General features: G+C 57.4%; 68 protein-coding genes, 1 tRNA gene and 1 pseudogene (2 of these 70 running past the window's edge). 33 read left to right on the forward strand and 37 right to left on the reverse strand.

What is annotated here, in order from left to right:
• The 15 genes from TRM7615_RS05490 to TRM7615_RS25885 all read right to left on the reverse strand — a co-directional run.
• Positions 1-821, reverse strand: the beginning of a protein-coding gene (locus tag TRM7615_RS05490) for a coiled-coil domain-containing protein (protein WP_108785883.1). 4,936 nt of this gene lie to the left of the window's left edge; only the first 821 of its 5,757 coding nucleotides appear in the window; its start codon is at positions 819-821; its stop codon lies beyond the left edge, outside the window.
• Positions 822-829: 8 nt separating this feature from the next.
• Positions 830-1,138: a hypothetical protein gene (locus TRM7615_RS05495; RefSeq protein ID WP_125133644.1), complete on the reverse strand. Its 309-nt coding sequence runs from the start codon at positions 1,136-1,138 to the stop codon at positions 830-832.
• A 20-nt stretch (positions 1,139-1,158) separates the two neighbouring features.
• Complete coding sequence (locus TRM7615_RS05500) at positions 1,159-1,551, reverse strand: hypothetical protein (RefSeq protein ID WP_108785885.1); 393 nt, start codon at positions 1,549-1,551, stop codon at positions 1,159-1,161.
• Positions 1,551-1,991: a phage tail protein gene (locus tag TRM7615_RS05505; protein WP_108785886.1), complete on the reverse strand. Its 441-nt coding sequence runs from the start codon at positions 1,989-1,991 to the stop codon at positions 1,551-1,553. The genes TRM7615_RS05500 and TRM7615_RS05505 overlap by 1 nt, the downstream gene beginning before the upstream one ends.
• 48 nt (positions 1,992-2,039) lie before the next feature.
• A complete protein-coding gene (gene gp17 / locus TRM7615_RS05510) occupies positions 2,040-2,399 on the reverse strand; it encodes a tail completion protein gp17 (protein ID WP_108785887.1) in 360 nt (119 codons plus the stop codon).
• The gene (locus tag TRM7615_RS05515; protein ID WP_108785888.1) at positions 2,399-2,872 is read right to left on the reverse strand and encodes a hypothetical protein; all 474 of its coding nucleotides are present in this window, start codon (positions 2,870-2,872) and stop codon (positions 2,399-2,401) included. The genes gp17 and TRM7615_RS05515 overlap by 1 nt, the downstream gene beginning before the upstream one ends.
• 6 nt (positions 2,873-2,878) lie before the next feature.
• A complete protein-coding gene (locus TRM7615_RS05520; protein ID WP_108785889.1) occupies positions 2,879-3,199 on the reverse strand; it encodes a phage head closure protein in 321 nt (106 codons plus the stop codon).
• A gap of 24 nt (positions 3,200-3,223) precedes the next feature.
• Positions 3,224-3,814 (reverse strand): head-tail connector protein, encoded by a 591-nt coding sequence (locus TRM7615_RS05525; protein WP_108785890.1) that lies wholly within the window; start codon positions 3,812-3,814, stop codon positions 3,224-3,226.
• A gap of 13 nt (positions 3,815-3,827) precedes the next feature.
• Positions 3,828-4,067 (reverse strand): hypothetical protein, encoded by a 240-nt coding sequence (locus TRM7615_RS05530; protein WP_108785891.1) that lies wholly within the window; start codon positions 4,065-4,067, stop codon positions 3,828-3,830.
• Between the two features lie 65 nt (positions 4,068-4,132).
• Positions 4,133-5,332 carry a phage major capsid protein gene (locus TRM7615_RS05535; RefSeq protein ID WP_108785892.1) on the reverse strand — a complete coding sequence of 400 codons (1,200 nt, stop codon included), beginning with the start codon at positions 5,330-5,332 and terminating at the stop codon, positions 4,133-4,135.
• A 38-nt stretch (positions 5,333-5,370) separates the two neighbouring features.
• Positions 5,371-6,030 carry an HK97 family phage prohead protease gene (locus TRM7615_RS05540; RefSeq protein ID WP_108785893.1) on the reverse strand — a complete coding sequence of 220 codons (660 nt, stop codon included), beginning with the start codon at positions 6,028-6,030 and terminating at the stop codon, positions 5,371-5,373.
• Positions 6,030-7,235, reverse strand: coding sequence for a phage portal protein (locus tag TRM7615_RS05545; RefSeq protein ID WP_108785894.1), 1,206 nt, complete (start codon positions 7,233-7,235; stop codon positions 6,030-6,032). Before TRM7615_RS05545 ends, TRM7615_RS05540 begins: the two co-directional genes overlap by 1 nt.
• Positions 7,235-9,034 (reverse strand): terminase large subunit, encoded by a 1,800-nt coding sequence (locus TRM7615_RS05550; protein WP_108785895.1) that lies wholly within the window; start codon positions 9,032-9,034, stop codon positions 7,235-7,237. The genes TRM7615_RS05545 and TRM7615_RS05550 overlap by 1 nt, the downstream gene beginning before the upstream one ends.
• Positions 9,031-9,480: a hypothetical protein gene (locus TRM7615_RS05555; protein ID WP_108785896.1), complete on the reverse strand. Its 450-nt coding sequence runs from the start codon at positions 9,478-9,480 to the stop codon at positions 9,031-9,033. Before TRM7615_RS05555 ends, TRM7615_RS05550 begins: the two co-directional genes overlap by 4 nt.
• A 59-nt stretch (positions 9,481-9,539) precedes the next feature.
• Positions 9,540-9,938 (reverse strand): DUF8602 domain-containing protein, encoded by a 399-nt coding sequence (locus TRM7615_RS25885; RefSeq protein WP_108785897.1) that lies wholly within the window; start codon positions 9,936-9,938, stop codon positions 9,540-9,542.
• A gap of 323 nt (positions 9,939-10,261) precedes the next feature.
• Between TRM7615_RS25885 and TRM7615_RS05565 the strand changes: the two genes are divergently transcribed.
• Genes TRM7615_RS05565 through TRM7615_RS05575 form a run of 3 tightly spaced genes read left to right on the forward strand, consistent with a single transcriptional unit; the run spans position 10,262 to position 15,018 of the window.
• Positions 10,262-12,127: a hypothetical protein gene (locus TRM7615_RS05565; protein ID WP_125133645.1), complete on the forward strand. Its 1,866-nt coding sequence runs from the start codon at positions 10,262-10,264 to the stop codon at positions 12,125-12,127.
• Entirely contained in the window at positions 12,121-12,498 is a 378-nt protein-coding gene (locus TRM7615_RS05570) for a hypothetical protein (RefSeq protein WP_165821368.1), read from the forward strand. The genes TRM7615_RS05565 and TRM7615_RS05570 overlap by 7 nt, the downstream gene beginning before the upstream one ends.
• Before the next feature lie 3 nt (positions 12,499-12,501).
• The gene (locus tag TRM7615_RS05575; RefSeq protein WP_108785900.1) at positions 12,502-15,018 is read left to right on the forward strand and encodes an Hsp70 family protein; all 2,517 of its coding nucleotides are present in this window, start codon (positions 12,502-12,504) and stop codon (positions 15,016-15,018) included.
• 248 nt (positions 15,019-15,266) lie between these two features.
• Here the strand turns inward: TRM7615_RS05575 and TRM7615_RS05580 are convergent, their stop codons facing one another.
• The 8 genes from TRM7615_RS05580 to TRM7615_RS05605 all read right to left on the reverse strand — a co-directional run bounded on the left by TRM7615_RS05580 (position 15,267) and on the right by TRM7615_RS05605 (position 19,087).
• Positions 15,267-15,929 (reverse strand): hypothetical protein, encoded by a 663-nt coding sequence (locus TRM7615_RS05580; RefSeq protein WP_108785901.1) that lies wholly within the window; start codon positions 15,927-15,929, stop codon positions 15,267-15,269.
• 8 nt (positions 15,930-15,937) lie between these two features.
• Complete coding sequence (locus tag TRM7615_RS05585; protein ID WP_108785902.1) at positions 15,938-16,531, reverse strand: hypothetical protein; 594 nt, start codon at positions 16,529-16,531, stop codon at positions 15,938-15,940.
• A gap of 195 nt (positions 16,532-16,726) precedes the next feature.
• Entirely contained in the window at positions 16,727-17,377 is a 651-nt protein-coding gene (locus tag TRM7615_RS05590) for a hypothetical protein (protein WP_108785903.1), read from the reverse strand.
• Complete coding sequence (locus TRM7615_RS05595; RefSeq protein ID WP_165821369.1) at positions 17,374-17,787, reverse strand: helix-turn-helix domain-containing protein; 414 nt, start codon at positions 17,785-17,787, stop codon at positions 17,374-17,376. The genes TRM7615_RS05590 and TRM7615_RS05595 overlap by 4 nt, the downstream gene beginning before the upstream one ends.
• Positions 17,774-17,986: a hypothetical protein gene (locus TRM7615_RS25890; protein ID WP_165821370.1), complete on the reverse strand. Its 213-nt coding sequence runs from the start codon at positions 17,984-17,986 to the stop codon at positions 17,774-17,776. Before TRM7615_RS25890 ends, TRM7615_RS05595 begins: the two co-directional genes overlap by 14 nt.
• Complete coding sequence (locus TRM7615_RS25485) at positions 17,979-18,152, reverse strand: protein Asterix (RefSeq protein WP_165821371.1); 174 nt, start codon at positions 18,150-18,152, stop codon at positions 17,979-17,981. The genes TRM7615_RS25890 and TRM7615_RS25485 overlap by 8 nt, the downstream gene beginning before the upstream one ends.
• Positions 18,149-18,637 carry a DUF1937 family protein gene (locus tag TRM7615_RS05600; protein ID WP_108785905.1) on the reverse strand — a complete coding sequence of 163 codons (489 nt, stop codon included), beginning with the start codon at positions 18,635-18,637 and terminating at the stop codon, positions 18,149-18,151. Before TRM7615_RS05600 ends, TRM7615_RS25485 begins: the two co-directional genes overlap by 4 nt.
• Positions 18,638-18,793: 156 nt before the next feature.
• Positions 18,794-19,087 carry a hypothetical protein gene (locus TRM7615_RS05605; protein WP_125133647.1) on the reverse strand — a complete coding sequence of 98 codons (294 nt, stop codon included), beginning with the start codon at positions 19,085-19,087 and terminating at the stop codon, positions 18,794-18,796.
• 72 nt (positions 19,088-19,159) lie between these two features.
• Between TRM7615_RS05605 and TRM7615_RS05610 the strand changes: the two genes are divergently transcribed.
• On the forward strand, positions 19,160-19,573 hold the full coding sequence (locus TRM7615_RS05610; protein ID WP_207775213.1) for a helix-turn-helix domain-containing protein: 414 nt from the start codon (positions 19,160-19,162) through the stop codon (positions 19,571-19,573).
• On the opposite strand, the gene TRM7615_RS26205 is transcribed toward TRM7615_RS05610, so the two are convergent.
• Positions 19,476-20,105, reverse strand: a complete 630-nt coding sequence (locus TRM7615_RS26205; RefSeq protein WP_370739775.1) for a GNAT family N-acetyltransferase — start codon at positions 20,103-20,105, stop codon at positions 19,476-19,478. The two genes, TRM7615_RS05610 and TRM7615_RS26205, sit on opposite strands and share 98 nt — an antisense overlap.
• Positions 20,106-20,172: 67 nt before the next feature.
• Here TRM7615_RS26205 and TRM7615_RS05615 point away from each other — a divergent pair, with 67 nt between their 5' ends.
• Positions 20,173-20,481, forward strand: coding sequence for a hypothetical protein (locus TRM7615_RS05615; RefSeq protein ID WP_108785908.1), 309 nt, complete (start codon positions 20,173-20,175; stop codon positions 20,479-20,481).
• 41 nt (positions 20,482-20,522) lie between these two features.
• Here the strand turns inward: TRM7615_RS05615 and TRM7615_RS05620 are convergent, their stop codons facing one another.
• A complete protein-coding gene (locus TRM7615_RS05620) occupies positions 20,523-21,314 on the reverse strand; it encodes a PDC sensor domain-containing protein (protein WP_108785909.1) in 792 nt (263 codons plus the stop codon).
• 109 nt (positions 21,315-21,423) lie between these two features.
• Here TRM7615_RS05620 and TRM7615_RS05625 point away from each other — a divergent pair, with 109 nt between their 5' ends.
• The 8 genes and pseudogenes from TRM7615_RS05625 to TRM7615_RS05660 all read left to right on the forward strand — a co-directional run bounded on the left by TRM7615_RS05625 (position 21,424) and on the right by TRM7615_RS05660 (position 25,519).
• Positions 21,424-21,792 carry a hypothetical protein gene (locus TRM7615_RS05625; protein ID WP_108785910.1) on the forward strand — a complete coding sequence of 123 codons (369 nt, stop codon included), beginning with the start codon at positions 21,424-21,426 and terminating at the stop codon, positions 21,790-21,792.
• A gap of 277 nt (positions 21,793-22,069) precedes the next feature.
• On the forward strand, positions 22,070-22,345 hold the full coding sequence (locus tag TRM7615_RS05630; protein WP_108785911.1) for a hypothetical protein: 276 nt from the start codon (positions 22,070-22,072) through the stop codon (positions 22,343-22,345).
• 2 nt (positions 22,346-22,347) lie between these two features.
• Positions 22,348-22,536, forward strand: a pseudogene (locus tag TRM7615_RS25895) (DNA translocase FtsK); the annotation flags it as partial.
• Positions 22,537-22,716: 180 nt separating this feature from the next.
• A complete protein-coding gene (locus TRM7615_RS25900) occupies positions 22,717-22,989 on the forward strand; it encodes a DUF2312 domain-containing protein (protein WP_165821377.1) in 273 nt (90 codons plus the stop codon).
• 275 nt (positions 22,990-23,264) lie between these two features.
• The gene (locus tag TRM7615_RS05640; protein WP_108785913.1) at positions 23,265-23,954 is read left to right on the forward strand and encodes a hypothetical protein; all 690 of its coding nucleotides are present in this window, start codon (positions 23,265-23,267) and stop codon (positions 23,952-23,954) included.
• A gap of 214 nt (positions 23,955-24,168) precedes the next feature.
• The gene (locus TRM7615_RS05650) at positions 24,169-24,366 is read left to right on the forward strand and encodes a hypothetical protein (protein ID WP_108785915.1); all 198 of its coding nucleotides are present in this window, start codon (positions 24,169-24,171) and stop codon (positions 24,364-24,366) included.
• Entirely contained in the window at positions 24,360-25,337 is a 978-nt protein-coding gene (locus tag TRM7615_RS05655) for a tyrosine-type recombinase/integrase (RefSeq protein WP_108785916.1), read from the forward strand. The genes TRM7615_RS05650 and TRM7615_RS05655 overlap by 7 nt, the downstream gene beginning before the upstream one ends.
• 108 nt (positions 25,338-25,445) lie before the next feature.
• Positions 25,446-25,519: transfer RNA gene (locus tag TRM7615_RS05660), tRNA-Cys, on the forward strand.
• Between the two features lie 62 nt (positions 25,520-25,581).
• On the opposite strand, the gene TRM7615_RS05665 is transcribed toward TRM7615_RS05660, so the two are convergent.
• Both TRM7615_RS05665 and TRM7615_RS05675 read right to left on the reverse strand, forming a co-directional pair.
• Positions 25,582-26,658: a tyrosine-type recombinase/integrase gene (locus TRM7615_RS05665; RefSeq protein WP_108785917.1), complete on the reverse strand. Its 1,077-nt coding sequence runs from the start codon at positions 26,656-26,658 to the stop codon at positions 25,582-25,584.
• Positions 26,659-26,898: 240 nt separating this feature from the next.
• Positions 26,899-27,060 carry an Arc domain-containing protein gene (locus TRM7615_RS05675; RefSeq protein WP_088634878.1) on the reverse strand — a complete coding sequence of 54 codons (162 nt, stop codon included), beginning with the start codon at positions 27,058-27,060 and terminating at the stop codon, positions 26,899-26,901.
• A 27-nt stretch (positions 27,061-27,087) separates the two neighbouring features.
• Here TRM7615_RS05675 and TRM7615_RS05680 point away from each other — a divergent pair, with 27 nt between their 5' ends.
• Positions 27,088-27,441, forward strand: a complete 354-nt coding sequence (locus tag TRM7615_RS05680; RefSeq protein WP_165821372.1) for a hypothetical protein — start codon at positions 27,088-27,090, stop codon at positions 27,439-27,441.
• Here the strand turns inward: TRM7615_RS05680 and TRM7615_RS05685 are convergent.
• Positions 27,438-28,037 carry a hypothetical protein gene (locus TRM7615_RS05685; RefSeq protein ID WP_235824022.1) on the reverse strand — a complete coding sequence of 200 codons (600 nt, stop codon included), beginning with the start codon at positions 28,035-28,037 and terminating at the stop codon, positions 27,438-27,440. The two genes, TRM7615_RS05680 and TRM7615_RS05685, sit on opposite strands and share 4 nt — an antisense overlap.
• Before the next feature lie 200 nt (positions 28,038-28,237).
• Between TRM7615_RS05685 and TRM7615_RS05690 the strand changes: the two genes are divergently transcribed.
• The 4 genes from TRM7615_RS05690 (at position 28,238) to TRM7615_RS05710 (ending at position 30,582) form a co-directional block, all read left to right on the forward strand.
• Entirely contained in the window at positions 28,238-28,450 is a 213-nt protein-coding gene (locus TRM7615_RS05690) for a helix-turn-helix domain-containing protein (protein WP_108785920.1), read from the forward strand.
• A gap of 2 nt (positions 28,451-28,452) precedes the next feature.
• Positions 28,453-28,653, forward strand: a complete 201-nt coding sequence (locus tag TRM7615_RS05695) for a hypothetical protein (protein ID WP_108785921.1) — start codon at positions 28,453-28,455, stop codon at positions 28,651-28,653.
• 450 nt (positions 28,654-29,103) lie between these two features.
• A complete protein-coding gene (locus TRM7615_RS05705; protein WP_125133648.1) occupies positions 29,104-29,916 on the forward strand; it encodes a hypothetical protein in 813 nt (270 codons plus the stop codon).
• Positions 29,917-30,243: 327 nt separating this feature from the next.
• A complete protein-coding gene (locus TRM7615_RS05710) occupies positions 30,244-30,582 on the forward strand; it encodes a hypothetical protein (RefSeq protein WP_108785924.1) in 339 nt (112 codons plus the stop codon).
• Here TRM7615_RS05710 and TRM7615_RS25500 read toward each other — a convergent pair.
• Entirely contained in the window at positions 30,579-30,743 is a 165-nt protein-coding gene (locus TRM7615_RS25500; RefSeq protein ID WP_165821373.1) for a hypothetical protein, read from the reverse strand. The genes TRM7615_RS05710 and TRM7615_RS25500 overlap by 4 nt on opposite strands.
• 130 nt (positions 30,744-30,873) lie before the next feature.
• On the opposite strand from TRM7615_RS25500, the gene TRM7615_RS05720 reads away from it, so the two are divergent.
• Positions 30,874-31,791 carry a DMT family transporter gene (locus TRM7615_RS05720; protein WP_108785926.1) on the forward strand — a complete coding sequence of 306 codons (918 nt, stop codon included), beginning with the start codon at positions 30,874-30,876 and terminating at the stop codon, positions 31,789-31,791.
• Between the two features lie 140 nt (positions 31,792-31,931).
• Here TRM7615_RS05720 and TRM7615_RS05725 read toward each other — a convergent pair whose 3' ends face one another.
• A complete protein-coding gene (locus TRM7615_RS05725; RefSeq protein WP_108786010.1) occupies positions 31,932-32,261 on the reverse strand; it encodes an arsenate reductase family protein in 330 nt (109 codons plus the stop codon).
• Between the two features lie 498 nt (positions 32,262-32,759).
• Positions 32,760-33,236: a MarR family winged helix-turn-helix transcriptional regulator gene (locus tag TRM7615_RS05730; protein WP_108785927.1), complete on the reverse strand. Its 477-nt coding sequence runs from the start codon at positions 33,234-33,236 to the stop codon at positions 32,760-32,762.
• Positions 33,237-33,463: 227 nt separating this feature from the next.
• Here TRM7615_RS05730 and ectA point away from each other — a divergent pair, with 227 nt between their 5' ends.
• The 4 genes from ectA to TRM7615_RS05750 all read left to right on the forward strand — a co-directional run bounded on the left by ectA (position 33,464) and on the right by TRM7615_RS05750 (position 37,276).
• On the forward strand, positions 33,464-33,994 hold the full coding sequence (ectA, locus tag TRM7615_RS05735) for a diaminobutyrate acetyltransferase (protein ID WP_108785928.1): 531 nt from the start codon (positions 33,464-33,466) through the stop codon (positions 33,992-33,994).
• A 66-nt stretch (positions 33,995-34,060) separates the two neighbouring features.
• Positions 34,061-35,347, forward strand: coding sequence for a diaminobutyrate--2-oxoglutarate transaminase (gene ectB, locus TRM7615_RS05740; RefSeq protein WP_108785929.1), 1,287 nt, complete (start codon positions 34,061-34,063; stop codon positions 35,345-35,347).
• A gap of 3 nt (positions 35,348-35,350) precedes the next feature.
• Positions 35,351-35,755: an ectoine synthase gene (locus TRM7615_RS05745; protein ID WP_108785930.1), complete on the forward strand. Its 405-nt coding sequence runs from the start codon at positions 35,351-35,353 to the stop codon at positions 35,753-35,755.
• A gap of 30 nt (positions 35,756-35,785) precedes the next feature.
• Entirely contained in the window at positions 35,786-37,276 is a 1,491-nt protein-coding gene (locus TRM7615_RS05750) for an aspartate kinase (RefSeq protein ID WP_108785931.1), read from the forward strand.
• Positions 37,277-37,362: 86 nt separating this feature from the next.
• On the opposite strand, the gene TRM7615_RS05755 is transcribed toward TRM7615_RS05750, so the two are convergent.
• The 5 genes from TRM7615_RS05755 to eutB all read right to left on the reverse strand — a co-directional run bounded on the left by TRM7615_RS05755 (position 37,363) and on the right by eutB (position 42,799).
• Positions 37,363-38,736, reverse strand: coding sequence for an aspartate aminotransferase family protein (locus tag TRM7615_RS05755; RefSeq protein WP_108785932.1), 1,374 nt, complete (start codon positions 38,734-38,736; stop codon positions 37,363-37,365).
• Between the two features lie 28 nt (positions 38,737-38,764).
• Positions 38,765-40,240 (reverse strand): NAD-dependent succinate-semialdehyde dehydrogenase, encoded by a 1,476-nt coding sequence (locus TRM7615_RS05760; protein WP_108785933.1) that lies wholly within the window; start codon positions 40,238-40,240, stop codon positions 38,765-38,767.
• An 82-nt stretch (positions 40,241-40,322) separates the two neighbouring features.
• Positions 40,323-40,811, reverse strand: a complete 489-nt coding sequence (locus tag TRM7615_RS05765) for an Lrp/AsnC family transcriptional regulator (protein ID WP_108785934.1) — start codon at positions 40,809-40,811, stop codon at positions 40,323-40,325.
• A gap of 4 nt (positions 40,812-40,815) precedes the next feature.
• Positions 40,816-41,802, reverse strand: a complete 987-nt coding sequence (locus TRM7615_RS05770; protein ID WP_108785935.1) for a cyclodeaminase — start codon at positions 41,800-41,802, stop codon at positions 40,816-40,818.
• Positions 41,792-42,799 (reverse strand): hydroxyectoine utilization dehydratase EutB, encoded by a 1,008-nt coding sequence (eutB, locus tag TRM7615_RS05775; protein WP_108786011.1) that lies wholly within the window; start codon positions 42,797-42,799, stop codon positions 41,792-41,794. The genes TRM7615_RS05770 and eutB overlap by 11 nt, the downstream gene beginning before the upstream one ends.
• A gap of 267 nt (positions 42,800-43,066) precedes the next feature.
• Here eutB and TRM7615_RS05780 point away from each other — a divergent pair, with 267 nt between their 5' ends.
• From TRM7615_RS05780 to TRM7615_RS05790, 3 genes are all read left to right on the forward strand, one after another.
• The gene (locus TRM7615_RS05780) at positions 43,067-44,251 is read left to right on the forward strand and encodes a M24 family metallopeptidase (protein WP_108785936.1); all 1,185 of its coding nucleotides are present in this window, start codon (positions 43,067-43,069) and stop codon (positions 44,249-44,251) included.
• 2 nt (positions 44,252-44,253) lie between these two features.
• Entirely contained in the window at positions 44,254-45,411 is a 1,158-nt protein-coding gene (gene argE / locus TRM7615_RS05785; protein ID WP_370739777.1) for an acetylornithine deacetylase, read from the forward strand.
• A gap of 68 nt (positions 45,412-45,479) precedes the next feature.
• The gene (locus tag TRM7615_RS05790) at positions 45,480-46,154 is read left to right on the forward strand and encodes a GntR family transcriptional regulator (protein ID WP_235824023.1); all 675 of its coding nucleotides are present in this window, start codon (positions 45,480-45,482) and stop codon (positions 46,152-46,154) included.
• A 144-nt stretch (positions 46,155-46,298) separates the two neighbouring features.
• On the opposite strand, the gene TRM7615_RS05795 is transcribed toward TRM7615_RS05790, so the two are convergent.
• On the reverse strand, positions 46,299-47,261 hold the full coding sequence (locus TRM7615_RS05795; protein WP_108785937.1) for a LysR family transcriptional regulator: 963 nt from the start codon (positions 47,259-47,261) through the stop codon (positions 46,299-46,301).
• Positions 47,262-47,397: 136 nt separating this feature from the next.
• Here TRM7615_RS05795 and TRM7615_RS05800 point away from each other — a divergent pair, with 136 nt between their 5' ends.
• The 7 genes from TRM7615_RS05800 to TRM7615_RS05830 all read left to right on the forward strand — a co-directional run.
• Positions 47,398-48,174 carry a transporter substrate-binding domain-containing protein gene (locus tag TRM7615_RS05800; RefSeq protein WP_108785938.1) on the forward strand — a complete coding sequence of 259 codons (777 nt, stop codon included), beginning with the start codon at positions 47,398-47,400 and terminating at the stop codon, positions 48,172-48,174.
• Between the two features lie 184 nt (positions 48,175-48,358).
• The gene (locus tag TRM7615_RS05805; protein WP_108785939.1) at positions 48,359-49,006 is read left to right on the forward strand and encodes an amino acid ABC transporter permease; all 648 of its coding nucleotides are present in this window, start codon (positions 48,359-48,361) and stop codon (positions 49,004-49,006) included.
• Between the two features lie 18 nt (positions 49,007-49,024).
• Positions 49,025-49,681 carry an amino acid ABC transporter permease gene (locus TRM7615_RS05810; RefSeq protein ID WP_108785940.1) on the forward strand — a complete coding sequence of 219 codons (657 nt, stop codon included), beginning with the start codon at positions 49,025-49,027 and terminating at the stop codon, positions 49,679-49,681.
• Between the two features lie 15 nt (positions 49,682-49,696).
• Positions 49,697-50,467 (forward strand): amino acid ABC transporter ATP-binding protein, encoded by a 771-nt coding sequence (locus TRM7615_RS05815; RefSeq protein ID WP_108785941.1) that lies wholly within the window; start codon positions 49,697-49,699, stop codon positions 50,465-50,467.
• Positions 50,464-51,813, forward strand: a complete 1,350-nt coding sequence (locus TRM7615_RS05820) for an aminotransferase family protein (RefSeq protein WP_108785942.1) — start codon at positions 50,464-50,466, stop codon at positions 51,811-51,813. Before TRM7615_RS05815 ends, TRM7615_RS05820 begins: the two co-directional genes overlap by 4 nt.
• Positions 51,810-52,502, forward strand: coding sequence for a CoA transferase subunit A (locus TRM7615_RS05825; protein ID WP_108785943.1), 693 nt, complete (start codon positions 51,810-51,812; stop codon positions 52,500-52,502). The genes TRM7615_RS05820 and TRM7615_RS05825 overlap by 4 nt, the downstream gene beginning before the upstream one ends.
• Positions 52,489-52,968, forward strand: the 5' portion of a protein-coding gene (locus TRM7615_RS05830) for a 3-oxoacid CoA-transferase subunit B (RefSeq protein WP_165821374.1). 174 nt of this gene lie beyond the right edge of the window; only the first 480 of its 654 coding nucleotides appear in the window; the start codon lies at positions 52,489-52,491; its stop codon lies beyond the right edge, outside the window. Before TRM7615_RS05825 ends, TRM7615_RS05830 begins: the two co-directional genes overlap by 14 nt.

Below are 52,968 nucleotides of genomic sequence, written 5' to 3' on the forward strand. Positions count from 1 at the left end.
GTCCCCGCGATGGCGATGGATTGCTTGGCCTTGTCATTCAACCCCGCAAACCATTCCCCTGCCAGGGCGATGCGATCTGAAATCCCTTCAATCGCCGGGGCCAACGCCACGGTGATCTGATTGGCAACGCCACGCCCGACCAGTCCAAGGCGCGAGACTGCATCATTGGTCCGTTCGATCTGGTCAGCATCCACCTCGGAAACGGCCACGCCGAACCGGGAAACATCCTGCGCCGCCACCCGCAAAGCGCTAGCATCGATCCGGCTGAACACAACTCCTGCCCGGCTCCCGAACAGCTCAGAAGCAATCGCTGCGCGTTCGGCTTCGGGAACATAACGGCTCATTGCCGTCTGGATGGCCTCCAGACGTTCATCGAGCGGCAATCGGTGCAGATCCTGTGCAGTCAGATGCAGCCGCTCCAACGCCTTGGCTGCACCTTTGGCCCCGCCGCTCTCGACCTGGCTCAATCGCTTGGTCAGTTGGATCGTGGCCTGCTCAACTTCACCAATCGAGACGCCCGACAGATCCGCAGCGCGATCCAGCACCTGCATGGATTTGACCGTGGTCCCGAGCGATTGGGCCATCTTGGCCTGAGAATCCACAACCGAGAGGCTCGATTTGAGGGCCACCGCCGCCATCGCCGCCATGGGCGCGGTGAAGCCGAGCGACAAACGCCGCCCGGCTCCTTCCATCTTTCCAGCAAACCGCACCATGCGGCGTTCGACAGTGCCCATGGTTGCCATCGAGCGCTTCGCGCCGGTTTCAAAGGCAGCAGAGTCGAGAGAGAGAACGCCCCGCAGAGCGCCAATGACGGCTGACATCGCTCAGTTCACCTGTTCGAAAGTTGGGAATTTGCCTGTGCAGCAACGCTGCTGAAATAGGCGTGAAGTTTGGCCCGAGCCTCCTGATTGCTCATAGGCTTGGACCGAGGCCCAGTCTCACCAGCCTTGGCAAAATCGGGCATGTTCTTTGGATCGTGAAACGCGAACTGGATCAAAGTCCCCAGCTCCTGGTTCAACACTCTTTGCGCCTGAACCTCGGCATCCTTGGCCTTTCGGCGGGCCCCGATGATCAGGCTGTATTCGCGGATGGTGATGTCCCAGAAATCGCTGTGGTGCAGGCCAAACTCGACCCACACCGCGACCAACTCATCCCAGCTCAGTCGCTCGGACTGGCCGTTCCGTTTCCCTCATCACCCCCTTCATCAGAGGTGTCAGATTGCGGGAATGCTGCCGCCACAGCCTTGCTCAGAACCGGGACGACAGCACTGGGACCGCCTGCGTTTTCCACCAGGTCAAGAGCCTGGTCTTCGGCGCTTGGTCCATCGTCGTCCACCTCGGACGGATCATGAAACCCTGCACCATCATTGGCGCAGGCCTTGACCATCGCAAGAACCATGCCGACGCCTTTGGAACCATCCAGAAACGCTTGCAACACTTTGTCGATCGGTTGACCGTCAAACTCCTGCTCCAGGCGATATTGGGCCCGCGTTGAAAGTTTCAGCTTGTGGGTCTTGTTGCGGCCCAGCTTCAGGGGAACAGAACCGATCATCAGGCGGCTCCCTTCGTCCAGGCGATCTCACCTGTCGGACGCAGCTTGAGATCTGTCATCAGATCACCGTCATAGTCCGTAGTCGGCAGCGATGGCGTGACAAAGGCCTTGTATTCGAACTTGTCGCCCGTGCCCGAGCCGGTTTCCGGTGGCAGTTGCACCTCGAAGAAAACCGGTTTGCGGCTCGCTTTGAACGCGGCTGCTTCTTCATAGAGCGCCTGTGAATAGTAGCAGCTCAGCGTCAGTTCGGACGTGTCCTCCAGGCCCGGACCATACTCCTTGGAACGACCAGGACTGTCCAGCGAAGTGCGGTCGCGATACTCCGGCGTAACTTCGGGAATGCCGACCGTCTTGCACCCTTTGATTGTCGTGTACGGGCCACCCTCGGTTGCGGACCATTTGACCGTAACGAGATCGCCGGGAATGACATTTTCTGCCATACCTTGTTCCTTTCATGATGTTAAGAAAGCCGGTCCCCCGGCCAGTGGTCAGGCGCGGTACCGCACCTTGAAGTCCAGCGAGAACCGCCGGATTACGTCACCGTCAGCCGCCGAATGCGCCGCCCGCCGGTTAAGTTCATAACAGCGGACAATTCCGCCAGTGTTGCGGATGGCCTCCAGGGCCAGCGCGATCTGAGCCGCCGTGTCGCGCGCATCCAGATATGTCTCGGCATCCACGTTGATCTGCACCCGCGCGGTCTCGATCCCTCCACGCCCGGTCAGCGTGTGGTTTCCCGGCCCGCTGATCTGCTGCAACGAGATCTGGGGATATGGCTGTTCCTCGTCAAACACCCCCCAAACCACTGGATGACCCAGCGGCGACAGGACTTGAAAAAGCGTCTCTTCCATCAGCTCGCCGCCTTCGCCGCCCGGCGCGCCGCCCGCGCCAGGGTCTTTTCAATCTCTGACCAGACCTCTGCGCGCAGGATCTTCAACATGCGCGCCCGGTTCTTGTCCCAGGCGGGCCGCATGAAAGGGTCAGCCATGACCGCCCCCGTGAACTTGCCCGATTTGTGATAACGAGGCCCGGTGCCAAACTCGATCAAATGGGCATGCGGTGCCCCGCGTCCCTCATCATCCATCGGCCCGACATAGAGCGCGACTTTGGTGCGCCCCTGATCCCTGCGCGCCTGCGCCTTCTGGCGTGGCGTCAACTTGCTGGCGATCGCGATCTCAAAGGGGGACGCCGCTGCATCATGTGCCACGGGCCGCAAGGATTTCTTCATCGCCCGGCGCACCACCCCCTTGGCGGTGCCCCGCTTCATACCGGCCAGCGCGCGTTCGATGTCGCCCGCGCCCTCGATCTTCATCTTGACTGACATAGGCCCTCACTTCGTCCAGGCGGAAATCTCGATCCAGCGACGACGCCCAAGGGTTTTCACCCCTGTGATCTGCCATTCGCGACCGTCGAACATCAGCCGATCATCGCCCGTGATCGCAGCCATGCTCGCGCTGTATCGCACCACAAACCGCGCGGCGCTGACCCCTTCGACATGCCCGCCCCGCATCCGTTCACCATCGCTGACAGGCGAGTATGCCGCCCATACCTTGGGACCATCATCGAACCCTTTGAGCGGTTCGCCCAAAGCGTTCTTGCCTGCCTGCCGTGTTCGCAGAACAATCAGGCTGTCCAGATTTCCGATGTTCATAAATACAGCCCTAAAAGCGCCAAACTAGACGGCAAATCTACGGTATCGAGCGGTCAACCGGTCGACCCCCAGCTGAAGTTCTGAAGTGACTGCACCCTCAATTTCCGCCTGACGGTTCTCAAAGAAATGCGCCAACAACAGCTTTGCAGCCTGCTTGATGTCCGCGGGCACAGAAGCAACGTCGACCCATCCTGCAGTAAACAGAACCTCGACGGCATCGGGTCGATCAGCCAACGGTGGACACTCAAATGAAGCCAGCAGCACCACTTGAGAAAGCCGTCCTGCGCGCCTCACCACGTAGTGTTCGGCCGGAACAACCTGGGCCCCGCCGACCATGGGCAGGTAGCGCATCTCATCGACGGAAGAGATGCGCGGGAACGGCAGACGCAGAAGCTTGGGAGTGAACCCGCTGGCCTTCACAGACCAGTGCTGTGCCACCATTGGAAAGCCCAATCCGCCAAACCCATCCTCGTCCACATCGAGGAATGAAGAGGCCGCAGCGATGGCTTGCTGAATGTCGGCGTCATGATCCCCACCGATGATCCGCAGATGATCGCGGGCCTCATCGAGGCTCACCAGATCCAAAGTCGCGCCGCTCTGCCGTTTTAACCACATCGCTCAGCCCCGCTTAAGTCGCCTTGGCGTTTTCAGGCTTCTGCGCCTTGTTGGACGCAGGCGTGTCGGATTTGTTCTCGACCGTGGGTTCGGACTTCTCGCCCTCGGACTGAGCTGCGCCATCATTGTCGGACGGATCGACCAAAGTGCCGCTTGCGACCAGATGCGCAACACTGTTCGGCTTTGCGTCGCGGGTGTCGCCCACGTCGTACCACTTGTCACCCTGATGCGGGCGCATGACTTTGTATTCCATCGGATTGTCCTCTCTCAAAGAAAAAGGGGCGCGAACGCCCCTCGTTTGGTTACTGCGTCGGCGGATCAGGCCACGCGGTCGAAGTCGCCGTAGATGAAGGTCTCAGGACGATAAACCGCCAGCGCCAATCGTTCTTCTGCGAGGATGGTCACCTTGTTCCGGGTGAAGTCATCATTCTGGAAACCGGTCTCGATGCGGGAAGCCCACTGGTCAAAAATCTGAGCCCCCATGTCAAACGCACCAACCAGCACCTTGTCCACGGTCATTGCGGGCGTGGCCACAACAGGCAGGCCCCAAAGCGTAGGTGCAAGACTTCCCTGCGGATTGCCGATGATGTAGCGGCCTTCGCTGTCTTTCAGGGTTTCGATAAACGCCCAATCGGTTGGGTGCAGGACAATGCCCGTAGCCGGGTACTCGGCCAGAACCGCCTGAAGCGCCATATAGCGGATCCGATCGATCGATGTGCCGGCCGGGAAACCAGCCGGAGCCGCATAGGCCGTAGCCTGCGGAACAATGCCATTCAGGTTTTCGCCGGTCCCGTCACCAAAGAGCAACTGCAGTTCTTCTTTGAAAGCCAAACCATAAAGCAGGCGATTGTCGATGATGGACCGGATCTGCGCCACATCGGACAGGGTTTGCTTCGAGGTGCGCATCCAATGCGCGATTACTTTGGTACGGGTCTGCACTTCTTCGATGGAGAAGTCAGATTGCGGTTTCAAACCGCCCTCAGCCACCATATCGGCGTTGTTCGCAAAACCGGTCTCACGGTCATAGTCGATCAGCGAACTATCGGTTTGACCCGGCATCAGAAGACCACGGATGGTCATCCGACGCTGTGGCAGCGGCTGAATACCTGGCAGATGTGTCGAATGCACAGCGGCACCAAGTCCACCCGCACCGCCAGTTGTGGTTGTCAGATCCGCCTTGACTTCCAGCGACGCGCTGTCGCCTTTGCGCGGATTGTCCTGGAAGGTTTTGAATTCGTCGCATTCGACAAACTGGGCGCCGACCGACTTCTGCTGATCCGCACCATCATCGCCGCCGCGATCCAGCTTCTGCTCCAACTCTTCGAGCTTGGCTTTGACGCCGTTCATTCCGGTCAATGCCTCGTCCGCGTCATTCTTCGCCTTCTGGCTCAGTTTCTCGCCAGACTCAGCCTTGCCACGCGCGTCCTCGGCAATCTCTTTCAGCTTGTCGAACTGCTTGTCGAACGCAGCTTTGGTTTCCGCTGCCAGCTCGGCAGCCGATTTCGTTTCACCCGACATGGGATCTCTCCTGATTTCTGTTCAGATTGGAGGGCTTTTCACCCGTTGAGAGCAGTGAAGAACGCCACCGCCTCAGTCTCCGCAACGGCAGGATCCCCCTGCCCTTTCAGGTGGATGCGCGCGGCACGCTCCGCCTGTGAGTTCGAAAGGCCAACTCCCTTGACCAGTTTTCCGAACTCCCGCTCAGTCAGCCGATCCCCGGCCTTGAGCTTGTTCAACACCTCTTCCGGCACGTCCGTCTTGGCCGACACACGCGCGCTCGTCAGCATCGGGAACGTCACCAGCGAGACCTCCCACAGGTCCAGCTCGGTCAACACCCGGACGCCATTGTCTTCCTTGTGGGCCTTTATCGTCCGGTACCCAATCGAAAGACCATCCACCGATCCCGCCTTGATCAGGGCAATCGCTTCGCGCCCTTTGGTGACTTCGTTCAGGATCCGGCCCTTGACCCAGAGGCCCCTGTCATCTTCGCGCACCTCTTCCCAGACGCCAATCGGGTGGCCGGGATCATGCTGCCACAGCATTTTGACCTTCCGCTCGTCAGAGGCCAACTTTACCAGGCTCGCCTTGTACGCCCCGCTGGCGACCATATCACCGCCACCGTCCACTTCCCCGAACAGGCTCGCATAGCCTTCGATTGCACCGTTCTCAGAAACGGTTTTCAAGTCTACGGCCAGCTCCTTGGTTTCGAGCGTCATCACGCTTCTCCTGTTTCAGTGATTGGAATGTTCTGCATCTGCAAGCGCACCACATCGCCACCCTCGACCGGCGGCTGGTTTTCCAAAGCCCGAACCTCATTGATGGTCAGGCCACCGATCTGGCTCATGATCTGGTAGTATGCCGCCCGGCTGGCGGGATCTCCGCGCAATAGACCGTCCATGTTGATACGCGCTGAGAACCCCGCCGCCCGGTCCTCTGGCGTGAGAAGCTGTTTGCGCACGGCCTGTTCAATCCGCTTCACGCGCCGCCGCAGATAGAACTTGGTGAACATCAGAACCTGCTGGTCAACGCTGGTTGGCCAGGCCGTTGAAGAACCAGCATGACCAATCAAGGCAGGTGGCACCTGAAAGAACCGGCAAATCTCTTCGACTGAAAACTGCCGCGTTTCCAGCATTTGTGCATCTTCGGGCGAAACGCTGATTGGCGAAAACTCCATGCCTCCCTCAGCAATGAAGGGCTTTCCGCTGTTCGCAGCACCAATGTACTTGTCCGCAATGCCATCAACGACGGCACGCTCAGTTTCACTCAACCAGTCGCTGAAAGTGAGCACCCCACCAGGACGCATCCCATTCTCAAACGTACTGGCAGCGGCCTGCTCTGCAGCGAGCGCCGCCGTAAACGTTCGGCTGCCAAATTGCAGAGTGGACATTCCGCCAAGAGCGTTGCCGCCCGGTCCACGAACATGGAACACGTCGCGATCCAACCGGGTGAACGCCTTGCCATCGCTGGTCCAACGATACTCGATCCGGCCATTGCTCAAACGCCGCACTGACATTGCATCCGGTTGAATCGGATAGAGCGCTTTGATCACGCCGCGACTGTCCCGCGACACATCCGCATAGCAGTTTCCGCGCAACTCAAGCGACAGGTTCATGAAGTCCCAGAAATCCAAAGCTGTCTGGTCGAAGTTCGGGCTTTCATAGATCACCTTGTGCAGCGGATGCGCGCCCGCCACTTTCGGGAACCCGGCATCATCCCGCTGTACAATTTCAAACGGCAGCGACGACAAGGTGCCGCTGATCAGGTTCGAGCAGGCCCAGACCGCCGAAAGCCCCATGCTGGATCGTGGCGTGACGCGCTCGGCTGACGCGTCCGAATGGCCGCGCCTGTCCGTCCATTTCACCGAGTCAGACAACTTCACCTGCAGACCAAAAGCAGACAGCGCCTTGTGCAAAATTCCCATCAAGTTGCTCCTAGCGATGCAAAGAAGCTGCTGCGACGCTCTTTGCTGTCATCGTCTTCCTCTGCCTGGCACAGCGGCCAAAGCGCGTTGATCGCAGCATCGATCCCGTCGATCTTGTCTTCCGGTGCCAGCTTGGTCGGAAATATGTAGTCCCCGCCCGGCACCTGCTTCAGCAGCGTGTTGCCCGCCATCCAGGTCAGCACCTGATTGCCATCGTGCAGAAACCTGTGATCATCCACTGCGGCAATCAGCTTGTTGAACGGCTCATTTGTGTTTGCCGCGCGTTTGCGCAGCTCCACCGCCAAAATTCCGGCCGCATCCCACGTCGCCGCCATCTGTTGCGCAAACTGCGCGTCATAGACCACCATTTCCACGTCGAAGGCGGGCAGATCGCCCCAGCCCCATTCGTTTCGCGGATCATGGTCCGCACCATGGCCACAGAGCTGCATCACCAGCGCTTCGACCAACCGCAGATCCAGTTCCGCGCCCGGCGTTGTCGTGATCAGGCCCTTGCTGGCCCACCCCCACAGGTGCTCATTGCCCGGCGCATCCACGACTTTCTGCGGCAAACAATGCCAACTGAAGGCGGTCATCGGCCCCTTTGCCGGGTCACTTTCGTCTGGAAAGACCACCACCACGCTTGAAGGGTCATGGCGGGTCGCCAGGTCAACGCCGATGTAACAGCGCCGCCCGGCAAAATGTTCGATCCTCAGCGACGTGTCTTCACCAGCGCGCCACCCTTCCATGTCGATGGCGGACGCACCCACGCTGGTCCAGATGTCCAGATGTTTGCGCAGGAATTCACCCATCGCCGCCGGGCTGGCCGCTGCTTTTTTCCATTCGTCCTGCATGTATTGCAACGATTTGGCTGCATGCAGGGACGGGTTGGCTTTTTCCCAGGCGATAGGATCGCCCGGATCATCACCCTCATCGGCCTCAAAAATCAGCCCGAAATAGCTGTCATCCTCGAAAGTGCCATCCAAAATTCGCTGCAGATACTTCCGCTGCTCATAGCAGATCCCCGCAGTGTTATAGCCCGCCGTGGTGATCGCAATCAGCAGCGGCTGTTCGCGGGCCCCCAGGGCGCTGGCCATTGAATCCCAAACGTCGCGCTTTTCGTGCTCATGCAATTCATCGACAATCGCACAATGCGGGTTCTTGCCATCCTTCGACTTGGTTTGGCTGGCGACCGCCTGGAACAGCGCCGCCGGATCTCCGGTCTTGATCTTGTGTTCTTCGACATGCAGCCCCAGAACCTCGTCCAAGGCCATACCGCCAACCTGCCCCGACAGGGCCATGACCCGCGCCGCGTCAAAGACAATCCGCGCCTGATGGGTCGAAGCGGCTGCGGAATAGACCTTTGCCCCCGGCTCGCCATCCACGGTCAGGAAATAGAGACCAACGCCAGCCAGCAAGGTTGATTTGCCGTTCTTTCGAGGCACTTCGACATAGGCGGTACGGAACCGGCGAACGCCCGTGACCATGTGACGCCAACCTCCGATCTGACTGATCAGAAACGCCTGCCACCCCAGAAGAGTGATGGTTTCGCCGCGCGCCGCCCAAGCGCCTTCGATGTGCGGCAACGCCTCCATGAACGCGCACATGTGTTCCGCCGCCTCCATGTCAAAGACATAAGGGAACTGGTCTGTGCCGGCGCGTTTCAGATCGGCCCGGAACCGCTTGCAGGCCTGCTTTGCCCGTTTGCAGCTTGGCCGCTTGTTCGACAGAACGTCCTCGACCCAATCGAGCGCGCGATCCACAATGGGTGTCTCGACCTGCACTGCTGCCGCCGCGCTCATTGACCGCCGCTACCTCTACGCTGGAAGGTCTGAAACGGTGTGACGTTACCTTTCGGCTGGGTGTCGCCACCGCCGAACAAATCGTCCAGGAAGCTGGTCTGCGCCCCGTTGCCATTCTTGGAACGGGCATAGGGTGTCGCCAGCAGCTCACGCTGTAGACCCATGATCTTGTTTTCGTGAAACGCCCGGCGCTGTTCGTCGCCGGACAGGTACTTGTCCTTGGTCGCGGTGAAGTCGGCCTTGTCAATCTTGCGCGACAGGCGATCATGCGCCGCCATATGCAGGCCCCAAAGGCAGACCAGTCGGAAAACCGGCTCATCGATCACCTTCTCGCGCTTTGTCGCGGTCAACATCGCCAACGCGTGTTTTTCCTCTTCAGCGCCGAAGTGTTCAGGCCAACCACCCAAGAGGGCAATCAACTGCTCAAGACTGTTCAGATCGGGCATACCCCCCCCTCTAAAATTACACGCGGAAAAATCTGATTACCCCCGCCGGTCCCGGGCATTCAGGCTGTGGACTTTTGATCCCCCCCACCTGCGCGCCGCTCGGCCCGTTGTTTCTTGGTGTCGTGGCAGGACTTGCACAACGACTGCAATTCACCGAACCAGAACAAGCCGTGATCACCATTGTGCGGGACAACATGGTCCGCGATGGTGGCCAACCGCTTCGAATGCTCCGGGCACATCACACACAACGGTTCCGCTGCGAGCTGCCGAGCCCGCCGCCCGTTCGGGCCGCACCATGCTTTGCGTTTGTACCACTTGCGATAGGGAATACTGGCCCGCTTTGCGTCCGCAGGCCGATCCCGGTCCCTCTTGTTCTGCACCGCGTGGGCTTCACAGTAAGCCGACCCAAGGTCGACCAGCCGGGAACAGCCTGGGTGCGCGCAGGGTTTCTTCGGCATCGCACCCTCTTGGACGTTAGCAGGTCACCAACGCAAAAGCGCCCGACAGGGTTTCCTGCGGGCGCAATTCGGTCGAGGGCAAGATGTCAACAGAGTGACTTTCAAGTCAAGCCTTATTTCAGCAGTCAGCCCAAAGCGGTCATGTCTGTCTTGCACGTCGGGCGGGGAGCCGACGTTCGCTGTTAGAGCAAAGGAGCAGCTATCGTTTACCACAAGCGGACTTTCTTCTTACTCTTCTGAAAATTGATAACTACGGCTTTAGTTCTCGGTGAAACTGAGCCACTATCCCTTTATTGGAAGACGAAATGGGTTTGGAGTACTTGATGGATAACGGATGTTTAGACCTTACTAGTAGCGCGTTTCATATTTTGAAAGCAGGCTACGACGCGGATAGGTCAGACATCGCCGACTTAGTTGAAGATGCCGAGTTTGATGAGGTTTTCGAGCCCCAAAAAATCCAACGCGCACAGCAAAGCCTATTGGCCCCAAATGCTCGGCTCGAACAAGAAATTTCTTGGCTACCAGAGTTGAGCCAAGCTCAAACGTCCAATGTATTGAGTCTTGTCGCTTCCAGTGATCTTGAAGCGCTTATTGAAACATCAAAGCACGCCCCTGAACTGGCCAAAGCCAACATCCTTGCGCATTTTGCGGGCTCAGGAAACGTCAACGAAAATCTTTTTCATGCTCTGGTGGCCGCTTGGGATGAGATTGATGAAGCAACCATCCTCATTTTCATTAACGAAAACCGTCAACGCGCAGGATTTCCGCGTGTTGAGCCGGAGCAGTTGCATAATGTGTTAATGGAGCTTGAAAAGAAGCATGCCAGATCGGCGGCGGTGGGGATTTGGAGCTTGGACCGCCCTGGTGCGGCCATGGACAGGATCGTTGAAGCCGAGCTGAGAAGGCGCCCTTCGAGCTCGTTCTTGGAGCAGTTTGTTCGCAGTTATGATACGTTAAGTGAACCTGACCTGGTCTGCATAAGCGATGAGATCGACGAGGTCATATCGGACGCAGAAAATACCGACGCCGATCTAGCAGCGCTTGTAACAAGAGCATCTGACCTTCTGGTTCGTTGGGATGACGTGAATCAGCCGGTTCAGGTCTATGAACAGCATCAAGGCCATGAAGAAGGGCGATCAAAGCGGATCTACGAAAAATTGAGATCGCTTTGCTTGGACCTTGCCAACAATCGCAGCGAATTTACTGAAGCACGTAGGCTTTCTGAGGCTTTGTTGCGGACCTTCCCTGAGCTTGAATCCGTCGCCGAAGTCTTGAAAGGGGATGTGGCGGCACTTGAAAACTTGGACGAACAACAAAAACTACACGAGGAATACAAGCCGCTTATTGATGCGTGCGAGGCGGCTAAAACAAAGCTGCCGACACCGATTTCCACTGTCCTCAAGATATTCAAGGATACGGTATCCAAGGGGGAAGATGAACCCATTGCCTTTAACATCCTGCGCGACCTTGCATTGCACATCAACAACGATTGCAATGACCCACAGACCGCTTTCAAACTGCTTGACGGGGCTCTGACATTTGCTGGCGCTCGACCGCCTCAGGAACTTAAAAAAACGCTTGAAGAAGAGCGGGCGGTTTTGCATCGAAATTGGAAAATGAACGAGCTTGAAAAGAATTCGGGCAATTTGACCGCGATGTCGCAAACTGTGGAGGATTTGCTGAAATATGCACGTGGATCGGAGCGTGCCGAACTTCAGCAGCTAAAGACCAAACTGGATCGAAAGAGGCTCGGCAAAAAGGTGAAGTGGGGAATTTATGCCTCAATCGCAGCAGCCATAGGGTTCTTTGTGATTGCAGATGAGATGGACAGACCATCTAACCGTTCAACCTATCAGCCATCCGCTCCACGTGTCGCGACGCCAACCCCAAAGCCCGCGCCAGCGACAAGTGCGGCGGTTGAGACTATCCCGCCGGTCGGGCAGGGCCTAACACTCAATCGCTCTCAAATCCGCTACTGTGTTTTTCAGGGGCAACGGCTTGATATCATCAGAACACTGACCACAACGGACTATCAAATTGACCGTTTCAATGCGCTGATTGGCGACTTCAATTCACGATGTTCAAGTTTTCGATATAGAAGCGGTGATCTAAGCGCTGCTGAGCGCGAGGCCCGTGAAAATGCCGCTGATTTGCGAGCAGATGCAAGAAGGATCGTTTCTTCATGGTAAGCTCACCCCCTATGTCCATGAACGCTGAAAGTGTTGCGCAGTTGTGCGTTGAGTTTTGGAAATTATCAAACGCAACCAAGAAGGCTATCGAGCGCCTTCCCGAAAGTGAAAGCCGCCGATTGAAGGGCCAGTTGAACTTCTCAGATCGCCAGTTGGCTATGCTTGTCGATCAGCTCGGTTTAAAGCTGATCGATTTCGAAACGGAGGGGTTCCATGCTGGATTGGCCACTTCCGCCGATAATGCCGGAGACTATCCCGATGAAACTGATCTCTTCGTCTCAAAAACACTGGAGCCGACCGTAATGGCGGATATGAAAGTAATAAGGCTAGGACGCGTTCTCGTTGAGCCAGCCAATGGTGAAAAGGAATAAGAATTGTATCTTGGTATTGATCTCGGAACTTCGAACTCAGCAGTCGTCGGCCATATCGATGGTGCGACGCGTCTCTTCAAGACATCGGACGGCACGGATGTGTTGCCCAGTGTTATCTATCTGGACAAGCGCGGGCACAGGTTCATCGGGAAATCGGCCTATGACCGCTTGCTTTCAGCTCCGCAGAATGTCGCCCAAGGCTTCAAGCGCTCGATGGGGACCAAGAATCCGATCTCCTTTGCTGGGCAAACTTGGACGCCGGTCGAGTGTAGTGCCGAAATAATCAAAGCGCTGGTTGGTCAAGCGATGACCGAGGCTGGCAACCAGGAAGTTGAGGGCGTGGTTATCACGACCCCCGCCGCATTTAACCAAATGCAGAGCGAGGACACGATTGCCGCCGCGCGATTGGCCGGTTTGGAGAAAGTAAGCCTGTTGCAGGAACCAGTTGCCGCTGCTTTGGCCGCAATCGCACACAGCAAACAAAAGGACGGTGTTTTCTTGGTCTACGATCTCGGAGGCGGGACGTTTGACTTGGCATTGGTTATGAGCACCGCGGGCGTGGTCAACGTGATCGCTCATGAGGGCATAAACATGCTTGGTGGTCGTGACTTTGACAGAATCATTTTCGACAGCATTGTGCGGCCTTGGCTCTCACAGACCTTCAACCTTCCAGCGGATTTTCAGCGCAACGAAAAGTACAAACACCTGTCGGACGTCTGCCGCCATGCCGCAGAAAAAGCGAAGATCCAGCTTTCGGCGTCTTCGACGGCTTCGATTTTCGCGACCGAAGACGAAGTACGCGCGCCTGATGAGGACGGTGAGGAAATCTATATTTCAATCGATTTGACGAGAGAACAGATGACCCACTTGATCAAGGACCGGATTGATGACTCGATTGCTCTTTGCCGCAAGATCATCACGGCCAACGGTTTTAAGAATGACGATATCTCAAAAATCGTCCCGATTGGCGGCCCTTCAAAGATGCCTATCATCCGCGATATGTTGGAGGCAGGCCTCGCCATAGAGGTGGAAACAGGTCTTGACCCGATGACCGCTGTAGCCACCGGCGCTGCAATTTTCGCTGAAAGCCGGGAATGGACCGGTGAAAACTCTACGCAGAAAAGCGGTAAACAAAAAGAAGCGGTCACTGGTAGTGTCTCTTTGGCTCTGGCTTTCAGTTCACGCGTCGCTAGCGAAACGACCAAGGTTCGGCTGAAACCAGCGTCAGACATGCCAACTGGTCATGAGGTGGAAATCCTTGATGAAGAAGGGTCTTCGACTGGTAGGATTCCAATTGATGGGCCGCTCAGTATCAACGTGAATGTTCGCAAGAACGGCGAAAACCGTTTCAAAGTGACCGTGTTCGACCAACAGGGCAAGACCGTCGAGGATGCGTCACGCGAAATCATCATCACCCGAGCGGAAGCAAGTGCTGCAAGTGTCCCGATGACCTACACTCTGGCGGTCAAAATTCAGCATGGCTTTGTCGGATATGAGCGGAACAAATTGGAGGTTCTTGTCAAGAAGGGGACGGCGTTGCCTGCTCAGGGTAAGCAAACCTTCCGAACTGGTAAGACACTCGTCGGAGGTGAAGATGACTTCATCGCAGTCGAATTTTATGAGATGGCAGATGACATCGACACCCCAGAACACAATCTGCATATTGGTAATTTTCGCCTGAACAGTCGAGATGAATTGGAGCGCGGTGAACGGATCAATCGAGGTGATGATTTTGTCATCGATTGGAAAATGAGCGACAATGGTACGCTCAGCTTTTCGGTCGAACTGCCCTCATTGGGGCGTGTAATCGATGCTACCAACCTTTACCGATCCGAAGATGGCGGCATCAACTATGACGGCCAGCGCGGGGCAGAGGTTGCCACAACTATGCTCGCCCGCGTTGAGAGTGATTTAGACGAGCTCGAAGCGACGCTCGATGAAGATGTCGACCCAAGTGGCGATATTCGAACACGGATTGAACGCCAGCACTCGGCGCTTTCTACTTCTGTCGATGCAGACACGCATCGCTCGGTAGCCGAAGAAGCGCGTAAACTTCGACAAGAGGTGGCGTTGCTGAAGATGTCACCTGAGAACGAAGAGCGAGTGCTGGACGACGAAGTCGCAAAGGCTGAAACCTCATTCGACGAATTGCGGGACATTGCCCAGCCGGTAGATACTGAGCGGCACGACAAGCTTTTGGTGACGACCCGTCGTTCGATTCGGGAAAAGAACTATGATGCCGCGCGCAGGTCACTTGATGAGATGCAAGGCATTCGCATGAAGGTGCTCGCTGAAAGCCCTGATTTCTTGATCGAAATCTTCCGGCGCTTGGCAGAAGAGCATCACTTGGCAGTCGATGAAGCGCTTCATGCGCAATTGGTTGAAGCAGGTGTCGAGGCCGCAAAATCAGGCGACGTGGAAAGGCTACGGATGATCATAGGGCAGATGTTTGGTAATAGGGTCTCTACCGGAGCTGATGCGACTGAAATCGTAGAGCTTGCCCATCTCTTGGGGTCCTAAAATTGCGTGGTTCAAATTTAATATTGCGGCCTCACCGAACTTCCGCTTCGACGAGCCGCACCGCAGCATGATAGAAGGCCTGTTAATGTCCGGTTTGGGCCGTTCGGGCGACTTTGCAAAGATCGCTTTCTGCGCATCTCCACCGTTCGTTGGTGTTGCGCCCAACGGGAGCGGCGACAACTCAGCTGCCCCGCCCCCCAAGCCACCACGAAACAAGGTGATGCAACTTAAAGACTCCACCGGATTGGTTATTCGAGGTCGTTTCCCCACGGACGCAGAGCAGGTAAAGTTTCCGTCACGATAAACACAGTTAGATTACCCAGTATCTGAAAAGTGTTACGCAGCTCCATCAAAGCCAATCGCCATGCCAGATATTCCCGGCGACAGGCCGCAATCTCACGCGCTGTATTGGTAAAGGTGACCGGGCACCAATACCCCCAATCCTTGCCCTTAACGGAATCGGCTGGCCAACGACCACCGAGGTCGCGACAAAATTCACGGTGCGCAAACCGCCCATGCTTGGACTGCCGCCAATCCAACGGCTCACAACGCGGCTCGGCGTCGCGACGCCAATCGGGGCACTGACCAGCCCGCGCCAGCTCGGCAATCCGGATAGCCATCCGCCGACCGCCAACGCCCTCAGGCAAGACCGCCAACGCCGAGGCAACAAGCTCGGCATCATGGTGAGGGTCTGAATGACCGCCGCCGTCAACACGACACCCCAACCGGGCCCGCTCGATCATGATCCATTCCATACCGATACCAGGGCGCGCGCCGGTTTCGCGCTCGATCTCATCGAAGTCGAGGCTGGCCAGCTCCCGCTGAAACGCCCACTCGATCAACCCACGGATACTGACCTGTTGTTTGACACCGCGCTGCACCAACGAGGCCGAAGCGAGCCCAACACTCATATGCCTGCTCACGCTGCTTTCTCCCCAGCCTTGCCCTTAGCTGCAATCTGACAGCAAGTGTCGATCTGGGCTTTGCGGTTCGCCAGGAAGCGGCGGTCGGCCGGCGAAATCTCCTGATCTCTGTTTTCTCGCAACAACAGATCCTCAAATCGCACATAGGCGGGCCGCGCCTGGTTGCGCAACTTCTCAAGGGTAAGCGACTGTGGCCACTTTCCCGGGTTGGCACGAACGTAGGCCAACAACTCAGGCGCAAATCCATGCTTGAACGCTTCGTCACCCGCAGGCGAGGCCATCACCCGTCGCGCAAATGGTCCCGCATCCGTCTTGTCAGGTGGTCGGATGGTCTTCGCCGCTGCCAGCATATGAGCCGCAATTGGAAACCGATCCCGATTTGGCCCGCCCGGGTTCTTCAAGGCCCAAGCCTTCAACACAGCCAATTCCGCCTCACTCATACGGGCCAACATCTGCGCCAGGGTTCGCAGCATCGTTTCAAACGCCGCCTTTGTCAGCGTCGTTGGCCGCGCCAACCCCAACGCCAACAGCGGCTCGATCAGATGTTCCCGAACCCGCTTTTCGCCTTCTGCCTGCTCTTTGTCATCCATCGCCCTGTCCTTTTCTCAGCAATTCCGACTTATCCACACCCACTCCGCCTGATTTGGAGCGCGACCTTGCCTGTCATTTCATTTCATCTTCTTTCGTTTCCTCTCTTATGTCTGGAACTGTTCCATTCTGTGCGGAACTGTTCTGAACTGTTCCATTCTGTTCCATCTACAAACGCAGCAGATTTCCCTTTGAAATCAGATGCCCCCGCGACGTCCGCCCAAAACACCCTCGGCAGAGGCCGCTTTCAGAGCGCGCTTGATCGAATGCTCGAACTGCGGCAGACGACGCTGGCCGTTGTGGTTCTCGATCAACCACTGGTCCAACCAGGCAACAGCCCGGTCATCTGCGCAAAGCCCATCACTGCAGCCAACGGCCTTGAGTGAGGCCTTGAGACGCGTCCGACGCGCCCAGACGGCCTTGTCTTCGTTGCTGGCCTTGTGCTCCAGATGACCGCGCAGCGCGGCCTCCATCACCTCTTGCACCACGGGGTGCGCCAGGCGCACCTCCCCGTTATCACAACGCACCTTGTGCCAGTTGTAGAGGGGGTTGAACGACCGCTCGACCAACCCCATCCAGCGCTCCAATGGAAGCCCCAAGAGAAACGCCAAGTCATCGTGCTCAATCGGCAAAGTGCCCAACGGTGCCTCGCCGTGCGACTTGAAAAACAGCTCCATGCCAAAGAACCCAACCTCGGGATCTCGATAAGCCCTCTTGCGAAATCCACTGCGGTCGAACCGGTTCACATTGAACTGCAGGAAATAGTGCGAATCCAACCGCGCGGTGGACGGGATGGGATATTCCGGAAGGTCATCGACATCGACGGGCGACACAGCAACCAGGCTCATACTCCGATCCCCCGCTGCAAGCGCCCGCGACGACTGGCAAACGGCTTGCCGTGCGCGTGATTGTGACGAACAAATGCAGGGCCATCCCGGCAGACCTTTTCACGCAGCGCATTCACCTGCCGGCGGATTTCTTCATCCGCAGCCGCCTTTTCCTCGACCCTCTCGACACCGCGTTTGACCGTGGTGTGATCGCGGCCACCGAACAAGCGCCCGATGGCAGGCAAGCTCATCTTGGTATGCGCCCGCACCAGCCAATAGGCCACCTGACGCGGCCAACTGATATGGGCCGTCCGAAGCGGTCCTGACAAATCCTCGCGCGTCACCCTGAAATGAGCACACACAACCGTCAGGATCTCGTCAGCGCTCACCTGAGGCGGGTTCGCCCCCTGTATCTGGTCAGCTTCGCTCATTCTGAACCCCCTCGATATGATCAGCCATCGCCCGCAACTGCGCAGGCAAGTCATCCGGCACCGGCCCCGAGGCCAGCGGGCCGCGATCCTTGGGCCGTTGCGCCTGCGGAAACGACAATCCAAACCAAACCCCATCCTGTTCGGTGGACCGGAACGTCAGCTCGAAATGCGCCAGGGGAAGGGACGTCACATCAGCCATGCGCCACCCCCGCCCCGCGCGGCACGGGAACCGGATCTATCGGCTCAAAGCGCCAACGTTCCTCGATTCCCAAAAAGCCCGCGTAATCAACGATCAGCTCATATCCGTCCGGAGCAGGCGCAGGGCGCACATAGAACTTGGGATAGATCCAACCGCGACCGATCATCCGGCCCTCCGGATCTGCCAAACCGGCACGTTGCTTTGCAGGGCCCAACACACGTCCGCCCAAACCTCGCGCGACAAGCGCCAGCCCGGCATGGGTGGCACCACCACCGCACCCGCCGCAAACAAAAACGGGCGGGAAAACTCCGCCCAGAACGCACCGTCCAATGGGCGCAATTCATTCTCCATGTCCGCCGTCAGCATCTGACACCGCATCGCCGCGGGACAGGCCGCCGGAACATTCAACACGGCTAGCAACTTCACCCACCGCGCGGCGCGCACCTCAAAATCCAGCACCGCCAAACGGTCGAATTGGTCAAGATCGTCGCGATTGCTGCGCGCAAAGGGACAGCTCAGATAGACCAACTGGCCTTTCAGATGGTGCGCAGCGGCAGCCGTGGACGCGTCCAATCGGGCCGAGATCTGGCCGCGCTTCACAGCGCGTTCCAAGGCAGGCCAGTCAGGGGCTCGAGGAAGGTCAACCGACATGCCGAGCCTCCTTTTCTTGATCCTGGCGGATCTTTCCGAAAAGCTTGGTCAACAGACCTCGGCTGCAACCGAAACGCTCACAAATCTGGGCCTGTGTCAGGCCTTCGTCCTTGGCTTTCAGGATCCGCAGATCTCGGGTGTAGCGCTCACGCTGGGTCATTCGGCAGCCTTCGTGGTTTCAAGCACAGTCAGCTTGGGACACTCGATTACAGCCTCTCCGTCACCATTGCTCTTTAGCTGCTTACGGTGCTTGGCGTGAGCGTCGTGCCATTCGTCCAGGTTGCAACGCGTAACAAGGAACCCCCTCTGCAGCGCCGCCTGAACAAACTTGGCATCATAACTTTTGGGAACTTCGCCCCGCCACACCCACGCAGCCGCACACGGATAATCAACGCCGAAGTCCTCTGCGATGTCTCCGATAGTCTTCCAGATTTCAAAATACTTGCGCATAGCGCATAAATTATGCATTTTGTGTTGCGTTGCAACCCGCTTTGAATAAATGTTTTCACTATGTATTCCGACATGGATATTTCGAACCGCCTCAAGCAAGCCCGAATGGAAGCCGGTTTTCGTTCAGCTCAAGAAGCTGCGGACAGGTTTGGCTGGACTGCATCAACCTATGCCGCACATGAGAACGGGACGCGCGGAATGAAGCCTGACGCAATCGAGCGTTACGCAAAGGCATTTCGCTCCGATCCGTGTTTCATCGCCTTTGGAACCCAGAATTCGAAGCCTTCGATTGCAGGCGTATCAGATCGAGTTCTGCGCGAAGTAATTCAACTCATTATGGAACATGACGGCGCGCGTGACGCCGCACCATCGGAAATAGCAGACCTGATTATTGACCTTTGCCACTACGCAAAGCAATCGGGCGGAACCGGTCTTTCGAATATTGTTGATTTCGCGTTTGCACGTCACGCCGGGAAAGCCGGTTAAGGCTCTTCGATAGCCTTTCATTCAGCACGGGCAAATCTTGGCACAGATACCCCACTTCCGGCGCACAGAAATCCCCTATCGTCCGATCACGCCTAACCACAGGCTTGAAACCTAAAGCCCCATATGTGCGCCGAACCGGATTTTTTGACCAGGCCCAAAGACAGCAACTCAACCATCCCTGAGATAAAACCATCCCTACCATACGTTGCAACATTTGCGGCCCCGCCAATGAGCGCCGGTATTCGGGTAGGAAATAGCATGCATGCAGCTCGATATCCGCTTCCGGTATATCCCTGTCATTGTTGGGCTGAACGTGTGAGAAACCCACGACACGGTCACCATCGAGCAATACGAGGGTTCCGCCCACCCCACCAGTGCTCAGCTCTGCCCCCCACTGCTGCTGTCGATATCCCAAACCCCGCATCTCATGCAGCCCTAGCGGCAGGTAGGGGTAGCATTCCCCCCAACAGGCCACATGAATTCGAGCGATTGAATCTACATCTTGAATAGCTGCAGGTCTGATATTATACATTTTGCCGATTCCTTCCGTTTTATGTACAAAAGAATACACACAACTTTTGGATTAGGAGCATTCCGGTATGTCAGACCTCACTGAGGAAGAAATGATCGACCGTATTCGAGTGCTGGGAACGCACTCCAATCCGGCCAAAGGCAAGGCACGACGCCGAATCAAAACGGGCTATTTGACCGCAGCACTGGTCGCCTTCGCATCGTTTGCGGCAGGTTTTGGGTCTCAGTTCTGGGTGGTTCGAGACACATCCGCGAACTGGCAAATTGACCCAGCCGCGCAGGAGTGGCTCGTATTCGACTACGCTGATCGCCTCGGCGTTACGCCTACAGCCGCCCGCGAGATCCTGATGGATCGGCTACACATCCAAAAAAAATGACGCCACTTGGCGTCATTTTGAGGTTTCGATTTCAAGACGGGTTAATCAGGACTTATCGGTCTTGCTTGATAGAACAAATAGACCACGCCCGTTGCGTCTGATCTACGCCAGTGAACCCTTACCGGCATGCCCCTAACCCGAATCTCGGTGGCCCCGTATGGCCCATCGAATTCTAACCTGGAAGCGACCGCTTCATTCACGTCTGACATCGGACGATTTGAAGCGATAACCTCATCACCTGCCAGCATTGAAACACCGCAGAAGCTGCAAAGGTGAATGTTGGGCATAAACGCAGCCGGTGGAGCGGTCAGCATCACCACCTTTTGACCACGTCCCAAGCCGTTTGGCACAGCCATAGCAAGCGGCATGAACAACTCGCCAGATTGTTTCCCGACAACCGCCCTATTGATCACCAGTTCTTTCGGGGCGTTGTTAGTTGTTCTTTCGAAGTATCGACGCTGCGAAAGATCCGCCCCCCCCAGGAACGGTAGCGGATTGTAACTGTCATACATCAACTCGCCGTCCCCACTAATCGCCAGGATAGAGCGAAACTGCTTGCTGCCATTCAGTACGCTCTTTAGAGCCAAGTGCCCCTGACGCGAACTCACGTCAGAATTTGTTGCAACGTAGTCGGAAGATGCGCGCAGAATATACTCTGCAAGCTGAAATCGGGTTTCACCCAATTCGTAAATCAGATCGATTGTCGCTCTTTCGTCCGCGCCTGACACAGACGGCAACAAAGCTAACACCAACCCGCACAAGCGTTTGGAAAAACTGGTCATAACTACCTCAAATTTGTTGCCGAATACTACTCTAGGTTTAGCGTTCTTCATAGTCCCACGCTCCAATCGTTACCCGTTTTGCAAGTTCTATACATTTTGTATTGACTATACAACCCGTTTTGAATAGTTACCAGATCACCCAAAGTGACGAGGTTGACAGATGAGTACCGAAAATATTGAAGAGCGCCGCCGCCACATCTCCCCAGATATGGGGAGTAACCCTACAAAGCGAATAACCCATCAGGTAAAAGCGCCACTCACCAGCATCAACGGCAACCCTGACAATTTCTTTCATCCCGCGATCAACGCCGACGCCTGGGAAGCCGCGAAAGAGGAACAGGGCCACCCCATCACCGATGACCGCAAGGCCCGCATTGGCACACCGCAACATCTGATCGAGGCACCCAAGGTCAACCCGCTGGGCACCATCCGGGCCCGCATTCATGCCCGCGCGGTCGAGCTGGGCAAAACCCGCCCCGACCCGCTGATCCTGTCCAAGGCCGCAATCGGCCATCGGGTGCTGCCGTGATGCAGATCACCCGCACGAAACACTCCCTCGGTGGCTCGCCTCGTGCCACCGCACTTGCCGGTGGTGTGCTGTCCGCCGCCGCCGGCATCTTTTCCCGAATGACACGAGGGGGCCACAGGCACCCCCTGAACGGGGCGCGCGCGACAAAGCCCACCACTCACACCAACGAACCGCGCGCGCCCAAGGCCTTTGAATGCCCCGAGTGGCCCCGCTGCGCCTGCCCCGGCGGAACTGTTCGCCCGGAGTGCCCCGGCCTGGAAACCCCGCAGGTGCAGACATGAGCGCCCGCACCCCGTTCAACGATCTACCCGCACAATCGCAGGCGGGGATCCTCTGCAACACGACGCAGTTCCAAGACTTCGCAGCGAAGGAAAGCGGCTTTCCCAAGGGAACATTCGGCCACAGTGCCACCGCTGAATACCTGCGCAAGTTCTGCGGCATCGATAGCCGCCGCGAGTTCGAAACCAACGAGACCGCCTGCGAAAAGCTGGCGGTTCTGCGCACCGAATACGACGCCTGGCGCGGCGCCATCCCAACCGCAAGGGAGTTTTGACAATGACCGACAACGCCCTGAACTCTAACGGTGACGCCCTGTTTTACCGCGCCGCCGCAATTGTCGTCCAAGACCAGAAGGCAGCAACGTCCTACATCCAGCGGAAACTGGCCATCGGCTACAACAAAGCCGCGCGATTGATCGAGCGCATGGAAGAGCTGGGAATTGTCTCTGCTCCCAATGGCGTTGGAAAACGCGAGATTGCCTCAATCGGGACGATCCGAAAGGCGATTGCGGTGACAGCGGCTATTCCCGAAACCGCAGATCGCGACACCATCATCAAGATGCTGACCGAAGCATCAGACGACATCGCCGCAAAAGCCATGAAGGCCAAGCACGAGGAACAACGCCAGAAATCTGGCAAGCCTCCGATGAAACCCGACCCCACATTCGATCAAGCTGCCGACAATTCATATCGCGTCACAGCAGGGGAATTGCGTCAATTCGTTGAACGAATGGAACGTCTCGAAGCCGAGAAAAAGGACATCGCCGACCAGCAGAAAGAGGTGATGGCCGAGGCCAAGGCGCGCGGATACGACACCAAAGTCATGCGCAAGGTGATCACCCTGCGCAAGCGCGACAAGGATGACATCGCCGAGGAAGAGGCAGTCCTTGAAATGTACAAGGAAGCGCTCGGCATGTGACCCCCATTCCGCGCCACCTCCCATTTTCGGCGCGGATAACCAGGCGGGGCCTCTCCCCACTTGCGCCCCGCCTGACCCTCAAACACCCGGCCCCCATCAACGCCCCCGAGGCCAGCGCACAGGGCCATGCGCGCACTCTCGGTCACAACACAAGGCCCTGACGGAAGAGCGCACCCTGGACCATGGGCAAGTCGCAGGGAACCACCAACACCTGATTTCTCTCCTTGCCCGATCCGGGCAAGCGACGGACACCAGGACCACCCAGAGGACACGATATGCAAAACCGCCCCCTTCGCGCCCTTGTCGCCTGTGAGACCTCTGGCATTGCCCGCCGTGCCCTTGAGGCTCACGGCTTTGACACCTGGTCCTGCGACCTGGAGCCCGCCGAGGACGGATCGAACCGCCACATCGTCTGCGATGTTCGGGACGGCATCCTGCACGAAGGCTGGGATTTGCTTGCTGTGATGCACCCACCCTGCACCCGCCTTTGCAGATCCGGGCGACAGTGGATGAGCGGCCCAGGCAAATGGACCCCACCCAAGCGCCTCCCCAAGGGCAAGACGGTCGAGATCCTGCGGGCCGAGTTCGAATTGGGCGTCGACATCTTCACCACCTGCTGGAACGCTCCGATTGAGCGTGTCGCCATCGAAAACCCGGTGATGAATGACCTCGCCAAGGACCGCATGCCGGCGGATCTTCCCAAGCCCCAATTGGTGCAGCCTTTCTGGTTCGGAGAACCGGCCTACAAGGAAACCGGCTGGTATCTGCGCGGCCTGCCCGAGCTGGCCGAGACCAACCGACTGCAAGAGCCCGCGCGCGGCTCCGACGAATGGAATCGCTGGAACCGCGTCCATCGCATGCCCCCAGGACCAGAGCGCGCCCGCCTGCGCAGCCGCTCCTTCCCCGGAATGATGAACGCCGCAGCCGAGCAGTGGGCCAACCCCGCAAAAAGAGCCGTAGTATGATGCTTCCTCAACTGCCCGGATTTGAACGCCCCAAAAGAAAGCCGCCGCGCGTGATGGCCAAGCTATATGACGCGGGCGGCGAGGTTGGCAAATGGATCTGCTACCGCTGCAACAGGTGCGGCTGGGATAGTGGTTGGATCGATCAAACTCACAAGTCGGATACAGAAATCAAGCGGGGTCACCCCTGCCCAGAATGCAATATGGTGAGCGACGGATGACAAAACACACGCCCCTTTTTGCTACCGCCAAGACAGCCGCCAGCCTTCTGGAGATGAAGGAAACCGAATTTCTGGCCCTGGTGAAAGATGGGGCGTTGCCGCAAGCGGCCAAATTTGACCGATGGGACGTCGAGCAACTACAAAAGGCGATGCGCGGCGATCTAATCGACGGGCTGGAAGGTACTGTATGGTGAAGAAACCCAAAGTCTGGATACACCCAAAGGGGTATCACTACGTTCGCAAAGATGGGCGCTATGTGCGCATCCATGCTGAACCCGGCACCCAAGCTTATGATGCGGAATACTGGCAGATCCTGACCGGGCGTAAGGCCGCATCCAAAACCAGTTTCGAGATCCTGATCAACAGCTATCGAAAATCTGACCGGTGGACCGACCTTTCTGCCAGGTCACGCAAGGACTATGAGCGCGTCCATAACTACTTTCTGGAAAAAGTGGGAAAGAAGGACGCAACCAGGACCAAGCGGGCCGACATCATTGCGGCGATGGATGCAAACCGTCACCGCATACGCTTTGCCAACTACATCCAACAGATCATGAATGTTCTGTTCGAGCATGCGATTGACCTGGGCTGGATGGAACAGAACCCTGCAAAGGGCATCCGGCACTTGAAGACGCCGCCTGAAAAGAAACAACCACACATCCCTTGGCCTGATTGGGCCGTCGAAAAGTTCCGCAATGAAGCAAATCAGATGGCACGGCTGATCTTTGAGCTGGGGATCGGAAGCGTCCAACGTCCAGATGACTGGACCCGGTTTCGCTGGAACGACTTTGACGGGACTGGCCTGCGCGTGGTGCAGCAGAAAACAGGCCGGGAACTCTACATCCCATGCACTGGATATCTGATTCAAACACTGGAAACAGCGCCCAAAAACGGGCTGACCATCTTGACCAAACAAGACGGCACCCCCCTGCCATATCGCCGTATGGCCCAAATCATGCGCGATGAGCGCAAGCGGCTTGGGGTCGAAGCCTATGACCTTCATGCGCTCCGCTATCGCGGCATTCACGAGCTGGCCTTGCACGGCTGCACAGACGATGAAATCGCCAGCTACTCAGGGCACACCACCAAAGCAATGATTGAAAAATATGCTGGTGCAGCAAGGCAGCGAATTCGGGCTGGACAAGCTCACAAAAAGCGGCAATAAGGCCCCCGAACGGAACGAGCCCAGAACAAGAACCTGATAACTCTTGTGATAACTCGACAATCTGTTCGGCCCCGAAGTCCTGCTAAGAGCTTGATTTCACACCACAAAGGCGAGTTGGCGGAGTGGTGACGCAGCGGATTGCAAATCCGTGTACACCGGTTCGATTCCGGTACTCGCCTCCATTTAAAAACAATCACTTACATCACTCCTTGCCGTGTTTGAGGCCCCGCGTTTACAGGGGCGTTTACATTTTTGTGTCTTGAGACAGTGATTTTGCTCGATTGAGCTTGCGCAAAACCGCATCGCTTTCGTCCGGGCTAACCTGCGCATAATGCTCGATTACCTGCGCCGCGTAGCGAACCGACCACCCCATCAACACCGCAATCTGGCGCAAAGACAGATCGGCATTTAGCAATCTTGTCGCCGCCGTCCCGCGCGTGTCAGACAGAGTCTTCTCCCTGCCGTCGATCCACGGCGGAATCTGAGCTTCGCGACGCCACTTGGTAATCTGGTTTGATGCCCAACGGGCCGTCAAAGGCCTGCCAAGCTCTGATACCAGCAGCACCTCTTGGGCTTCCGGCGTCTCTGCGATCAGTTTCTCAAGGGCTGATGTGGCCGGGATATATGCGATCTGGCCGCGCTTACTGGTCCTGAAACGAAGGCGCTTGCCGTGCGGCGTATCTTCGAATTGGTCCATTTTGACCTGAACCAGATCAGCTGCTCGCAAACCGGTTTCGCATCCCGCGGTCAGGATCCTTTGAACCCACTTGGGTGCATGTTTGTTGAACTGTGCGATGTCGCCGCTCGTCCAGATGATCTCTGTGCGGTTCGATTGGTAGAGCTTCTTGAGCTTGTGGCAGTGATGCTCTTTCAGCTTCCCCTCTTCCACCGCCCAATTGAGGACGCGCGTCGCATGGGTGCCTGCCATGTCGTGCTGCTTGGGCGAATGGAGCCACTTCTTGCGCCAATTGTTGACCTCGCCCCGCGAGGCACGCTCTTCGAACATCGCGACGGGATCTGCACCAAACTCCTCACGAAACAGTTCCAGCCACTTGCGGATATCGGCCTTCGAACGCTCAGCCTTGGGCAGTGACGCACTGGACAGAAAATCGTCGACCAAGTGAGTCGTCAGATATTCAGCCGGGCCCACCGGCGTACCGCACTGGGAAAACGCATGGAAAAACTCGGGTTCTTTCGGGTTCGGGGCCGTCCCTTCCCAAAATTTGGGGCCGCCCCGCCAGGCATAGAAATGGTAGCGAACCCCCGACACAACCTTGCGCCGGACACGGTGGACACCCTTGGGAAGATTACTTCTGGGCACGGCGCGCTCTCCGCTGTGCGACAAGGCTCGGTTGCGAAGTGGCCTCGCGTTCTGCCGCGCTGATGCCCTGAACAGCATCCAATCGCGCGCGAATGAGCTTCGGGTCATACCACCCGCGCCGCCCCGGCACCGGAGCGATGCCAGTCCTGCGGCAAAAGTCGTAGAAGGACGCGCTCGGTTCATTGTAACCGAAGAGAAGCGCGAGCTCTGGGGTTGGAATCAACTGGATATGGCTTGGGCTCATTTTTCAGCCCTCTCACCCACGGCTTCTTGCCGCGACATCGCTGCCCGCAAACAAGACACCACCTGCGCGCCCTGTGAGCGCAAGTTCCGCACGGCCTCTTCTTCAAGCCAGGCTTTCACGTCCGCTGGTAGGTTCAGTTTGAATTGGGTTGTCTTCATATTTACACCTCAACAAAAGGACATTAAATGTCCATATCATTGAGGACAAATATTGTCCATCATGGAATCATGAAAGATGAAGCCTTGGTCCAATTCAAACTCTTGCTTCCTGCCGCGCTGAAGAAGCGTCTGGAAACACATGCCACCCTGAACCGGCGCAGCCTGTCGCAGGAAATCGTCGTCGCCCTAGAGGATAAGTATCCGGCCACAGAACCGGATGCGACGTCTGATCCAGCAGCCCGGCTGCTCTTCTGGCTTGCCAAACGCATCCGCCGAAGGAACCCGAAGCCTGGCTCTCCTAGGGACAAGCAAGCCGCTCTGTATGAGCGCATTGCGGGCGACATTGCTGAGCGCATGAAGGACATCGGCGAAAAACCTTAGTAGGCCACCCACTCATATCCGTGGTTGCCCTCGTGATCTTCCCATTCGACACCGACACCGCGCCGCCAACTTGATGACGAACAGCGTCGCGATGGCAGCACCCAAAGCGGGGCTGCCGCTGGTGTCGTACTTTGCCAGCCGAATTCGCCCTGCGTGCCGTAGGTTCCGAGGCGCATATTGTAACTCTCAGAGCAATCATCGTCGCGGCCACGTTCGCGATGACTATAGTACCGCACATCCCAGACGCGGATTGAGCGCACGAAATCGAACTCCAGGCCACTGATGTCGATATCGGCACCGCCTTCAGCCACCTGAGCCAGAATGACTTCGCCGAGTGCCTGACCATTTCGGTAGCTGGCCTCCCAGATTTTAGGGGCCGTAATTTGCAACGGCGCGGGCTCAGAAACACCCATCGGGCAGCGCCAGATTTGCAACGGCGGCTCAATCGGCCAGGGCGTAATCCTGCGGATAAACACGGCACGGGCATGGGCGCATTCTGCTGACGCGGGCCACCCACCGGCCAGGCAAAGCAGAATGGCGCAGTCCACCTGATAGGCTTTCGCCGCTTGTGGAGCCACGGTTGAAAGCAAAGCCATAGCGACCCCGCCGAGCCAATTCCTGATGAATCTGCACCGCATATCAATTCATGCCTTTTGATTACATTATTGCACTATTGTTACCCTACCGCCACTCTCTGCCTTTACACCATATGCGAGCATGCTCTTTGTGAGGCTCGCGCGCGTTTTGTGGAATATATTCCGTAGAGCGGTTCTTGTGATCTGGCCGAATACAGGCCATGAAATTTCGAGAACGAGTAGGGTTAAATATCCGGAATCTAAGAAATTCCAGAGGATTGAGCCAAGAACAACTAGGCTTAGCTGCGGAAGTCGATCGCAGCTATATCAGCGAGATCGAACTCGCTAGGAATTCAGCATCGCTCGATGTTCTGGAGAGGATCGCAGATGCTCTCGGCGTCGATCCCAAGGAATTGTGTAACGAGAGGGGCTAGTTATGCCCGAACATGAAAGTGTTCGCTTAACGGCCGAAGCCATCGGCCGCATTACGTGTATAAAGACAGGCGAAGAAATTGGCCTGCTATACCAGTGGGACAACGGCGAGACTCAGGCAGCGATCTATGAGAACGGCTCGATCGAGTTGCCGGACTACCAAAATCAGGTCAGGGAACCAAGCCTTTCCGCAAAGCGCAGCTAACGGCCGGTAGACCCATTTCGACCGTTTCTGCGCTTGGCATGAGTGGGTGAGAACCACAGCGCATTGCTGACATTGGCCGTGGCAAGGACGGCCCACAGCCGCCGTCCGCCGACCGGCCGGGATGCTGCGGTAGCAGCGCGCGTTGCTGACATTGGCGGCGTGCGCAAAATCGAGGCGATGGCGAACAGGTGGTATGCGGACGAACCTGCCGTTCTCATAGGGCACGGGAATGACTGGTCCCAGCCCAAAGCAGACCCGCCAATTGCCGCCCAGGTGCGAAGGCTGCTCATGTAGGTCGGGAGGGAAGCGGTCATTCGCACGGCAGAAACGTATGGTTTTTCTAAGCAGTGCGGACATCCGAGGCGGACGACGAACACGCCGCTGTAAGCTGGCAGGTTCAATCAAGATATGCCATGTTTGACGGGAACTTTTCAGTCGGTTAGGTGAAGCGTGTCTGAGCCCGAAGAACAAACGGTGGAAGGGAAACCTTACCTTTTGGCCATGGGCTCGTTCCTTGTGGCCCTGATCGGCCTATCGTCTCTATTTGTTGTTGGCTACACCAGCGGCATGCCGCGCGAAGCTTTTCTTGTGTTTGGGCGACACTTGTCTTTAGCAATTGGACTCGAAGCGGGGTTTGGCGCGGCTTTTTCACTGATAACGGCAAAAGTGATATTGATCCTGATTTCAGTGATGATCGCATTGATCGGAGGTATTCTGTCCGGCCTCAAAACCCAGAAGTTGAAGCATGCGGCCGAAAAAACGGACGACATTGCTATCAAGATCGCAGCGGCCCCGCTTCACATCGTTCTTCTTATGGCTGTCTGGGTGTTTTGGGCGAGATTCCTCCACTTTTCATTTGATGGTTTCATGATGGCCGGTGGATGGGTTCTGTTTTGGTTAATCCTGTTTGAAACCAGTGATCGGGTCTTGCTTCGAAAATTGACAAAGGCAGAAAATGAAAACGTAACCGCGGATATCGGGAACTATCGATCTGTGCGATTGCTTTTACTCGCAACCATGATTTCAATATTTGCATATTCCGCGGGAATCGCGGCAGAACGCAAAGCTAAACGCCAAGAAACAAGGATGATATCTGAGAATCTCGACAGGCCTGGAATTGTGTTTGGTGCAGGAGACATTGGTCTATTGATTTATGTCCCCGGCGAATTAAAAGAAACTCGAGCTGGAGGTCTCCTAGAATACCACGAGCGGAGCTCTTGGTATCTGTTGCCATTCAATGGTGATCCGCTGGAGCTTCGGTAGCTGACGCTACTTTATGACCGATGACTGTGATGAATGTCGAATCAGGGCCGGTCGCGCCTTGCTGACCCCTCGCATTTGGACAACTTTGCAAAGCCCGCTCTCTGCGCAAAGCCGCCGCTCATAACTGATGCAGCATCGGGGACTATGGGCTTTATCCTGCCGTTAGATCTACCGCAGAATCTCTCTGAGTGGAGGGTCTGTCTACCGCCAGCCATACGAGCATTCTCCCGAGGATATTTTTGGAGAAACAAAACCAATTATATACTATTGATAACCGGGGTACATTCTAGCATAGAAGTGTAAGTCCCGTTTCGTGAAGATCATCCGATGACCAGACCAACCGACCTTGAACCAAACGTGATCACTGAACAGGGCCTACGCGAGCTTGCGGAGAAGGGGCATGGGGTCGAAGTGCTGTGTCAGACCGACCCGGAACGCAAAGGACCAAGCTGGTATGGCCTTTGGATTATGCGGACTGTAGGGGCTGACGGTAAGGAAAAGCTCCTTGTAACTGCAAGAACGCGCTTGACGCAGAACGCGATCAAGGTGCGAGAGTTCAAGACGGCGACAGGCGTGATTTCCTTCTTGATTGGCATTGGATTCGCTCACGCAGACATCCCGCTCCGAGAAGGTGAAACGACCCTGCACAAGCTAGGCAACAGCTAATGGCTGTGACCCGGTCCCCGGTCGATGTCGCGATCCTTCTCGACCTCCTGTTCGCGCTCGCCTTCGATATCCATCCAATGGCGCATTTCAAAACTATCGGCCCTGAGCCGCCGCTGGCTGATGTGTTGAATGCTTTGCAGCAGCGTCACCAGAACGGCCATTCGCACACAACGCAGCATTCTTGGTTAGGCAAGACCGCGCCCAGCATTCTGCGCCAATGTCGCATATGAGTAATACAAACTCTGGCTGAGAAGCTAACTTGCCTGGAGTGACCACTTCGATTGGCCCGAAATGAAATCTATCTCACCCTCCTCTTCTCATGCGGACGCCCACAAGTACGGTGTGCTCTTCGTCTTTGCGGCGGGGGTCTTGTGGTCGACCGTCGGCCTTGGCATTCGCCTGATCGAAGATGCTGTCGTGTGGCAGATTCTGCTCTATCGGTCGATCAGCATGTCGCTGTTTCTTTACGTGCTTATCCGCGTGCGGTCTGGCGAAAGCCCGTTTGTTCAGATCCGCCGTATCGGCGCCCCTGCCATCATCGCAGGGCTTTCACTGGTCGCGGCCTATTCCGGCGGCATCTACGCGATCCAGAACACCTCGGTCGCGAATGCGATGCTCTTGTTCGCGACAGCACCGTTTATGGCTGCAGTACTCGGATGGATCGTGTTGCGAGAACCCGTTCGCGCGGCAACCTGGATAGCGATCGCCGTCGCAATCGGCGGGATCGCGATCATGGTCGCCGACAAGTCCGGAGGCGTCGCCCTGAAAGGCAGCCTTGCCGCGCTCGGTTCGGCATTCGGTTTTGCAGTCTTCACCGTGGCCCTGCGATGGGGGCGAACCGGTGAGATGCTGCCAGCGGTCTTTCTTTCGGGTCTCTTCGCGATCGTAATTACTTTGGCCATATGCCTAGGCCTCGGGCTCTCAATCGTATTGAGCCCCAGTGATGGCGGCATTGCGATGGGTATGGGGGTATTCCAGGTCGGCGCCGGTCTGATCCTCTACACGCTGGGCTCGCGCAGCCTCCCGGCAGCAGAGCTCGCTCTGCTGTCTCTGGCCGAAGTCCTGCTCGGCCCACTCTGGGTGTGGCTGTTTCTGGGGGAAACCGCGACCGAAAATACCCTGATCGGCGGCGCAGTTCTGCTCGCGGCGATTGCGGGCAATGCGCTGTCGGGCAAGAGAAGAAAGCCACCTCCCATTACCGCACCGTAGAATAGGAGCCAACGGCCCACACCAGTCATTGGTCATGTTTCTCGCCGCTGCGGTGCAGCTTTCGCATTGCGGACATTCACACTGCGTGCGGCATCTCCGTTTGGTTGCAATCAATGACGCTAGCATCACAGTTCCAGACTTCAGTCCGGCATCAAAGCCTTTTGAACCGCCTCATCCCAGCCGAGATACAACATATTCCGATCCCGTATTACCGGGCGAGTCATTACCTTGGGCTTGGCCAAGATTTGCGCTTCCGCTTCCGAAGCTTTCAGCCATTCGTTAAGCCCTCTGTAGTCATTCGACTTTCGATCCACTAACCGATCTCCGAACTCTGCGATCAACTCCGCCAATTCAGCCTCACTCAGAGGTTCTGCTCGTACATCGCGAAAACTGACTTCTTTGCCTTCGTCTTCCAACGACTTGCGGGCCCTCTGGCAAATCGAGCAGGTATTCAATCCATAGATCATCATGTCGCAATCTCCTTGGGTGATGGTCATGCAACCTCATGCATCAGCCCTTCCAACGCAACCACTCGATGTGGCGTATCAACTAGAACGGCCCTTAGCAGTCATTCATCGGCCGAGATCACGCCGCAGCGCAGCTTCTCTGAGTCGGTCATTCGCTGCGAGCGCAAAAACGGTGCGTCGACTAAGGTCGGGAGTGCGGACAAATCCGACCATGGATTCGTGGACTTCGCTGACGCAGTACCTTGTTGCTGTTGCGGCATACTCATCGCTGCGTTGCGGTCGATGTCATCAAGCCGATCCTTGAGAGACAATCTGCGGGACGCAGTTCAAACCGTCACCTCGCTGTAATCGAGACCAATCAGCGCAACTCGGAACAAAACGCCTTTCTGTTGTAACTTGTCAAATTTCCGCCATCCAAGTCCGGGGCGCCTGGCGCAGACTTACATGCATTACTGTCCGAAACGCCCAAAAGCTCTGGCCGCGAAACATACCACCAAGCACCTAACCAGCAGGTCTGATTTCACCAGTATCCAGCACTGGCGACGCATCCATATCTTCTGCGTCCAACATGGTGGCCACGCGTTCAAGGCTGGCCACCAGCATGGCCTGTTCCCAATCTTCCATGGCATCGAATTTGCGCACGAAACGCTGTTGGAGCGGGTCCGGCGCCTCTTGAAGGATTTTGCCACCTTCGTCGGTGAGCAGGATGTTTATCTGGCGTCGGTCCAGGTTGGATTTTTCCCTTATGACCAGTCTGTCGCGGACCAGTTTATCTACCAAGGATGTGACGGTTCCCTGCGAAACGCGCATGCGCAACGAGATGGCTTTGGCGGTGGCGTATCCCTGCTCCGAGACGATTTGCAGAACGCGAAACTGGGTGGGGGTGACGCCCGTGGACTGGCGAATCTCGCGCCCGAACAGTTCAGTCGCGCGGACAATTCGTCTTAAGGCAATCAAGCTGCTGTCGATCCGGTCCAATTCGCCCCCATTGATTTGATTATCAAAGCATACGTGGTTTGATATTTGCGCGCAAATTCAAAATTATTTCGAATGGCGAAGTTGTATCTGGCGACTCTCAGGCAAAAACCCTACAAAACTATCGCAAAAAAGCTACTTTTTGCCACGCTACGTCGCCTTACTGTTTTGACTGTTGAACTTTCTGCTTCTCCTTGATACTTCGACCCCTGAAGCGAAAGGAGCTCACAATGCAACACCCCGCTCACCCCATGCGCGTCGATCTACCGTCTTTGCGCAAGCCCACCGCCAGAGATGGCGCCGATATCTGGAAACTTGTCCGAGCCTGTCGCCCGCTTGATGAGAACTCCATGTATTGCAACCTGCTGCAGTGCGATCACTTTGCCGACACCTGTGTTCTGGCCGAAATGTCAGGCGAGCTAGCGGGTTGGGTGTCCGCCTATGTCATGCCGAACGAGCCTGATACCTTGTTCGTCTGGCAGGTCGCGGTCTCGGAAATCGCGCGTGGTCAGGGATTGAGCGGCTTGATGCTGCAAAACATCGTGAACCGTCCGCAGTGCAAAGACGTGACCCGACTGCAGACCACCATCACCGTCGATAACGACGCATCCTGGGCCCTGTTCCGCAAATTCGCGCGCCTTCAGGACAGCAAGCTGGATATCACGCCCTATTACACGCAAGCGCTGCATTTTCACGAGCGTCACAAGACCGAGTATATGGTCACGATTCCGCTGGCGAACCGGGCGCAACTGGCCGCCTGAGCCATGCGACCTTCTATACTCAGCAGCTTATTTTTCATTCATCCCCCAAAACCCAAGAGAGGTCGTATGTCTACGAACCCCGCCGATATTGCCATTTTCAAACGTCGCGAGTCCGAGGCGCGCAGCTATTGCCGGGGATTTGACGCTGTGTTCACTTCGGCAAAAGGGTCCGAGATGATCACACGCGATGGCACGCGCTACATCGATTTCCTGGCCGGGTGTTCGTCACTGAACTACGGACATAACGATCCGGACTTGAAAGAGGCGTTGATTGATCATCTGCAGTCGGATGGTCTGGCCCACGGACTGGATCTGCACACGGATGCCAAGGCCGCATTTCTGGACGCGTTTGACCAACACATCCTTAAGCCGCGCAAAATGGATCACAAGGTGATGTTCACCGGCCCCACCGGGGCCAACGCAGTGGAAGCGGCGCTGAAACTGGCGCGCAAGGTTACCGGACGCACCAATGTGATCGCCTTCACCAACGGGTTTCACGGTGTCACCCTGGGGGCGCTGTCAGCGACAGGCAACAGCTATCACCGGGGCGGTGCGGGCACCACGCTGAACGGCGTGACGCGCATGCCTTATGACGGCTATTTCCCCGGCAACACGGACACAGCCGATTTCCTTGAAGCCATGCTCAAGGACCGCTCGTCCGGGATTGATGCACCGGCTGCGATCCTTTTGGAGACGGTGCAAGGCGAAGGCGGGCTGAACGCCGCCCGCCCCGAATGGATCCACCGCGTGGCCGCATTGGCGAAGGAACATGGCGCGCTTCTCATCGTTGATGACATCCAAGCGGGCTGTGGTCGTACCGGCGGCTTTTTCTCTTTTGAGGATATGGGCATCACCCCGGATATCATCACGCTGGCAAAATCCGTTTCAGGCTTTGGTCTGCCCATGGCGCTCTTGCTGGTGCGCCCTGAGCATGACGTCTTTGGCCCTGCTGAGCACAACGGCACCTTCCGGGGCAACACCCACGCCTTTGTCACCGCCCGCGTGGCTGTGACAAAATTCTGGGTCGATGATCGGTTCCAGAAAGAGGTCGCGGCCAGGGCGCGCATGTTGACCACGGCGCTGGAAGAAATGGCCGAGTTTCTACCGGGCGCCAAGCTTAAGGGGCGCGGCATGATGCAGGGGCTGGATGTCGGATCAGGCGACCTGGCGGCGGCTATCTGCGCCCGCGCCTTCAAAGACGGGCTGATCATCGAAACCTCGGGAAACGAGGATCAAGTGGTCAAGGTTCTGGCACCCTTGACCACCGATAACGATACCTTCCTGAAAGGTCTCAAAATCCTGCGGAATGCCATGCGCATCGCCACCGATTCAAGCAAATTTGCAGCGGAGTAAGACATGATTGTACGCGATTTCAACGAGATTATCACAAAAGAACGCGACCGGGTCGTGTCGGATGCGCAATGGAGCAGCGTGCGCATGTTGCTGGCTGATGACGGGATGGGCTTTTCCTTCCACATCACCTTTCTTGAACCGGGCTCAGAACACACGTTCGAATACAAGAACCATTTCGAAAGCGTCTATTGCATGCAGGGCACCGGGTCGATCACTGACGTGGCCACTGGAGAAACACACTATATCAAGCCCGGCGTGATGTATGCGCTGGACAAGCACGACCGCCACATTCTGCGCGCAGAAGAAGAGCTGATCATGGCCTGCTGCTTCAATCCGCCGGTCACCGGCACCGAAGTGCACCGCGAAGATGGCTCGTATGCGGCGGCAGACGACCTGGAAACAGCTTAAGAGGCTCTGGCATCAGCCGGATGACACATCGTGACCTTCCCTGCACATACCGTCGAGAAGATCGGCGGCACCTCCATGTCGCGCATCCACGAGCTGCGCGATACCTTGATCGTTGGCGATCGGAAGGCGGACGCCCTGTTCCACCGTGTTTTCGTGGTTTCTGCCTTTGGCGGGATCACAAACCTGCTTCTGGAGCACAAGAAAACCGGCGAACCCGGCGTCTATGCTCTGTTTGCCAATGACGACAATGATCACAGCTGGCTGGATGCGCTGACCCGCGTAGCCGAAGCAATGGGCGCGTGTCACAACAAGGTGCTGCACAATGCCGCCGACCGCACCCTGGCCGAAGATTTCGTCCGTGACCGGATCGAAGGCGCGCGCAATTGTCTTTATGACTTGCGCCGCCTGTGCTCTTACGGGCATTTCCGGTTGTCGAGCCAGATGATGATCGTGCGCGAGCTTCTGTCCGGCCTGGGCGAGGCGCATTCCGCCTATGTCACGACGCTCATGTTGCAGCGTGCCGGGATCAATGCCCGCTTTGTCGACCTCAGCGGTTGGCGCGATGAAACCGAATGCAATTTGCAGGCTCGTATCGCAGGCGCCTTTCAAGACATAGACTTGGCCACAGAACTGCCCATCGTGACAGGCTACGCGCAATGTCGTGAAGGCTTGATGCGCGAGTACGACCGTGGCTATTCGGAAGTTACATTTTCGAACATCGCCGCCTTCACCGGGGCAAAAGAGGCAATCATTCATAAGGAATTTCATCTGTCCTCTGCCGATCCTGCTCTGTTTGGCGCGGAGCAGGTCCGCAAGTTGGGGCATACCAACTATGATGTCGCCGACCAGCTCTCGAACATGGGGATGGAGGCCATTCACCCCAACGCCGCCAAAATCCTGCGTCAATCGAAGGTGGCGTTGCGGGTCACCAATGCGTTTGAGCCCGCTGACCCGGGTACGCTTATCGATGAACAGGCTGCAAGCGCACCGGGCGTGGAAATAATCACTGGGCTGAATGTTGTCGCCTTGGAGCTGTTCGAACAGGACATGGTGGGCGTGAAAGGCTGCGACGCAGCCGCTCTGGACGCGCTCAGGCGTCACAACGTGCGTATCGCCTCGAAAACGTCGAACGCCAATTCGATCACCCACTATGTCGAGGCCCCGCTGAAAATCGTGCGTCGCGTGGTGTCTGATCTGGAAGACGCGTACCCCTCAGCAAAGATCAGTGCTCGCAATGTGGCGATTGTCTCGGCGATCGGGCGTGACCTCAGTGGGCTGAAAGCCTTTAGTCGAGGTCTGATGTCTTTGGAAACGGCGGAGATCGACCTGATTGCCGCCCACCAGACACCACGCAATGTGGACATTCAATTCGTTGTCCCGCGTGAAGCGGCTGATGCTGCGGTGATGGCTTTGCATGCGGCTCTGGTCGAGGCGTCACGCGAAGACCATCTTCAGCAGGTGGCGTCGGCCAACAATTTGCAAACGCGCCACAGGTTGGTTCAATACCAAAAACAAGTTTGATGGTTTGTACTCCCGGGCGAACGTTTCCGCACCCAACTGAACAGGGCCGACATAAGCCGACCCTGTTTGTGAGAATTGCGTGCGAACTAGCCCAGTACCGCTTTCACCGCTTCGACCGTCCCTGCCACTACCTGATCGGCCTCTTCGCGGGTCAGGCAGAAGGGTGGCGCAAAGCCCAGGATGTCGCCTTGCGGCATGGCGCGGGCGATGATTTTGGATTGCTCCAACAGTTTGGCTGAGATTTGAGGGCCGATTTTGTCGGCGGCGTCAAAGAAGGTGCGGCTGTCCTTGTCCTTCACAAATTCCACGGCACAGAGCATCCCTTCGCCGCGGACATCCCCGACTTTGGCATGATCGGCCAGTGCAGCGGCCATGGTCTCATTGAGGTAGGTGCCGACCTCGCCTGCGTTCTGCACCAGGTTCAACTCGTCGATCAGTTTCAGGTTGGCCACGCCGGCTGCCGCCCCGATCGGATGCGCCGAATAGGTCCAGCCATGGCCGATGGGGCCGTTTTCATCGGTGCCCTGTTCCAGCACCTTCCAGACCCTGTCAGACACGATGGACCCGGACAGCGGCGCATAGGCCGAGGTCAGACCCTTGGCGATGGTGATAATATCGGCCTCAAGCCCATAGTGATCTGAGCCCATCATCGTGCCCAGGCGACCGAAACCGGTGACGACCTCGTCAACCACCAGCAGGATATCGTGCTTTTTCAGCACCGCCTGAATGGCTTCCCAATAGCCTGCGGGCGGGGGAACGATGCCGCCCGTGCCCAACACCGGCTCGCCGATGAAGGCGGCGATGGTATCGGCGCCTTCCCGTTCGATCAGCGCCTCCAGCTCCGCCGCACAATGGGCCACAAATTGCTCTTCGCTCTGGTCCAGATCGGCGCGGCGATAGTAGTAGGGCGCTTCGGTGTGGATCACCTGCTCCACCGGCAGGTCGAATTTCTTGTGGAACAGCTCGAGCCCCGTCAGCGAACCGGTGACCAGGCCAGAGCCGTGATAGCCGCGCCAGCGCGAGATGATCTTCTTCTTCTCGGGACGGCCCAGGATGTTGTTGTAGTACCAGATCAGCTTGACGTTGGTCTCGTTCGCGTCCGAGCCGCCAAGGCCGAAATAGACCTTGGACATGTTTTTCGGCGCGCGGTCCAGGATCATCTTCGACAGCGTGATCGAGGCCTCTGTGCCATGACCCACGTAGGAGTGATAATAGGCCAGTTCTTTGGCCTGTTCGCCGATCGCCTCAGCAATCTCCTGACGACCATAACCGACATTCACGCAGTAGAGGCCCGCGAATGCGTCCAGCAGCTTGTTACCGTCACGATCCTCGATAAAGACACCAGATGCGGTCTTGATCACCCGGCTCGGGCTTTCACCACGGGCGTGTTGGGCCAAGTGGGTCGAGGGGTGGAAAAAATTCTCGCGATCCCACTGGTCGAGTTGGTCGTTCTTCAGCATTTGAGTTCCTTTCTAGTCCCGCGTGGGATCACGCCCAGTCACGGCAGACGTATTTGATTTCGGTGAATTCTTCCATGCCCAGACGCGCCCCTTCGCGGCCCAGACCAGATTGTTTGGTGCCCCCAAAGGGGATCGGCGCGCCGGTGACCTTCGTGCGGTTCACCGCGACCATGCCGTATTGCAGCGCGCGGCTGAGCCGATAGATGCGATGCGGGTCGTGGCTGTGCAGATAGGCGACCAGACCGTATTCGCTGTCATTGGCGCGGGCGACGACCTCGTCCTCGGTGTCAAATGGGGCGATCGGGGCAACCGGACCAAAGGTCTCTTCCGACATGATGCAGGCATCTGCGGGCACATCGACCAGCACGGTGGGTTCGTAAAACAGCGGCCCCAGCGGGTGGCGTTTGCCGCCGCAGGCCAGCTTCGCGCCTTTTTCCAGCGCGTCGGCCACATGTTCTTCCTGTTTCTGTACCGCACTCGCATTCATCAGCGGACCGATATCCGGGTCGTCCATGCCGATGCCTACCGTCAAGGATTTGGTGGCGTCGATGAACTTGGCGCAGAATTCGTCGTAAATCGGACGTTCCACGAAGATGCGATTGGCCCCCAAACAGTCCTGTCCGGAGGTGGCGAATTTCGCTTTGATGGTCTCGGCCACGGCCACGTCCAGATCCGCGCCCTTGAAGACGATGACCGGCGCATGGCCGCCAAGTTCCATCACCAGCCGCTTCACTGTATCCGCAGATTGCCGATAGAGCAGCTTGCCCACATTGGTCGAGCCGGTGAAGGACAACGCACGTACTCGCGGATCGCGAGTCCAAGGTTCCACTACGGTCGGGGCGACGCCGGTGACAACATTGAAGACGCCCGCCGGGATGCCGGCGCGTTCGGCCAGTTCGGCCAGAGCCAGCGCACTATAGGGCGTTTCACCCGACGGGTGCGCAACCACTGTGCAGCCCGCCGCCAGAGCCGCCGCCGCCTTGCGGGTCAGCATGGCCGAGGGGAAGTTCCACGGTGTGATCAGCGCGGCCACCCCCACAGGTTCGCGCCACAGCTCAACCTCCGCGTCCGGCAAATGGCTGGTCACACCTTCAATATTGGGACGCTTGGCCTCTTCTGAATAGAACTCTACAAAGGCCGCGCCATAGTCGATTTCGCCACGCGCCTCGGAAATCGGCTTGCCTTGCTCCAGCACCATGATGCGCGCAAGGTCTTCCCTGTGCTCCAGTTGCAGTTCGAACCAGCGGCGCAGGATGGCGGCGCGTTCCTGCGGCAGCAGCCCAGCCCAAGCGGGAAATGCAGCCTGCGCGGCATCAACCGCGGCAGATGATTCCTCTGCCGACATAGCCGTTACATCACCCAGATGGTCACCGTTGGCGGGATCAGTCACAGCAAAGCTGTCGCCGGACGCTGCAGCCACCCATCTTCCATTTACATAAGAAAAAGAACGCACAAGCGCCTTGTCCTCGATATCCGTACGCGCGGAGAGCGCCGTTTCCGACATCGTGTTTCCTCCTCTTGTTGCAGAGGAAACTAGGCGTTGTTGGCAGAAGATGTGACTTAAGTTCAAAGCGACGGTAGATGATTCAACTGCCACTCTGTTCTCCCAGAAGTACATCGAATGGCAGTCCCGCCTGCCCCTTTACCGGCTTGGTCACAATGTAGGTGAAATAGCGGGACAGGCCGATGCGGGCGTCCAACATCTCGTCGATCAGCCGCTGATAGGCGTCGATGTCGCGGGTCACGATCTGCAACAGATAGTCGAACCCGCCGCCGAGCGCCCAGCAGGCCACGACCTCGTCATAGCGGCTCATCGCCGCCTCGAAGGCGCGGAAACTGGCGGCTGTGTGATCAGCGATTTCGGCTGCGACAAAGACCGTCACATGTGGCGCGAGTTTCTTTAGGTTGATGCGGGCGCCGTAGCCGTCGATCAGACCCGCTTTTTCCAGTTTTTTCAGGCGCTCCCAGCATGGTGTGGGGGACAGCCCGATCCTTTCGGCCAGCGCCGCCTTGGTGATCCGCCCCTCTTGCGTGAGAACAGACAGGATCTGGATATCGCGCTTGTCCAAAATCATCCCGTCAGGCCTGAATGACAGTTCCGGCGCTGCCAAAATGTTTGCGGACATGAGTGGCGATGGCAGTGTCCTGGGCGCCAGTACCGGTCAGGTCGCAGATGGTGATCGCGTCAGGTGATATGCGACCGGGTCTTGCCCCGGTGATCACTTCACCCAGTTCGGCTGGTGTGCCTTTATTCCAGAGCCCGGCAGCCATGGCCGCTTCCAGTTCCCCGGACACCTCGCACTGTTTGACGCTGTCGCAGATATACGCATCTGCCGCGACCAGGGCGGAGGGATCGATTTCGTTCTTGCCCGCCTGGTCCGAACCCATGGCCGTGATGTGCAGCCCGGGATGCAACCACTCAGACTTGAGCACAGGTTCGCGCGCGGGTGTTGTTGTGACGACCAGCTGAGATTGCGCGACCAGTTCGGCGGCATCCGTCATGACCTCAGCCTCGATTCCCAAGGCCTTGGCCAGATCGGCGGCGCAGGCGGCGGCTTTCTCTGGGTCGCGGCCATGTACCAATACCTGTTTGAACGGGCGCACCAGATGGGCGGCGATCATTTGCAGGCGGGCCTGCACGCCGGTGCCGATCACACCGGCGGTCTCTACAGTCTTTGGCGCCAGATGACGTGCGGCCACGGCACCGGCCGCGGCTGTGCGCACGTCGGTCAGGTAGCCGTTGTCCAGAAACAGGCTTTCCACCAATCCGGTCTTGGCTGAGAACAGGATCATCAATCCATTCAAGCTTGGAAGGCCCAGTTTCGGATTGTCAAAGAAGCCGGGGCTGACCTTGATCGCGAATCCGTCAAAGCCCGGAATATAGGCGGTTTTCACGTCGACCTCGCCATTGGCCTCGTGCAGGTCCATCGACAAGATTGGGGGCATCACCACTTTGCCAGAGGCCAGGGCGACGAAGGCTTGCTCCACCACGTCGACGACGGTCAGGTCAAGCTTCACGGCCTCTTTCAGTTCGGCTTCGGTGACGATTTGAATGTCATGCGTCATAGGTTTTGCCTTTCACTTCAAGATCTCCGATCATCACGTCCTGTCCGGTCATGAGTTTTGCAAATGTTGGCATGTCCAGATTGCGCCCTGTAATCACCGTGCCAACGGGGCCGTTCGGTTGTGGCAGTTTACCCGCCAGCATCGCCGCCTGCCCCACGACCGAGGCACCCTCGGCCACGATGCGATCCTCGTAAAACACCACCTGCATGGCGTGGAGAATCTCCTCTTCTGTCACCAGGATGGTGTCGTCCAGCAGATCGCGGCAGATCGGATAACTCAGGCGGTTCTCCAACCCGATGCCGCCGCCCAGAGAATCCGCCAACGAGGCGTATTCCGGAACTTCGACCGGCTTGCCCGCGTGGATCGATTCATACATCGCCGCACCGCGATCCATGGTGATGCCGATCACCTTGATGCCTGGATTGATTGCTTTGGCCGCAGTGGCGATACCGGCCGCCAGGCCTCCGCCCGAAAGCGGCACCAGGAGCATATCCAAATCAGGTCGTGTCTCCAGCATCTCGAACCCTATGGTGCCCTGACCTGCAATCACATGCGGATCGTCGAATGGAGAGATTTCTACCAATCCTTCAACCTCACACAGCCGCTGACTTTCGTACATTGCTTCGTCCTGGGTGGTGCCAATGATACGCACATCCGCACCAAGGGCTCTGATCCCATCCACCTTGGCCTGTGGAACCAGTTCGGACATGCAGATCACCGCCTTCATCCCGCGCCGGTTGGCAGCAAAAGTCACGCCACGCCCATGATTGCCTGTCGAGCAACAGGTCACACCCTGCACATCATCCGGCAATGCCATCACCGCCGACATCGCACCGCGTAGCTTGAACGCTCCGACGGGCTGCATGTTCTCCATCTTCATCACGAAGTCATGGCCCGCCACCTTCGACATGAACGGGGACGGGATTAGGGGCGTGTTGTCCGCCACGCCGCGAATGCGATTTCGCGCATCGAGGATATGATGAAGTTCAAGGGTCATTGCAGCCATCAAAGGTTGTCGTCTTCCACGTTTGTCGAGCTAACAAGCAACAGCCGGAGCCAATGCAAGTCATATGGACCACCGCTAGTTGTGTACAACATTATAGAAAGCTCATCTGGATCAATGTGAAAATGCGACCATCAAGCGCCGTTTTTTTACAACTTTCCCACCTTTTCTTGCGGTTAGCTTGGGCAAGAGAGTGCCGCCCCCATCGGCAGATCAACCCAAATTGTACACAACCTTCCACATCTCAACTATGAGGTCGCAATGCCCATCGAACATGCTCCGTTCAGTCAGGTCGAATATGATCGCCGAATTGCCAAGACCCGTCAGGCAATGGATAAAGCAGGGCTGGACCTGCTGTTTGTCACCGACCCGTCGAATCAGGCGTGGCTGACCGGCTATGATGGTTGGTCCTTCTATGTTCATCAGGGCGTCCTTCTAGGCCTTGAGGGCGAACCCATCTGGTGGGGCCGCTATATGGATGCTCTTGGCGGACGGCGGACGTGTTGGATGTCAGAGGGCAATATCCACGGATACGCGGACAACTATGTGCAATCCACCGTGCGCCACCCGATGCAGGATCTGGCCGGACATATCCGCAGGCTGGGCTTGGACACTGCCCGCATCGGTGTTGAGATGGAGAACTATTACTACTCGGCCAAGGCCCATGCCGTGCTGGTCGAAGAGCTGCCAAACGCCGCCATCCAAGACGCGACCGCCTTGGTGAACTGGCAGCGGCTGGTGAAATCCGACGAGGAAATCATCTTTATCCGCAAGGCCGCGCGCATTTCCGAAAAGGTCATCCAGACCGCTATCGACCGCGCCGCGCCGGGTGTGCGCAAGAATGATCTGGTGGCCGACATCTTCCATGCCGGGATCACGGGCGTCGATGATGATTGGGGAGACTACCCGGCGATCGTTCCGCTGACGCCCTCGGGGCTGGACGCAACGGCCGCCCACCTGACATGGAACGGCGCCCCCATGCGTGAAGGCGAAGCCACATTCTTTGAGCTGTCGGGCTGTTACCGGCGCTATCACGCGCCGCTGTGCCGGACGGTCTATCTTGGTACGCCACCGCCCGAAATGCGGGCTGCGGAACAGGCCCAAATCGAAGGGATCGCCGCTGGGTTGGACGCCGCCCGCGCAGGCAACCGGACCTGCGACATCGCCAACGCCTTCCTTGATGTGCTGGCAAAACATGGCCTCTCGCGCGAAGGCCGCATGGGGTACCCGATCGGGCTCAGCTATCCGCCGGACTGGGGCGAGCGCACCGCCTCAATCCGGACCGAGGACGAAACTGCTCTGGAACCGGGCATGGTGTTTCACTTCATGCCCGCGCTTTGGATGGAGAGCTGGGGGCTGGAAACAACCGAAACCATCCTGATCACTGAAAACGGACCGGCCGAGGCATTGTGCAATATGGACCGGAAACTCTTTGTGAAGGACTGATCGTGAACGCACTTGCAGACACAAAGACCCTGCTGGGGGAGCTCATTGGCTTCCCCAGCGTGTCTTCGGACAGCAATCTGGACATGATCCAGCATTTGGCTGAGCGCCTGGCCGACTGCGGGGCCGAAGTCGAAATCTGGCATGATGAGACCGGGACCAAGGCGAACCTCTTTGCCACCCTTGGCCCAAAACGCGATGGCGGTATCGTGTTGTCGGGGCATTCGGATGTTGTGCCCGTGACCGATCAGGATTGGGCCTCTGATCCATTTTCGATGACAGAGCAGGACGGCAAATGGTTTGGGCGTGGCACCTGTGACATGAAGGGCTTCATTGCCGCCGCCGTTGCCATGGCCCCCCGCTATGCGGAGCTGGACTTGCAGCGCCCGGTTCACTTTGCCTTCACCTATGATGAGGAAATCGGCTGTTTCGGTGCCCGCGCGCTCGCAAACACCTTGCGTGAAAAGGGCATCAAACCTGCGGTGGCCATCATTGGAGAGCCGACTTCAATGCGGATCATCGAGGGCCACAAGGGCTGCTATGAATACACCACCCACTTCACGGGGCTTGAAGGGCATGGGTCCGGCCCAGATCGGGGCGTGAACGCTGTAGAATATGCCGTGCGCTATGTGTCCAAGCTTATAGAGCTGAAAACGGATTTGCGCAGCCGCGCACCAGAGGGCAGCCGATTTGAACCGCCCTGGACCACCATCAACACCGGCGCATTGGTGGGCGGCGTTGCCCACAACGTGATTCCCGGCAAAGCCCGTGTGGAATGGGAAATGCGACCAGTCCAGAAATCTGATGCCGATTATGTGAAAGAAGAATTGCACCAGTTTTGTGCGCACACGCTCATCCCTGCGATGCAAGCCGTACATCCGAAAGCCGGGATCGAGACCGAGGTGATCGGCGAGGTCGATGGGCTTGAGCCTATGACGGAGAATGAAGCACGCGATCTGGTGATGGAGCTGACCGGCGCCAATGGCGCTGATGTCGTGCCTTTTGGCACCGAAGCTGGTATCTTTCAGGGGCTTGGCATGTCTGTAGTCGTCTGCGGCCCCGGGTCCATTGATCAGGCGCACAAACCGGATGAATTTGTCTCGGTCGATCAGATGGAGCAATGCCTGGACATGCTCACCCGCCTTTCGGCCAAGCTGATCTAATGCGGCCCTCGGGTTCTCCTAAGCTTCTTGAGAGCATAATTTAGCCGCCCATAGGAGCCTCAACTACCGTGACCTCAGCCATTTTGGAAAACAACGACTTCAAAGCCCGCGATCGCTTTGTGATCCTGCACCAAGAACTGCGCAATCGCATCTGTTTGCTGGATTACGCACCCGGCACTCGGCTCTCGGAAACGGAATTGGCTGAAGAGTTTGGCGTGTCTCGCACGCCGCTCAGACGCGTTTTGGCCCGCCTGGAAGATGAAGGTCTGGTCAAGTCGGTCCAAGGCGTCGGAACATTCGTAACCGATGTAAACATCGATGAACTTGCACAGACCTATCAACTGCGCATGGAGCTGGCGGAAATGGTGGGCAAGCTATCCCCGAAACAGCCGGACGCACAGCTTTCGGCTCATTTGACCGAACTATCGCGCCGCGCCAAGACGTTGGTCCAAAACCCTGAGCCACGCGCCTTTGCCCAGCTCAACATGGAGTTTTTTCTTGCGCGCCTCGCCTTGACTGACAACGCGCCGCTACAGGAAGTTTCCCAGCGACTTTATGTGCAGACCGCCCGGATCTGGTTGAAATCCTTCTTCGCCTCAATCATTGACCTCAACGAAGAAATCCGCGTTTTCGCGCGCGAGGTCGATGAAGTGACCGCCGCGATTGAACTGGGAGATCTTCAGGCGGCCGCGCTCATACAGCGGGCCCATATCTCGATGAGCTATAGCCGTATGAAGCGGTGAAACCGGGCAGGACGGATTGACCAACGACAACTCGATTATCGATCCAGATTGCTGCGTATTTTCAAACTTTCGATGACGCAGGACGGCAACTTGAACTGATCTTGCGGCACTCCAAATGTAGCGGCAACTTCAGGCTTCTCAAAATCAGTCCAGACCATAGGTGCGTTCTTCGATATCTATGGCATCCAGTTCGGCCTTGCACACCGACAGGAACTCGGCCTCGGCATCTGACTGGCGGCGCGTCGGGTTGGTGACAAGATAGATGTTCACCATGGGCAGCTCATCATAGGGCGGCAACTGCCGGATATTGCCGGCAAGAACGTCCTGTTTTGCAACGTGAAGCGGCAGGGCGCCAATGCCGATATTCGCCATGATCAGGCGGCGGATTTCATTGAGGCTTGAGGATACACCGCGCCAGTCGGTGGCCAAACCCAGACGTGCACGAAGTCGAGAGATGGCATGTAGCGGCCCGCCCTCGGCCTCTGTCTGGAAGGCGACAAAGGGCTCGCCTTCCAGATCTTTTGTATTGATTTCCTTTACGCCAAACAGAGGGTGGCGCTCACCGCAGTACAGGCCGAAAAACTCTCGGTACAAGACAACGCAGTTCAAGTTCCGCGGCATTTTTGAAAGCAGGCAAATTCCGAAACTGGCCCGGTTCTGGTTCACCATCGTTTCCACATCTTCGCTTTCGTGGACCGAGAAGGAATAGGTGACATGCGGGTGCATCTTGGAGAAATTACTTAGGATCGCATCGAAATGCTCAGAGATCACCGAGCTCGTGATGGCGATCGACAAATGCCCTCTGAGTTCGGCACGGTCGTCATCCAGCAGAGAGGGAAGCTGTGAAATGGTGCCAAAGATATTGGCGCATTCGGTATACAGCGTCTGTCCGGGTCGTGTGATGGTGAACTCGTTGGGCTTGCGGATAACAAGCTGCTTGCCCGTCGATTGTTCAAGGCGTTTGAGGGCTGCTGAAACGGTGGGCTGTTTAAGACCCAGAAAGTCGGCGGCCTTGGATATGCCACCCTGTTCGACCACAACCATGAAGGTGCGCAGAAGGTTCCAGTCCAGTTTCCATGGAAAGCGTTGATGCTGCGGAAGGCTCATAGATCAAATCTATACTGAATGTAGCTAATATCTGTTTGCGCAATATTGACGAGTCATGCAAGTTTTTTCGCAAGCGGGTCCGCTCGCAGGCATTGATCGGGAAACACCCCGGCATGATTCTCACAGGGAGAGAGAAATGACTTTTCGCCGTACCATCTTGAAATCCGCAATTGCCGCCGCGGGCCTTGCGGTGTTTGGCTTGAATACCGCTGTCGCAGAAGAGCTCGACACGCTGAAAGAAAAAGGCGTGATCCGCATTGCGATGTCGGGCGCCTACCCTCCGTTCAACTTCGTGAACGATCAGAACGAAGTTGTTGGCTTTGACCCGGCCATCGGCGCCGAGATTGCCAAGCGTATGGGCATGGAAGTGGAAATTGTAACCACCGCATGGGACGGCATCATTGGTGGTCTTCTGGCCAACAAGTATGACGCCATCGTCGGGTCGATGACCATCACCGCAGAGCGTGACGAAGTGGTCGATTTCGTTGGTCCCTACTACTCGGACAAGCGCGCTATTTTCACCAAGCCGGGCTCGGGCATTTCCAGCCTCGAGGATCTGGAAGGCAAGAAAGTTGGCCTGACCCTGGGCGAAACCCACGAGGATTGGGCGCGCGAAAAGGGCTATGACATCAACACATACAAGGGTCTGCCCGAACTGCTGCTGGAACTGGACAACGGCCGTGTGGACGCCATTGTAAACGACTCGATCGCGGCCATCCTAGCGATGGGCGAAAAGGGTCAGGAGTTTGAGATGTTCGGCGATCCGACCACCGATCCCTTTGGCGCAGGTATCGCCATCCGCGAGGGCAACCCGCAGCTTGCCGCAGAAATGCAGGCGGCGCTGCAATCCATGATGGATGATGGCACCTATCTGACCATTGCTGAAGAATGGATTGGCGCGGACATTCGCTAAGACATCTTTCCCTGCCGCCCAACAGCGGCGGGGACCTTCATAGTGGTGGCGGTAAAAAGACCGATGGTCCTTTACTGACCCTCCCTCGGGCGCCAATGATATCCGACACTTACAACACTACGTGCCGAGGCGGCGACCGCGCCGTCCGGACAATTTTGGGTTGGATATCCAAGAGGAGCGACGCATGGACATTGATCTGATGTTGAAGGTCTACCCCTTCTTCCTGGAGGCCGCGTGGGTCACCATCTTACTGTCAGTGCTGACGGCGATACTGGGGTTGATCTGCGGCACGCTTGGCGCCGCCGCCCGGCTCTCACGCTTTGCGGTACTCCGGTTTCTGGGCGCAGCTTATGTCAGCGTGTTTCGCGGCACGCCTGCGTTGATCCAGCTCTTCATTCTCTACTTCGGCGGACCGCAGATCGGCATTCAGCTTGACGCGTTCGAGGCCGGTGTGATTGGCTTGGGCATCAATGCGGGCGCCTATATGACCGAAACGATCCGCGGTGCCATCATCGCCATCGACAAAGGACAGCGCGAAGCCGCCCGCACATTGGGGCTCAGCGGCTGGCAGGCCACCTACAGGGTGATCCTGCCTCAGGCCGCGCGCCTGATGGTGCGTCCACTGGGTGTGAACCTGAACATGCTGATCAAGGCCACCGCGCTGGTGGCCGCGATTGCGGTGGTCGAGCTCACCTACACCGCGCAGCGGTACATCGGATCAACTTACAAGCCCTTCGAAATGTTCCTGCTCGCGGGGGTTCTCTACATGATCATCATCTACGTGGTCGGCCGTGGCGTTGCCTGGCTGGATCGCAAAGTACAGATCACCTGATCGGAAAAGGACAGACAGATGGGCCTCGATTTTTCGATTATTCCCAAATACATGGACATCATACTGCTGGGTGTTGGCTGGACGGTCGGGATCACGGTTGCAGCCGCTTTGCTGAGCTTTGTCGGTGGCATCATCTTTGCCGTGATCGCCCTCTACGCCCCTTGGCTCGTTCGCCAGCCTTTCCGGCTGATCGAGTGGGTGTTCATGGGCACGCCGCTCTTGTTGCAACTGTTCCTGATCTACTTCGGGCTGGTGCAGATCGGCATTGATTTGCCCGCTTTTGTGGCTGGGATCATCGGGTTGGGGCTGCACTTTGCCGTCTATAACTCGGAACTGATCCAGACAGCGATCCTTGCCGTGGACAAGGGACAGATGGAAGCCGCACGCACATTGGGATGCAGCCGCGCGCAGGCCTTGCGCAAGGTCGTGATCCCGCAAGCGGTGCGCGCCGTCATCCCCCCGATCGGCAACAACATGATCGCGCTTTTGAAAGACAGCGCGCTGGTATCAGTCATCGGGGTCAGCGAGCTTACATTGTCGGCACAGCGGGTGATCGGCAAAACCTATCGCCCGTTCGAGTTCTACATCCTCGCCGCCGCTTTCTACTATGTCATCAACCTTTGCATGGAATGGGTGCAGCGTAAGATCGAACGCCGCATTTCCATCTCGCGCTGACCAAAGAGGCCAACCATGACCGAACAGACACATTTTGTGGAAATCCGTCACGCGCAGAAATCCTTTGGCACGCTCGAGGTGCTCAAGGACATCAGCCTGAACGTCGAGCGCGGCCAGATTGTCGGGATTATCGGATCGTCCGGATCGGGCAAATCCACGCTGCTGCGCGCCATCAATGATCTCGACCCGCTGACCGGTGGGGAAATCTGGCTGGACGGTGTGCAGGTGAATAAGACCCTGCCACATCGCCAATATGAAAAGCACATCAACGAGCTGCGCCAGCACGTCGGCATGGTGTTTCAGCACTTCAACCTTTTTCCGCATATGACCGCGCGCGAAAACGTCACCATGGCGCCAAAAATGCTCAAGGGCCTGTCCCAGGCCGACGCCGATAGGCTGGCCGAGGAGCAGTTGGACAAGGTCGGGATGCTGGAAAGGATCGACTATTACCCTTCGCAGCTTTCCGGTGGCCAGAAACAACGCGTCGCGATTGCCCGCGCACTTGCGATGAAACCCAAGCTGATGCTGTTTGACGAGGCCACCTCGGCGCTCGACCCCGAGCTGGTGGAAGAGGTCAATCTGGTGATGAAAAAACTCGCCGAAGAACACATGACCATGATCATTGTCACCCATGAAATGGACTTTGCGGCCTCGGTCTGTGATCGCGTGCTGTTCATGGACAAGGGCGTTGTGGTCGAGGAAGGCCCGCCAAGCGTTCTGTTCAAAAACCCGACCCAGAACAGAACCCGCGAATTCCTACGCAAACACATCGAAGGTGCGTCGTGAGCGAAGAATCCTATCTGTTCTATCAGTCCCGCAACCCGCGTCCGTTTCTGAACCGGGGCGAAGGCATCTATCTGTTTGACGAAAGCGGCAAGCCCTATATTGACGGCTCTTCCGGGGCGATGGTGTCCAATATCGGGCATTCAAACCCGCGCGTGCTGGACAAGATCAAAGCACAGATGGATCGCGCGACCTTTGGCTATCGGCTGCATTTCCGCACGCATCCGTCCGAGGATCTGGCCGCCAAAACCGTTGCCATGACGCCTGAGGGGCTGGACCGGGTGTTCTTTGTCTCGGGTGGTTCCGAGGCGGTGGAAAGCGCGGTGAAATTGGCGCGGCAATATGCGATCACACAGGGGCATCAGAAACGCATCAAAGTGATTTCGCGCTTTCCGTCCTATCACGGCTGCACGTTCGGGGCGCTGGATCTGACCGGGTATGATCCGCTGCGCGACCCGTTTGCGCCGATGCTGGCGGGCATGCCCAAGATCGCCGCCCCGGCAACCTATCTGGACCGTGACAACCTGAGCGAAGACGAACGTGGTTTGAAATACGCCGAGCTTCTGCGCGACAAGATCCTCGCCGAAGGGCCGGACACTGTGTTGGCATTTCTGATGGAACCTGTCGGAGGGGCTTCGACCGGCGCTCTGGTGGCCCCTGACAGTTATTACGGCCGCATCCGCGAGATCTGCGATGAATTCGACGTGCTGCTGATCTATGACGAGGTGATGACCGGTGCGGGCCGCACGGGCAAGTTTCTGGCCGCGGAACACTGGGGGATCACTCCGGACATCGCGGCGCTCTCCAAGGGGTTTGGTGCGGGTTATGCCCCCCTGGGCGCCGTTGTTGCCGGTGCACGTCTTGTCGAACCGATCCTGGATGCCGGGGGATTTGCACATGGGTTCACCTATGCGGGCAACCCCCTGGCTTGTGCGGCGGGGCTGGCGGTGCTGGAGGAGTTGGAAGACCAGAACCTGATCGCCAATGCGGCCGCCATGGGCGAGGTTCTGATGAATGAACTGCGCGCGCTGATGGAGCGCTATCCCTTCATCGGCGACGTGCGCGGCAAGGGGTTGCTGACCGCGTTCGAACTCGTTTCGGACCGTGATACCATGGAGCCACTAGATCCGGCTTTGAACGCCTATGACCGTCTGGTCGAGTTGGCCTATGAACGGGGGCTAATCATCTATTCCCGCCGCACCCGTGGCGGGACGGCAGGCGATCACTTCTTGGTTGCGCCGCCCCTGATCATTACCGAAGCGCAGATCGCTGAGATGATGACGATCCTGCGCGACGCGCTGGATGCGTTTGCTACCGAGGTTGGCCTCCCTCTGGAGGTGTCCGCATGAAGCTGCCCGACAAACGCTGTGACATGGCCGCAGCCGTGGCCCGGATCAAAGACGGGGCCACGGTAATGGTGGGCGGCTTTGGTGTGCCCGGTACGCCGATGGCCTTGATCCATGCACTGGTCGATCATGGCGCCCGCGATCTGACACTGATCAAGAATGACGCAAACGAACCGGGCATGGGGCTGGACCACTTGCTGCAAAGCGGTCAGGTGACGCGCCTGATCACCACCCATCTTGGGTTGAACAGCCATGCCATCGACTTGATGAACAGCGGCCGGATCAAGGTGGAGTTCAACGCTCAAGGTATGCTGGCTGAACGCATCCGCGCAGGCGGGGCCGGGATCGGAGCTGTGCTGAGCGATATCGGCATCGGCACTGAACTGGCCGAGGGCAAGCAGGTGGTCGAGGTGGACGGCAAACCGCACCTTGTCGAAACGGCGTTGCGCGCTGATTTTGCTCTTATCCATGCCGACCGGGCCGATACCTTTGGCAACTTGGCCTATGTCGCGACCGCGCGGAACTTCAATCCGCTGATGGCCATGGCTGCGACCCACGTGATTGTCGAGGCTGAAACCGTCACACCATTGGGCGCGCTGGATGCCGACGCCGTTCACACAAGCGGTGTGTTTGTTGATCACGTCACCGAATTGGGTGCGCTTTCCAAGGAATACGCCGTTGTCCAGCGCTAAGGCCCGCATGATCGCTCGCGCTTCACGCGAGATTGCTTCCGGCATGGTTGTTAACCTTGGCATCGGACTACCGACCAAGGTTATTGACCACCTCCCGGCTGATTTCCCCGTCTGTCTGCATACGGAAAACGGATTGACCGGCATCGGCCCAACACTGCCACCCGATCAGGCGGACCGGAACCTGATAGATGCCGGCGGCGCCTATGTCTCGACCGTACCCGGCTCAGCCTTTTTTGACAGCGCGACCAGCTTTGCGATGGTGCGCTCGGGTCGTCTGGATCTGACCATGCTTGGCGCGTTTGAGGTCAGCAGCCAAGGCGATCTGGCCAATTGGAAGATCCCCGGCAAATTCAGCCCTGGCGTCGGCGGCGGCATCGAACTGGCGCAAAAGGCGCGCCGGGTTGTGGTCCTGACCACCCATACCGATCGGGCGGGCAACCCCAAGCTCAAGGATGAATGCACCCTG

Origin of the sequence: Falsiruegeria mediterranea M17 (genome assembly GCF_900302455.1) — a bacterium.
Taxonomy (GTDB): domain Bacteria; phylum Pseudomonadota; class Alphaproteobacteria; order Rhodobacterales; family Rhodobacteraceae; genus Falsiruegeria; species Falsiruegeria mediterranea.

What these genes read in the sequence shown, in the direction of transcription:
- TRM7615_RS05570 (WP_165821368.1), top strand. Translation starts at nt 12,121, where the DNA reads ATGGTAAGCTCACCCCCTATGTCCATGAACGCTGAAAGTGTTGCGCAG.
- TRM7615_RS05725 (WP_108786010.1), bottom strand. Translation starts at nt 32,261, where the DNA reads ATGATGATCTATGGATTGAATACCTGCTCGATTTGCCAGAGGGCCCGC.
- TRM7615_RS05515 (WP_108785888.1), bottom strand. Translation starts at nt 2,872, where the DNA reads ATGTCAGTCAAGATGAAGATCGAGGGCGCGGGCGACATCGAACGCGCG.
- TRM7615_RS05540 (WP_108785893.1), bottom strand. Translation starts at nt 6,030, where the DNA reads ATGACGCTCGAAACCAAGGAGCTGGCCGTAGACTTGAAAACCGTTTCT.
- TRM7615_RS05620 (WP_108785909.1), bottom strand. Translation starts at nt 21,314, where the DNA reads ATGAAGAACGCTAAACCTAGAGTAGTATTCGGCAACAAATTTGAGGTA.
- TRM7615_RS05800 (WP_108785938.1), top strand. Translation starts at nt 47,398, where the DNA reads ATGACTTTTCGCCGTACCATCTTGAAATCCGCAATTGCCGCCGCGGGC.
- TRM7615_RS05615 (WP_108785908.1), top strand. Translation starts at nt 20,173, where the DNA reads ATGTCAGACCTCACTGAGGAAGAAATGATCGACCGTATTCGAGTGCTG.
- TRM7615_RS05500 (WP_108785885.1), bottom strand. Translation starts at nt 1,551, where the DNA reads ATGATCGGTTCTGTTCCCCTGAAGCTGGGCCGCAACAAGACCCACAAG.
- TRM7615_RS25500 (WP_165821373.1), bottom strand. Translation starts at nt 30,743, where the DNA reads ATGGCCGTTCTGGTGACGCTGCTGCAAAGCATTCAACACATCAGCCAG.
- TRM7615_RS25885 (WP_108785897.1), bottom strand. Translation starts at nt 9,938, where the DNA reads ATGCCGAAGAAACCCTGCGCGCACCCAGGCTGTTCCCGGCTGGTCGAC.
- TRM7615_RS05815 (WP_108785941.1), top strand. Translation starts at nt 49,697, where the DNA reads ATGACCGAACAGACACATTTTGTGGAAATCCGTCACGCGCAGAAATCC.
- TRM7615_RS05600 (WP_108785905.1), bottom strand. Translation starts at nt 18,637, where the DNA reads ATGTCGGTTGACCTTCCTCGAGCCCCTGACTGGCCTGCCTTGGAACGC.
- TRM7615_RS05755 (WP_108785932.1), bottom strand. Translation starts at nt 38,736, where the DNA reads ATGCTGAAGAACGACCAACTCGACCAGTGGGATCGCGAGAATTTTTTC.
- TRM7615_RS25485 (WP_165821371.1), bottom strand. Translation starts at nt 18,152, where the DNA reads ATGATCGGTCGCGGTTGGATCTATCCCAAGTTCTATGTGCGCCCTGCG.
- TRM7615_RS05680 (WP_165821372.1), top strand. Translation starts at nt 27,088, where the DNA reads ATGTCCATATCATTGAGGACAAATATTGTCCATCATGGAATCATGAAA.
- TRM7615_RS05520 (WP_108785889.1), bottom strand. Translation starts at nt 3,199, where the DNA reads ATGAACATCGGAAATCTGGACAGCCTGATTGTTCTGCGAACACGGCAG.
- TRM7615_RS05655 (WP_108785916.1), top strand. Translation starts at nt 24,360, where the DNA reads ATGGTGAAGAAACCCAAAGTCTGGATACACCCAAAGGGGTATCACTAC.
- TRM7615_RS05605 (WP_125133647.1), bottom strand. Translation starts at nt 19,087, where the DNA reads ATGCGCAAGTATTTTGAAATCTGGAAGACTATCGGAGACATCGCAGAG.
- ectA (WP_108785928.1), top strand. Translation starts at nt 33,464, where the DNA reads ATGCAACACCCCGCTCACCCCATGCGCGTCGATCTACCGTCTTTGCGC.
- TRM7615_RS05675 (WP_088634878.1), bottom strand. Translation starts at nt 27,060, where the DNA reads ATGAAGACAACCCAATTCAAACTGAACCTACCAGCGGACGTGAAAGCC.
- gp17 (WP_108785887.1), bottom strand. Translation starts at nt 2,399, where the DNA reads ATGGAAGAGACGCTTTTTCAAGTCCTGTCGCCGCTGGGTCATCCAGTG.
- TRM7615_RS25900 (WP_165821377.1), top strand. Translation starts at nt 22,717, where the DNA reads ATGAAACCCGACCCCACATTCGATCAAGCTGCCGACAATTCATATCGC.
- eutB (WP_108786011.1), bottom strand. Translation starts at nt 42,799, where the DNA reads ATGACCCTTGAACTTCATCATATCCTCGATGCGCGAAATCGCATTCGC.
- TRM7615_RS05530 (WP_108785891.1), bottom strand. Translation starts at nt 4,067, where the DNA reads ATGGAATACAAAGTCATGCGCCCGCATCAGGGTGACAAGTGGTACGAC.
- TRM7615_RS05555 (WP_108785896.1), bottom strand. Translation starts at nt 9,480, where the DNA reads ATGCCCGATCTGAACAGTCTTGAGCAGTTGATTGCCCTCTTGGGTGGT.
- TRM7615_RS05825 (WP_108785943.1), top strand. Translation starts at nt 51,810, where the DNA reads ATGAAGCTGCCCGACAAACGCTGTGACATGGCCGCAGCCGTGGCCCGG.
- TRM7615_RS05810 (WP_108785940.1), top strand. Translation starts at nt 49,025, where the DNA reads ATGGGCCTCGATTTTTCGATTATTCCCAAATACATGGACATCATACTG.
- TRM7615_RS05765 (WP_108785934.1), bottom strand. Translation starts at nt 40,811, where the DNA reads ATGATTTTGGACAAGCGCGATATCCAGATCCTGTCTGTTCTCACGCAA.
- TRM7615_RS05580 (WP_108785901.1), bottom strand. Translation starts at nt 15,929, where the DNA reads ATGAGTGTTGGGCTCGCTTCGGCCTCGTTGGTGCAGCGCGGTGTCAAA.
- TRM7615_RS05795 (WP_108785937.1), bottom strand. Translation starts at nt 47,261, where the DNA reads ATGAGCCTTCCGCAGCATCAACGCTTTCCATGGAAACTGGACTGGAAC.
- TRM7615_RS05690 (WP_108785920.1), top strand. Translation starts at nt 28,238, where the DNA reads ATGAAATTTCGAGAACGAGTAGGGTTAAATATCCGGAATCTAAGAAAT.
- TRM7615_RS05685 (WP_235824022.1), bottom strand. Translation starts at nt 28,037, where the DNA reads ATGGCTTTGCTTTCAACCGTGGCTCCACAAGCGGCGAAAGCCTATCAG.
- ectB (WP_108785929.1), top strand. Translation starts at nt 34,061, where the DNA reads ATGTCTACGAACCCCGCCGATATTGCCATTTTCAAACGTCGCGAGTCC.
- TRM7615_RS05545 (WP_108785894.1), bottom strand. Translation starts at nt 7,235, where the DNA reads ATGGGAATTTTGCACAAGGCGCTGTCTGCTTTTGGTCTGCAGGTGAAG.
- TRM7615_RS05525 (WP_108785890.1), bottom strand. Translation starts at nt 3,814, where the DNA reads ATGTGGTTAAAACGGCAGAGCGGCGCGACTTTGGATCTGGTGAGCCTC.
- TRM7615_RS05625 (WP_108785910.1), top strand. Translation starts at nt 21,424, where the DNA reads ATGAGTACCGAAAATATTGAAGAGCGCCGCCGCCACATCTCCCCAGAT.
- TRM7615_RS25890 (WP_165821370.1), bottom strand. Translation starts at nt 17,986, where the DNA reads ATGGCTGATGTGACGTCCCTTCCCCTGGCGCATTTCGAGCTGACGTTC.
- TRM7615_RS05565 (WP_125133645.1), top strand. Translation starts at nt 10,262, where the DNA reads ATGGATAACGGATGTTTAGACCTTACTAGTAGCGCGTTTCATATTTTG.
- TRM7615_RS05610 (WP_207775213.1), top strand. Translation starts at nt 19,160, where the DNA reads ATGGATATTTCGAACCGCCTCAAGCAAGCCCGAATGGAAGCCGGTTTT.
- TRM7615_RS05805 (WP_108785939.1), top strand. Translation starts at nt 48,359, where the DNA reads ATGGACATTGATCTGATGTTGAAGGTCTACCCCTTCTTCCTGGAGGCC.
- TRM7615_RS05780 (WP_108785936.1), top strand. Translation starts at nt 43,067, where the DNA reads ATGCCCATCGAACATGCTCCGTTCAGTCAGGTCGAATATGATCGCCGA.
- TRM7615_RS05650 (WP_108785915.1), top strand. Translation starts at nt 24,169, where the DNA reads ATGACAAAACACACGCCCCTTTTTGCTACCGCCAAGACAGCCGCCAGC.
- TRM7615_RS05745 (WP_108785930.1), top strand. Translation starts at nt 35,351, where the DNA reads ATGATTGTACGCGATTTCAACGAGATTATCACAAAAGAACGCGACCGG.
- TRM7615_RS05585 (WP_108785902.1), bottom strand. Translation starts at nt 16,531, where the DNA reads ATGGATGACAAAGAGCAGGCAGAAGGCGAAAAGCGGGTTCGGGAACAT.
- TRM7615_RS05590 (WP_108785903.1), bottom strand. Translation starts at nt 17,377, where the DNA reads ATGAGCCTGGTTGCTGTGTCGCCCGTCGATGTCGATGACCTTCCGGAA.
- TRM7615_RS05710 (WP_108785924.1), top strand. Translation starts at nt 30,244, where the DNA reads ATGACCAGACCAACCGACCTTGAACCAAACGTGATCACTGAACAGGGC.
- TRM7615_RS05505 (WP_108785886.1), bottom strand. Translation starts at nt 1,991, where the DNA reads ATGGCAGAAAATGTCATTCCCGGCGATCTCGTTACGGTCAAATGGTCC.
- TRM7615_RS05550 (WP_108785895.1), bottom strand. Translation starts at nt 9,034, where the DNA reads ATGAGCGCGGCGGCAGCAGTGCAGGTCGAGACACCCATTGTGGATCGC.
- TRM7615_RS05760 (WP_108785933.1), bottom strand. Translation starts at nt 40,240, where the DNA reads ATGTCGGAAACGGCGCTCTCCGCGCGTACGGATATCGAGGACAAGGCG.
- TRM7615_RS05640 (WP_108785913.1), top strand. Translation starts at nt 23,265, where the DNA reads ATGCAAAACCGCCCCCTTCGCGCCCTTGTCGCCTGTGAGACCTCTGGC.
- TRM7615_RS05720 (WP_108785926.1), top strand. Translation starts at nt 30,874, where the DNA reads ATGAAATCTATCTCACCCTCCTCTTCTCATGCGGACGCCCACAAGTAC.
- TRM7615_RS05630 (WP_108785911.1), top strand. Translation starts at nt 22,070, where the DNA reads ATGAGCGCCCGCACCCCGTTCAACGATCTACCCGCACAATCGCAGGCG.
- TRM7615_RS05770 (WP_108785935.1), bottom strand. Translation starts at nt 41,802, where the DNA reads ATGACGCATGACATTCAAATCGTCACCGAAGCCGAACTGAAAGAGGCC.
- TRM7615_RS05535 (WP_108785892.1), bottom strand. Translation starts at nt 5,332, where the DNA reads ATGTCGGGTGAAACGAAATCGGCTGCCGAGCTGGCAGCGGAAACCAAA.
- TRM7615_RS05695 (WP_108785921.1), top strand. Translation starts at nt 28,453, where the DNA reads ATGCCCGAACATGAAAGTGTTCGCTTAACGGCCGAAGCCATCGGCCGC.
- TRM7615_RS05595 (WP_165821369.1), bottom strand. Translation starts at nt 17,787, where the DNA reads ATGAGCGAAGCTGACCAGATACAGGGGGCGAACCCGCCTCAGGTGAGC.
- TRM7615_RS26205 (WP_370739775.1), bottom strand. Translation starts at nt 20,105, where the DNA reads ATGTATAATATCAGACCTGCAGCTATTCAAGATGTAGATTCAATCGCT.